The organism is Streptomyces sp. NPDC037242 (assembly GCF_055604165.1).
The window spans coordinates 329,788-385,631 of record NZ_JBVJUY010000002.1; the positions used below are offsets into that span (position 1 = coordinate 329,788).

A 55,844-nucleotide genomic window follows, 5' to 3' on the forward strand; every position below is an offset into this window, starting at 1 on the left:
ATCCGCGCCGGGCCGCTCCAGCGTGACTGTGCCGTGCCTGCGGTTGGGCTCCTCCAGGAACTGGCGCACCAGCTGTCGTACGTACAGGGCATGCGTCGAACGCTTGCCGCGCTCCCGCTGCTGCTCGACCCGGCCCACCACGCCCGCGTCGAAGCCGAAGCCCGCGCAGAAGGTGAACCAGCGGGCCGGGACCGATTCGTCCTCCGTGCCCGGGCTGCCGGCGGCGAGGCCCAGGCCCACCGTCCGCTCGCGCTGCTCGCGCAGCGCGTCCAGCAGGGCGCCGGTCGCCTCGACCGCGTCGTTGGGCAGGCCGAGCGCACGGGCGAAGACATTGGTGGAGCCGCCGGGGACCACCGCGAGGCCCGGCAGCCGCTCGGGATCGGGTCCGTTGTGCAGCAGTCCGTTGACCACTTCGTTGACGGTGCCGTCGCCGCCGAGCGCCACCACGAGGTCGATGCCGGTCTCGGCCGCCCTGCGCCCCAGATCCCTGGCGTGCCCGCGGTACTCGGTCGTCACCGCCTCCAGCTTCATCTCGCTGGCCAAGGCGTGGGTGAGGACATCGCGCGTACGCGCACTGGTGGTCGTCGCTGCTGGGTTGGCCACGAGAAGTGCACGCATGAACGCCAGCCTACCCACCCCTCCATACGGCGCCCATACTGCCCGTCCCCTCCGGGGGTGCGCGGGGCGCGGCTACCCTGCTGGGGTGAGTACGAAGCCCACCCCCAGCCCTGCCGCCGCCGATGCCCGGCCGACCGCCCCGCTGCCCCGCCGGCTGACCGCGGCGGCCGCGCTCACCGCGCTGGAGGGGCTGGCGCTGGCCGGCCTCGGCATCTACATGCTGTTCGTCGGCATCGCCGGCGACCCCGACTCCCCGCAGCAGGCCGAGACGGGCGGGGTCACCCTGCTCGTCCTCGCCGCACTGCCGCTGATCGCGGCGCGCGGGCTGCGGCTGGGCCGCCGCTGGAGCCGCGGCCCGGCGCTCATCACGCAGCTGATGTCGCTGCCGGTGGCGTGGACGCTGTGGACCGGGGGCGGCGCCGTGATGGTCGCCGCCGCCGTGGCCCTGGCGGTGGCCGCGGTGGCCGTCGTAGGACTGCTGGTGAACCCGACGGCGACCGAGGCCCTTGGGATCGGGCCCGCGGAGCAGGCCCGCTGACCCGTACGACCCATCACTCCTCGACGAGGAGCTTCTCGCGGAGCTGGGCCAGGGTGCGGGCCAGCAGCCGGGAGACGTGCATCTGGGAGATGCCGACCTCCTGGGCGATCTGCGACTGCGTCATGTTGCCGAAGAAGCGAAGGAGCAGGATCCGCTTCTCCCGCGGGGGCAGGCCCTCCAGCAGCGGCTTGAGGGACTCGCGGTACTCGACGCCCTCCAGGGCCTCGTCCTCCGCGCCCAGGGTGTCCGCGACCGCCGGCGACTCGTCGTCGGTGTCCGGGACGTCCAGCGAGAGCGTGCTGTAGGCATTGGCCGATTCCAGCCCCTCCAGCACCTCCTCCTCGGAGATCCCCAGCCGCTCCGCCAGCTCGTGCACCGTGGGGGAGCGGCCGTGCTGCTGGGACAGCTCGGCCGTCGCCGTGGTCAGGGAGAGCCGCAGCTCCTGGAGGCGCCGCGGGACGCGTACCGCCCAGCCCTTGTCGCGGAAGTGGCGCTTGATCTCGCCGACCACCGTGGGCGTGGCGTAGGTGGAGAACTCGACCCCGCGGTCCGGGTCGAAGCGGTCCACCGACTTGATCAGACCGATCGTGGCGACCTGGGTCAGGTCGTCCAGCGGCTCGCCGCGGTTGCGGAACCGCCGTGCCAGGTGCTCGACCAGCGGCAGGTGCATCCGTACGAGCCGGTTGCGCAGCTCGGCCTTCTCCACCGAACCGTCGGGCAGCGCCCGCAGCTCGATGAACAGGGCCCGCGCGCCGCTGCGGTCGCGCGGATCCGGCAGTGCCGGGGTCGCCTGGAAGGCGGGCACGGCCGGTCCGGCCGGTGTCTCCGGGAGGCCCGGGACGGCCAGTGCCTCCGGGGCCGTGGCAGCGGCCACCGGTGGCCGTGCCGGCTGTGGTGGCTGTGGTTCTTCGTGCTGGTTCTCGCTCACAGGGCCCGCCCGTCGCTCCGCCGAGTCCAAAAAGCCGTCTTCCGCATCCGCGTCAGCCGGGTGCGGTCGGGCGTGCTGCTGTTCCGGGATGCCGCCGTCGACCTCGTGCCGTACCCGGGGCCGATCCCCGCCCCGCACCGGGATCTCCCCGCCGCTCACGCCGGGCCTGGTCCCGCGCCGCGTTGTTTGTAGAGGCTGATGCTCACCGTCTTGTTCTCCTCGACCGTGGCCTCGACCTTGCCGGCCAGGGCCGACAGCACCGTCCAGGCGAACGTGTCGCGCTCCGGCGCACGCCCGTCAGTCGTCGGCGCCGAGACGGTCACCTCCAGCGAGTCGTCGACCAGCCGGAAGACGCAGCTGAGGACGGAGCCGGGCACGGCCTGCTGGAGCAGGATCGCGCAGGCCTCGTCCACCGCGATGCGGAGGTCCTCGATCTCGTCGAGGGTGAAGTCCAAACGTGCCGCGAGGCCGGCCGTGGCCGTCCGCAGCACCGACAGGTAGGCACCCTCAGCGGGCAGCCGGACTTCTACGAAGTCCTGGGTCCCGGGCTCGCCTGCGATCTGGGACACCCTCACCTCCAAGGTGGTACGAGCTCTGTTCGCCGGTGACGCTATCGCGATCCGGGCGATCGTGTCGCGGCACCCCTCGTGGCACCCGCTCCGGAGCACCCCGGGCCGACCGTGCCTCTGCCCGGTGACTGATGGTAAGCCCTCGGGTACGCACAGTGGCTAGGGGTCTGCGGGCCCAAATCAGGGGAACCGGCGGAGGGTTGACCTACCCCGCCTCAGACGATCGAACCGTCGACAAAACACCATCGCCAGGTCTCGCCCGGTTCGTAGCTCCGCATGACCGGATGGCCCGTCGACTGGTGGTGCGCCGTGGCGTGACGGTACGGGGAGGAATCGCAGCAGGCAACGTGGCCACACCAGAGGCACATCCGCAACTGCACGGGATGGCTGCCCAGCTCCAGACATTCAGGGCACGTCTGGGCAAGAGGGATGGGTTCGGGGCGCGGCAGTTCGGGAACGTGGGTGCACTCGCTCATGATGGCCAGCGTACTGAGGTGCGGGCGCGCGAAGCCGGATCGACCGAGCGAGGATGATCTTCGATGGAGGTATTGCCCCTGGTGGCACTGGTCGCGGGATGCGCGGTCGTCGCGGGGTTGGCCCGCCGGACGCCGGTGCCCGCACCGCTGCTCCTGGTAGCCGCCGGTCTCGGGGCGTCGTACGTCCCGGGCGTCCCCTCGTACGCCCTCGACCCGCACATCGTGCTGCCGCTGCTGCTCCCGCCGCTGCTGCACACGGCCGCGGTCGACAGCTCGTACCTGGACCTGCGGGCGAACGCGCGGCCCATCGCGCTGCTGTCGGTGGGCTACGTGCTGTTCGCGACGCTCGCCGTCGGGTACGTCGCCTACCTGGTGGTGCCGGGGCTGTCGCTGCCGGTGGCGCTGGTGCTGGGCGCGGTGATCGCGCCGCCGGACGCGGTGGCGGCGACGGCCATCGCCCGGCAGCTGGGGCTGCCGCACCGGATCACGACCATCCTGCAGGGCGAGTCGCTGGTCAACGACGCCACCGCGATCACGGCCTACAAGGTGGCGCTGGCCGCGGCGGTCGGGGCGAGCTCCGGCTGGGCGGGCGGGATCACGGAGTTCCTGCTGGCGTCGGTGGGCGGCATCGGCATGGGCCTGGTGCTGATGGTGCCGATCCACCACCTGCGCAAGCGCCTGCGGGAACCGCTGCTGCAGAACACCCTGTCGCTGCTGATCCCGTTCGTGGCGTACGCGGCCGCCGAGCGGGTGCACGCCTCGGGCGTGCTGGCGGTGGTGGTGGTCGCGCTGTACCTCGGGCACCGCAACTGGCAGGTCGACTTCGCGACCCGGCTCCAGGAGGAGGCGGTGTGGAAGATGGTCGCCTTCCTGCTGGAGTCGGTGGTCTTCGCGCTGATCGGGCTCCAGCTGCCGGTGGTGCTGAAGGGGCTGGGGGAGTACGAGGGGCTGCACGCGGCCTGGTACGCCCTGGCGGTGTTCCTGATGGTGGTGGCGGCCCGGTTCGTGTGGGTGTTCCCCGCGACCTTCCTGCCGCGGGTGCTGTCGGAGCGGATCCGGGCGCGGGAGCCGGAGACGAACTGGAAGGCGCCGGTGATCGTGGGATGGGCCGGGATGCGCGGCGTGGTGTCGCTGGCGATCGCCTTCTCGGTGCCGATGGGCGTGCCGCACCGCAACCTGATCCTGTTCCTGACCTTCACGACCGTGATCGGCACGCTGGTGGTGCAGGGGCTGACCCTGCCGCCGCTGATCCGCCTGCTGCGGCTGCCGCCGCGGGACCTGCACGCCGAGACCCTGGCGGAGGCGCAGGCCCAGAGCGAGGCCTCGCGGGCCGCGGAGGAGCGGCTGGACGAGCTGCTCACGGCGCCGGCGAACAGCCTGCCCGGGCCGCTGGCGGACCGGCTGAGGACGGTGCTGGAGCGGCGGCGCAACGCGGTGTGGGAGCGGCTGGGCGAGGTCAACGCCGAGACGGGGGAGTCGGCGGACGACGTCTACCGGCGGCTGTCGCGGGAGATGATCGAGGCGGAGCGGGAGGTGTTCGTCTCCCTGCGCGACCGGCGCCGGATCGACGACGAGATGATGCGCGCCCTGCTGCGGCGCCTGGACCTGGAGGAGGCGGCGGCCTACCGCGAGGAGTCCGCCTGACGCCTGCGGCGCTGCTCCGGGTGAACGGCCCGGCCCGCCGGGGGTCGAGGCGTGGGGTCCGGGGGGCCGCCCCGGCCCCCGCCCCGGACCCCGCAGCGCCGGCTACGGCCGGCCCGTGACGACCGCCGTGACGGTGGAGCCGCGGGCGAATGTGCCGGACTCCGCGAGAGCGGTCACCGCCCAGAGGAGCTTCGCCACGTAGATCCGCTCGACCGGCAGGCCGTGGCGGGCCTCGAAGTCGGCGGCGAAGTCGTCCAGCTCGGCCGGGACGCGCGCGTATCCGCCGTGGGCGAAGCCCTCGGCCAGGGTCCAGTCGCCCGCCGGGCCGCCGAAGGCCGCCGCCTGGAGGGAACGTATCTCCGCCCCCAGGAAGCCGCCCGCGAGCACCGGTACGCCCAGGGCCCGCTGGCCGGGGGCGAGTCCGGCCGCCAGACCCGCCAGCGTGCCGCCCGTACCGCAGGCGACGGCCACCACGTCGCCCATGCCCCGCAGCTCGCGCCCCAGTTCCCGGCAGCCGTGGAGCGCGAGGGCGTTGCTGCCGCCCTCGGGGATCACGTACGCGTCGACCGCGCCGGCCTCGGCCAGCAGCCGGGCCAGGACCTCCGGGTCGGCCTTGCGGCGGTAGTCCCGCCGGGAGGTGAAGTGCAGCCGCATGCCGTCCGCCGCGCACCGGGCGAGGGACTCGTTCAGCGGGCGCCCCGCCAGCTCCTCGCCCCGTACCACCCCGACCGTCGGCAGGCCGAGCAGCCGGCCCGCCGCGGCCGTGGCGCGCAGGTGGTTCGAGTACGCCCCGCCGAAGGTCACCAGCGCCGGGCGCCCGGCGGCGACGGCGGCCCGCAGGTTCGGCGCGAGCTTGCGCCACTTGTTGCCCGGCAGCTCCGGATGCACGAGGTCGTCCCGCTTGAGCAGCAGCCGTACGCCGTGTGCGGCGAAGCGGGGGTCCGCCACCTCGATCAGCGGGGACGCCGGGCGGGGGAGCAGTACGTCGTTCATCCGGCCATTGTCCGCCGCGGGGCTACTTCAGGCGGTCGTGGACCCGGGCGCGGAAGGACTCCATCGTGAAGCCCTTGGGGTCGATCTTGCCCGGCTTCCACTCCAGGTGGCCGATCACCGAGCGCGAGGTCCAGCCGTGGACCCGGCAGACCGCGGCCGCCGCCCGGACCATCGCGTCGAGCTGGACCGCCGGCCACGGGTCCTCGCCGTCGCCGAGGTTCTCGCACTCGAAGCCGTAGAAGTGGCGGTTGCCGTCGGTGTTCGCGTGCAGGTCCGGCGGCAGCCGCTTCTCGGCGACCACGGCCGCGAGGACGTCGGAGTCGCCGGACCCCGCGTGGTTGGCGCGGCCGTAGCCGACCAGGTGGACGCGGCCGTCCTTGGTGATCACGCCGTGGCAGAGCGGACCGGGGAGGTCCTCGTCGCCCTCGCGGCAGAGCCCGACGGTGAAGGCGGTGCCGTTGCTGACGGTGTGGTGGATCATCACACCGTTGACCGGGCCCCACGGGCCCTTGTGGTTGCGGTTGTGGGTGCGCCAGGCGCCCACCTGGACAACGGTCAGGCCCTCGTCCCGCAGTGCGTCGATGAACCGGTCCGCGGACATGGGTGCGGCCATGGCCGCCTCCTTCGTTGCGGTGCGCGACGAACACCCTTCGTGTTCGTCTGGTCACGCACCGGTTTAGTGGAGGCGGCCCTTCCGAGGCTAGGGCGTTCGTACGGCGAGCGAGCCGATCCGGACAGGGGGCCGTTACGCCGAGGCCAGCCACAGGTCGGGGCCGAACACCTCGTAGTTGATGTCCGAGGCCGGCAGGCCCTTGGCGATCAGCTGCTCGCGCACGGACCGCATGAAGGGGAGCGGTCCGCAGAGGTACGCCTTGGTGCCCGGGGCGACGGTGACACCGGCCAGGTCGATCCGGCCCTCGCCGTCGCCGGGCCCGGCCGACCGCTCGTACCAGAACCGCGCCGAGGCGTCGGCGAGCTTGGAGGCCAGCGCCCGGTGGTCGTTGCCCAGGGCGTGGTCGGCGGGGGACCGGTCGGCGTGCAGGACGGTCACCGGCGCCGTGTGCCCGGTGTCGGCCAGGTGCTCCAGCATCGAGAGCATCGGGGTGCAGCCGATGCCCGCCGAGGCGAGCAGCACCGGCGCGCCGGAGTCCTGGAGCACGAGGTCGCCGTACGGGGCGGAGACGCGCAGGGTGTCGCCGGTGCGGATCTCGGCGTGCAGGTGGTTGGAGACCTCGCCGTCGGGGCCCGCTGCGGCCGGGCCGTGGACCCGCTTGACGGTGATCGCGCGGACCGGTGAGCCGGGCGCCGACGAGAGGCTGTACTGGCGGATCTGGCGGGCGCCGTCCGAGAGCTCGACCTGTACGGAGACGTACTGGCCCGGCTTGAAGCCGGGCGCGGGCGCGCCGTCGGCCGGGACGAGGTGGAAGGTGGTGCAGTCCGCGGTCTCCTCGACGCGGGCGGCGACCGTCCACGTCCGCCAGACGTCGCCGGCGAGCACCTGCTGCTCGGCGTACAGGCGCTCCTCGATGGTGGCGAGGGCGTTCGCCATCAGCCAGTAGACCTCGTCCCAGGCCTCGGCGACCTCGGGGGTGACGGCCTCGCCGAGGATCTCGGCGATCGCCTCGAAGAGGTGCTTGTGGACGACCGGGTACTGCGCGCGGGTGACGCCGAGGGAGGCGTGCTTGTGGGCGATGCGGTTCAGCATCACGTCCGGGCGGGTGTCCGGGTGGGCCACGAGGTGGGTCGCGAAGGCGGCTATGGAGCCGGCGAGGGCCTGCTTCTGGAGGCCGGCGTTCTGGTTGCCGCGGTTGAAGAGGTCGCGGATCAGCTCCGGGTGGGCCGTGAACAGCTTCGTGTAGAAGAGCTCCGTGATGTCGCCGATCGCCGCGCCGACGGCGGGCAGGGTTGCGCGTACGGTCTCGGTCGACTTCTCGGAAAGCATCGGGGCTCCTCGCGTAATTGGCATCTGAGATGCATGTTTTGTTGGTGAAAAAACGGCCCGACAGGGCTCCGCCGCGGTGCGGACTTCTGTTCGAACGGCCGGTTCGGGTTCAGCCTAGACGGGGCGCCGGCCGGTGCCTATCGGCCATCCGGCCCCCCGGTTCAGGGCCTTTCGGCCCCGCTCCGCGCGCCCGGCCCGCCGCCCGAAATGCCCAGCAGGAGCGGGCCGGTCGGCGCCGCGACCAGGTCGTTGACCGTCAGCGGGTCCAGCGCGGCGAAAAAGGCCTCCTGTGCCCGGCGCAGCGCGCCGCGCAGGACGCAGGCGCCGCGCAGCGGGCACGGGGTGGTGCCGTCGCAGTCCACGACGTCGCCCGCCCCCTCCAGGTCCCGCACCACCCCGCCCACCGAGGCGGCGCGCCCGGCGGAGGTCAGGGCGAGGCCGCCGCCGCGCCCGCGGCGCGCCTCGACCAGGCCGAGGTGTTGCAGCCTGGCGACCACTTTGGCGGTGTGGGTGTACGGGACCTGCATGGTCGCCGCCACGTCGCGCGTGGTCGGGAGGTCCGTCTCCGTGACGGCCAGGCGCATCAGGACGCGCAGTGCCAGGTCGGTGAATCGGGTCAGGCGCATGGGTCCACCGTAGAAAACTGGCATCCGCGATGCAAATTTAAGAGCCCCGGCTTCCGTCAGGTGGCTGGAACTCGCGGGGGTCGAGTGGCCGCCGGGGCGGGGGCGAGCTTCAAAGAGTGCCCACGCACGGTCGAAGTAGTCCCACCCTTTTGTGTAATGGTCCCACCACGTTGCGTACTGGAAGGCTTCCGTCCCGCAGACCCATGGAGTGATCGAGAGGGAAATACATGTCGGTCCAGGCAGGTTCCGAATCCGAGACCCAGGCACCGCAGCGCAGTCTCGGGACTTCGGCCGCGCGGAACTTGGCAACCACGACCAAGTCCGCGCCGCAGATGCAGGAGATCACCTCCCGGTGGCTCCTCAAGATGCTCCCGTGGGTCTCGGTCCAGGGCGGCACGTACCGCGTCAACCGCCGGCTGAGCTACTCGGTGGGCAACGGCATCGTCGAGTTCATCAAGACCGGAACCCAGATCCAGGTCATCCCCGCCGAACTCGGCGAGCTCCCGCTCCTGCGCGACTACGAGGACGAGGACGCCCTCGTCGAACTCGCCCAGCGCTGCCGGCAGGTCGACTTCGAGGCCGGCCAGGAGCTCACCTCCTTCGGCAGCGCCGCCGACCGGGTGTTCCTGCTCGCCCACGGCCGCATCGACCAGATCGGCCCCGGCCCCTACGGGGACGACGCCGTCCTCCAGACCGTCGCCGACGGTGCGTACTTCGGCGAGGACTCCCTCGTGGACGAGGAGGCGATCTGGGAGTACACCGCCCGCGCCGCCACCTCCGGCACCGCCCTCGTGCTCTCCCGGCAGGACTTCCAACTCCTCGCCGACCGGGTCGAGTCGCTGCGGGCCCACCTGGACCAGGTCCGCGCCATGCCCGCCCAGCGCACCAACAACTACGGCGAGGCCGCGATCGACCTCTCCGCCGGCCACGCGGGCGAGGCCGTCCTGCCCGGCACCTTCGTGGACTACGAGGCCCGGCCGCGCGAGTACGAACTCTCCATTGCACAAACGGTCCTGCGGGTCCACACGCGCGTCGCGGACCTTTACAACCAGCCGATGAACCAGACCGAGCAGCAGTTGCGGCTCACGGTCGAGGCGCTGCGCGAGCGCCAGGAGCACGAGATGCTCAACAACCACGACTTCGGGCTGCTCCACAACGCCGACTACGACCAGCGCATCCAGCCCCACGACGGCGCGCCCAGCCCCGACGACATGGACCAGCTGCTCAGCATGCGGCGCGGCTCCAAGCTCTTCCTGGCCCACCCCAAGGCCATCGCCGCCTTCGGGCGCGAGTGCAACAAGCGCGGCCTCTACCCGGAGACCGTCGACATCGGCGGCACCCGGGTCCCGGCCTGGCGCGGCGTGCCGATCTTCCCGAGCAACAAGATCCCGATCAGCGACGCCCGCACCACCTCGATCCTGTGCATGCGCACCGGCGAGGACGAGCAGGGCGTGATCGGCCTGCACCAGCCCGGCATCCCCGACGAGATCGAGCCGAGCCTGTCGGTCCGCTTCATGGGCATCAGCGAGCAGGCGATCATCTCGTACCTGGTCACCGCCTACTTCTCCACCGCCGTGCTGGTGCCGGACGCCCTGGGCGTACTGGAGAACGTCGAGATCGGCCGGTGGCGCTGAGCCGGCCGGCCGCGGAGCCCCGGGGAGCGGCCGCGCCATGACGACCACAGAGACGACCACCACCGGCGAGGGCCAGGAAGCCGCTGCCCTGCTGGAGAGAACCAGAGAAACGGTCAACCCGGAACTGCGCCGGGCCGTCGAGGGCCTGCCCGGCTCGATGCGGCGCGTGGCGATGTACCACTTCGGCTGGGAGCACGCGGACGGCACGCCGGCCGCGGGCCATACGGGCAAGGCCATCCGGCCTGCCCTGGTGCTCGCCTCGGCCCAGGCCTTCCAGGGGCCCGGGTGCGGGGTCCAGGACGTCGTACGGGCGGCCGTGGCGGTGGAGCTGGCGCACAACTTCACGCTGCTGCACGACGACGTCATCGACCGGGACGTCCGGCGGCGCGGGCGGGAGACCGCCTGGACCGTCTTCGGGATACCGGACGCGATCATCACCGGCGACGCCATGATGTCGCTCGCGCTGAACCTGCTCGCCGAGGACCCGCACCCGGCCTCGGCGGAGGCCTCGGCCCGGCTCACGGCCTGCGTCATCGAGCTGTGCGGGGGCCAGCAGGCGGACTGCGCCTTCGAGCAGCGCGAGGACGTCTCCCTCGACGAGTGCCTGACCATGGCCACGGCCAAGACCGGAGCCCTGCTCGGCTGCGCGTGCGCGCTCGGCGCGCTGTACGCCGGGGCCGGGCCGGACGAGGTCGACGCCATGGACGCCTTCGGGCGGGAGGCCGGGCTGGCCTTCCAGCTCATCGACGACCTGATCGGCATCTGGGGGGATCCGGGGCACACCGGCAAGCCCGCCGGGGCCGATCTGCTCGTCCGCAAGAAGTCCCTCCCGGTCGTGGCCGCCCTCACCTCGGGCACCGCGGCGGGGAAGGAGCTGGCCGCCCTGTACGCGGGCCCCATGACCGGGGACGACGTGCGCCGGGCCGCCGAGGCGGTGGACCGGGCCGGCGGGCGCGACTGGGCGCAGGCCCACGCCGCGGACCGGATGGGCCGGGCGGTGCAGCAGCTCTCGCGGGCCGTGCCGGACCTCGGGGCGGCGGGCGGGCTGCTGGCCCTGGCGGAGTTCGTCACGCGCCGTACGAAGTGAGGGCGTAGCCGCGCTCACATGGACAGGGAGGCCTGTTCCGGCACCGCGGGGTGCCGGAACGGGTCTTTCTGCGTTCCCGGGTCAACTCTAGGATCACTCACGGTTGTTGACGTGTGAGTGAAGTGAAGGGTGTGACCCATGGCGCTGGAGATACGTCAGGCGGATCAGTCGGACCGGGACGCGGTGGCAGGCCTGCTCGACCAGGCCTTCCGCACCGACCCGGTGAGCAGCTGGGTCTTCCCGGACCCGGAGCACCGGGCTGCGGTGCACGGGAAGTTCCTCGGCGTGTTCGTGGACGTCGCGCTCGCCGAGGGCCGGATCGACTACGCCGTGGACGGCTCGGCGGCCGCGCTGTGGCTGCGCATCCCCGCGGGCGATCCGGAGGGGGAGGACGTCGAGGACGACGTCCCGGCGAAGATGCGCGCGGTGGCCGACCCCGGCAACGAGCGGTGCGAGCTGGTCGGCAGGCTGACCGGCGCCGTGCACCCGACGGCCGAGGAGCACGAGTACCTGCTGATGATCGCGGTCGAGCCGGGCCGGCAGGGCGAGGGCCTGGGCGGGGAGCTGATCCGGCCGGTGCTGGAGCGCTGCGACCGCGAGGGCGTGCCGGCGTACCTGGAGGCGAGCAGCGAGCGCAGCGGCCGGCTGTACGAGCGGCTGGGGTTCGAGCACACGGGGACGCCGGTGCAGCTGCCGGACGGGCCGCTGATGTGGCCGATGTGGCGCAAGCCGCGGGGCTGACCGGGGTGCTTACTGGTGAACCCTTGCGGAACCACTTCGCCTGAAGTACTTTGACTGGCGTGCTCCGGTGCGGGGCGCTGCCTAACGGAAGAGATCAGCTTGCGCAAGCTCACGTACTTCGTCGCCACGACCATCGACGGCTTCATCGGGGCCCCGGACGGCGACGGCGACTTCTTCTACACGTTCCTCGACCCCGAGTTCATCGACCACCTCAAGGCCGAGTACCCGGAGACCGTCTCCTCCCAGGGCCGCCAGCAGCTCGGGATCGAGGACGCGCCGCCCAAGCGCTTCGACGCGGTCCTCATGGGGCGCGCCACCTATGAGCCGGGCGTCAAGGCGGGCTCCACCAGCCCCTACGGCCACATGCGCCAGCAGTACGTCGTCTCGCGCTCCCTCACCGTCGCGCCCGACCCGGAGGTGGAGCTGATCAGCGGGGACCTCGTGGCCAAGGTCCGCGAGCTCAAGGCCCAGGACGGGCTCGGCATCTGGCTGTGCGGCGGGGCCGACCTCGCGGGCCAGCTGGTCGACGAGATCGACGAGTTCATCGTCAAGACCTACCCGGTCTTCGCCGGCACCGGCATGCCGATGTCGCGGGCCGGCTTCGGGGTCCGCCGGCTGGAGCTGACCGGGACCAAGACCCTCGGCGGCGGCCAGGTCGTCACCTCGTACGACGTCCTGCGCTGACCCGCACACCCCGCCGGATGCGCGGAACCGGCCTACCGTGGAGGCATGACCGGTAAAGAGCAGCACGCGACGGAACACGCGACGGTCGCCCCGCGGGCCGGGCACGAGCAGCAGACGTGCCCGGCCTGCGGGCGCCCCGTCGACACGCTGGTCAGGCGCCGCAAGTCGCTGGGGATCTTCGTGCCGGAGTGGAGCCCGGGTCCCTGCCGGAACCCGGACTGCACGGCGTACGTACCTCCGGAGGGCTAGCCCTCCAGGAGTCCCTACCTAGCCCTTCGAGCCCAGGCCCGAGGCGACGAGGCCGTTCGCCCAGAGCTGGTTCACGCGTGAGCGCTCGGCCGAGTTCGGGGTGGCGTTCGTGCACGAGGTGCCCGGCCCGCCGCCCGACATGAGCTCGCTGCACGGCCCGGAGTAGTGGTCCGGCAGCCCCAGCACGTGGCCGGTCTCGTGCGAGGTCACGCGGGTCGAGTTGTACTGCTGGTTCTGCCGGTAGTCGAGGAAGATGTAGCCCCGGCCGTGACCGTCCGTGCTCGCGTACGAACCGCGCGAGTCGTTGCCCTCCCGGTACGAGAAGTTCCCGCCCGAGGACACCTCCTGCAGCTTGACGTTGGACACCGAGCTGTTCCAGATCTGCGTGGAACGGGCTATCACGGTGCGGAAGCTGGGCGCGTTGCGGGTGTTGTAGGTGACGGTCACGGCGAGGGCGCCCGGGTTCGCGGCGCGCTGCTCGGCTACCGAGCGCTGGACGGCCTCGAAGAAGGCCCGGTTGGCGGCCTGGTTCTCCTGCGAGCCCTCGTACGCGGCGTAGCTCGCGGCGTCGCCGACGGGGGCGGGCGCGGCCGCGGCGGGGACGGTGCCCGCGAGGGCGGCGGCGAGGCCGAGACCGACAGTGGTGGCCAGTAAGGCCTTTCGGGAGTGGCGCATGTGGGGGAGCTCCTACTCGTCCGGTGCGGTGGGGGGTGGTGGTTCGGTACCGGAGTCTGCGGGACCACGAGCGTCCGGCGGATGATGTCAGCCCTCGATAACGCGGAGCTATCGGGGAGTTTTCGGCAGGGCAACTACCGTGAGAATGGCGGGATTCGGGGGGATACCAGTGGCTGGTGCGGTCCGCCGGGCCCGGCCTACCCTCGGGACATGGAGCTTGAGGTCAGGCACCTGCGCGCCCTGTGCGCCATCGCCGACGCCGGGAGTCTGCACAAGGCTGCCCGGCAGCTCGGCGTGAGCCAGCCCTCGCTGACCACCCAGCTGCGCCGCATCGAACGGGCCCTGGACGGCGAACTGTTCCTGCGCGAGCGCACCGGCTGCCGGCCCACCCCCTTCGGCCGCACCGTCCTCGGCCGGGCCCGGCCGCTGTTGGCCGAGATGGCCGCCCTCGTCGCGGAGGCCCGGGCGCTGGCCCGCGGGCCCCGGCTGCGGATCGGCTCGACGGCCAGCCGGGCCCTGCCGGGCTGGCTGCGGCGGCTGCACCGCCGGCTGCCCGACACGGAGACCTCGCTGGTCGTGGACGTCTCGGCCAACGCCCTGCTGCGGATGGTGGCTTCGGGGCAGCTCGACGTCGCCTTCGTGCACGAGGTGGAAGGCAGCCCGCTGCGGGTCCCGGCCGGGCTGCAACTGCACGTACTCATGGAGCGCGAACCGCAGTTCGTGTCGATGTCCCGGGACCATCCGGCCGCGGCCCGGCCCGTGGTGGAGCTGCGGGACCTCGCCGCCGACCGCTGGGCCGTCGACCCGTCGGTGGACGGGGAGTGGGCCGGCCTGCGCCGGGTGTTCGCCGGAGCCGGGCTCGACCCGCCCGTACTGCACGCCGACTACCACACAGCGACCTCGCTGATCGTCTCCGGCGAGGCGGTCGCCCCCTGCCAGCCCACCTCCGGCCCGCGCGACGACATGGCGATCCGGCCGCTCTCCGGCGACCCGCTCGCGGTACGGCTGCTGCTGGCGACCCGGCCCGGCGCGCACGCGGAGGTGTACGAGGACCTCCGCGCGGCCTACCGCGAAGCCGCCCTCGGGACCCCGCCGTACCGGGCCTGGCTGCACCGGCACGCGCGGGAACCCGCGGCGGCGCGCCTAGGGCTCGTCGTCGGTGGCCCCCGGGGCGAGGGCGGGGGCCGGGAAGGCGTACCGGGCCTCGGCGCCCTGCCACCACACGCCGATGGCGAAGACGGCGGCGGCCTCCAGGAGCGCCGCCCGGTCGAGGCCGCCGCAGGGCAGCGGGGTGCAGCCCATGCCGGTGACGAGCGCGGTGGTGACCCGTACGGCCTCGGCGGAGTCGGCGCAGAAGGGCACGGCGAGCGGGGCGCCGTCGAAGACGGGCTCCTCCATGGTCCAGATGCTCTCGTGGACGAGGCCGAACACCTTGACCAGGTGGGCGCCGGGAGCGGCCGCGGCCAGCCGCAGCGCGCTGCTGCCGGCCAGTACCGGGCCGCCGGGCCCCATCGCCATGGGGACGGTGCAGTCGAGCAGGACCCGCCCGGCCAGGTCGAGCGGCCGGACCACGTCGGCCGCCGCGTCGGCGGGCACGGCGACCAGTACGGCCTCGCCGTGCGCGGCGGCCCCGGCCGGCGTCCCGTGGCCGCGGGCCCCGATCCGCCCGGCGGTCCGGGCGGCCGCGGCGGTGTCCCGGCCGCCGACGTACACGTCGTGTCCGGCGCGCACCCAGGCGCCGCCGAGTGAGGTGGCCATCTGGCCGGTGCCGAGAATTCCGATGCGCATGCTGCGCCTCCAGTCCTTGGGGTGTCGGTCCCGCCGAAGCTAGGCGCGCCGATAGGCACCGCACGGTGTGCATCGGCCGGGGCAGGATGACCCCATGGAGCCAAGCGATCTGGGAGGCGGCGACTTCGCGGCGGACTGCCGGGCGCGGGTCGCCTTCGAGGTGCTCGCGAACCGATGGGACAGCGTGATCGTCTTCGCCCTCGGCGAGGGCGGCCCGACCCGGCCGCGGGACCTGCTGACGCGGATCGGGGGGATCAGCCCCAAGGTGCTGAACCAGGCGCTCAGGCGGCTGGAGTCCAACGGCCTGGTCGAGCGCCGCGCCTACGCGCAGGCCCCGCCGCGGGTGGATTACGCCCTGACCCCGGCCGGCACCGCGCTGCTCGCCCCGATCCGCGCGATGGGCGCCTGGGCCGCCCGCTGGGCGGACGAGGTCCTGGCCGCCCAGGACCGCTCCGCGACGGACCGGTAGCCCCGCCCGTTCGCGCCGATGCGGTGGCGCACGGTCGCACGCATGACGCGGCACCGGGAAACGCGGGCCTGGGCGTACGACAACGGCCCGGCCGCTCGGGGCGGTCGGGCCGTTGTCGTGTGCGCTCTGAACAGCAGCGCGGGGAGTTTCCTCGGGCGCCCGGATCAGGCGGCCTTGGTCTCCCAGAAGATGCGGTCGATCTCGGCGATGAGCTCCAGGGCCTTCGCGCCGGTCGCCGGGTCGTTGGACGCCTTGGCGGCCGAGAGGGCCTTCAGGGTGTCGTTGACCAGGGTGTGCAGCTGCGGGTACTTCTCAAAGTGCGGCGGCTTGAAGTAGTCGCTCCAGAGCACCGAGACGTGGTGCTTCGCGAGCTCGGCGCGCTGCTCCTTGATGGTGATGGCGCGCGCGCGGAAGTCGGCGTCGTCGTTGGCCTGGTACTTCTCCTGCACGGCCTTGACGGACTCGGCCTCGATGCGGGCCTGGGCAGGGTCGTACACGCCGCACGGAAGATCGCAGTGGGCGGAGACCTTCGCCTTGGGGGCGAAGAGGCGGGAAAGCATGGAGTTTGTCCTCCTCGTGATCGTCTTCTCAAGGGGGAGATTACTCCGTGAGAAAGACGATTTCGCGGCCGCCCCATGGGCTTAGGGCAAAAGTCCAGGGTCGTGTCGGGAGCGGTGAGCGAATGTACGGGCGCGTGCGGCAGCATGCGGGGGGAGAGGAGGAGGTCGGATGGTGGAGAACAGGCGCTCGCGCCCACGGTTCGAGGTGCTGGAGGTGACGGGTCCCTCCATGGTGCCCACGCTGCTCCACGGGGACCGGCTGCTGGTCCGCTACGGCGCCCCCGTGCGGGCGGGTGACGTGGTCGTGCTGCGCCATCCGTTCCAGCAGGACCTGCTCGTGGTCAAACGGGCGGCGGAGCGCCGGCCGGGCGGCTGGTGGGTGCTGGGCGACAACCCGTACAACGAGACCGGCGACAGCACCGTCTACGGGGCGGTCCCCGAGGAACTGGTGTTGGCGACGGCGGTGCTGCGCTTCCGGCCGCGCGCGGCGGATCAGCGCTCGCTCAGGGCCCGGGTCTCCTGGGCGGCGTCGGCGCTGCGGCCGCTGTGGGCGGACGCCTCGGCCTCCAGCCGCTTGCGGGCGCGGTAGGCGGCGACGTTGGCGCGGGTGGCGCAGCGGTCGGAGCAGTAGCGCCGGGAGCGGTTGGTGGAGGTGTCGAGGTAGGCGTTGCGGCAGGGCGGCGCCTGGCAGAGGCCGAGCCGGTCGGGGCCGTGCTCGGTGAGGTGGAAGGCCAGCCCCATGGAGGCGATCGCGGCGTAGCCGGCGGAGGCGTTGGAGGGGTGGTCGGCGAGGTGGATGTGCCAGTTGGGGCCGCCGCGCTCGCCGAGGGTCTCGTGGCCGGAGACCTGTGGGCTGACCGGGAACTCCATGAGCAGGGAGTTCAGCAGGTCGACGGCCAGGACGTGGTCGCCGCCGTCGGCGGCCTCGAAGATGGAGCGCAGCCGGCCCCGGACGTTGCGGAAGCGGGTGACGTCCGTGTCGGTGACGCGGCGGGCCATCTGCACGCTGGCGCCGAACAGGGAGCGGACGGCGTCCACCGAGGTGAGCGAGTCCTTGTTGCGGGCCGGCTCCTCGGTGTTGACCAGGCGTACGGCGTAGTCCGAGTAATGGGCCAGTTCCACCTTTAGTCCTTACGGCTGCGGATTGCTGTCGCGGTAACGGCTGAGATGTATTCGAGGGTATTACGCATCGAGGGGCGCGGCGCCTGCGCCTGCGCGCCGGCACCGGCAGGCGGTACGGGAAGTATTGCGGACCGGCTCCTGCGACGGTTCCCGCAATCCACCGGTACGAGAGCCGATCTCGTCCCCGCGCCGTTGACCGGGGGCCGCCGGGGCAGACGTGAGGGGCGGTACGGGAGTCCCGTACCGCCCCTCAGCCGTGTCACCCGGTTACAGCACCTTGGACAGGAACGCCTTCGTGCGGTCGTGCTGCGGGTTGCCCAGCACGTCGCGCGGGTTGCCGGACTCGACGACGACGCCGCCGTCCATGAAGACGAGGTTGTCGCCGACCTCGCGGGCGAAGCCCATCTCGTGCGTGACCACGATCATGGTCATGCCCGACTCGGCGAGGTCCCGCATGACGTCCAGGACGTCACCCACCAGCTCCGGGTCGAGCGCCGAGGTGGGCTCGTCGAAGAGCATCAGCTTCGGCTCCATGGCGAGCGCGCGGGCGATCGCCACGCGCTGCTGCTGGCCGCCGGAGAGCTGGGTGGGGTAGTTCCCGCCCTTGTCGCCGAGGCCGACGCGGTCCAGGAGGCGTACGGCGCGCTCGCGCGCCACCGCCTTGGACTCGCCCTTGACCATGACGGGGGCTTCCATGACGTTCTCTATGGCCGTCATGTGCGGGAAGAGGTTGAAGCGCTGGAAGACCATGCCGATGTCCCGGCGCTGGGCCGCGACCTCGCTGTCCTTCAGCTCGTAGAGCTTGTCGCCCTTCTGCTTGTAGCCCACCAGCTGGCCGTCGACCGAGAGCCGGCCGGCGTTGATGCGCTCCAGGTGGTTGATGCACCGCAGGAAGGTCGACTTGCCGGAGCCGGACGGGCCGACCAGGCAGAAGACCTCTCGGGGGGCGACCTCCAGGTCGATGCCCCGGAGGATGTGGGCGGCGCCGTACGACTTGTGGACGCCTTCTGCCTTGACCATCGGCTGGGCGGTCACTTCGCCACCTCCGTACGGCGGAACATGTTCAGGTTTGCCTTCAGCCGCTGGAACGGCGTGGGCGGCAGGCTGCGCAGCGAACCGCGGGCGTAGCGGCGCTCCAGGTAGTACTGGCCGACGCTGAAGACGCTGGTCAGTGCCAGGTACCAGATGGAGGCCACGAAGTACATCTCGATGATCGCGCCGGCCGTGGAGCCGATGTTGGAGCTGGCCCGCAGGAGTTCGGTGTACTGCACCGCCGAGACCAGGGAGGAGGTCTTCAGCATGTTGATGAACTCGTTGCCGGTCGGCGGGATGATCACGCGCATCGCCTGCGGCAGCACCACGCGGCGCATGGTCTGCGTCCGGGTCATGCCCAGTGCGTGCGAGGCCTCGCTCTGGCCCTCGTCGACGGACTGGATGCCGGCCCGGACGATCTCCGCCATGTAGGCGCCCTCGTTCAGGCCGAGGCCCAGCAGGGCGACCATGAACGGCGTCATGACGTCGACGGTCTCGTTCTTGTAGATCGGACCCAGGTTGATGTACTGGAAGATCAGCGGGAGGCTGAACCAGACCAGCAGCTGGACGTACACCGGGGTGCCGCGGAAGAACCAGATGTAGAGCCAGGACACGAAGCTCGTGACCGGGTTGTTCGAGAGCCGCATCACCGCGAAGAGGATGCCGAGCACGAGGCCCAGCGCCATCGCGGTGACGCTGATGACCACGGTGTTGCCGAGACCGGCGATCACCGAGGAGTCGAACAGCTTGTCGCCCACCGTCGCCCAGATGACCTTGCCCTGCGAGAAGGCGTAGACCAGCCAGCCGAGCAGTGCGGCGACGACCACGGCGCTGATCCAGCGGCCGTAGTGGCGTACGGGGATTGCCTTGATGGCCTCGTAGGGGGTACCCGAGGCGCCGGGTCCGGCCGGCGGAGTCGCGGCCGGACCCTTGTCGATCTTGTCAGTCACAATGACTGCCCTTCAGTGGAGCGCTCGGACTTCTATCCTGCGTTGACCGTGGCGGACGGCACGGCGCTGTCCTTCACGTTCCACTTCTCCAGGACCTTGGCGTAGGAGCCGTCCTTGATGATGGCGTCGAGCGCTTCCTTGATGGCGTCGCGCAGCTGGGTGTTCTCCTTGGAGAGCGCGATGCCGAAGAGGCCCTTGTCGGCCTGCTCGCCGGCGACCTCGAAGTCGTTGCCGCCGCCCGAGGTCTTCGCGGCGTACGCGGTGACCGGGTAGTCGTTCAGGTCGGCGACGGCGCCGCCCGCCTTGACGCGGGTCTGGGCCTCGGCGTCGGTGTCGAAGGCCTCGATGGTGAGCTTCTTGTCACCGCACTTCTCGGCCTGGGCCTTGAAGGTGTCCTCGTACGTGGTGCCGCGCTGGACGGCGACCGTCTTGCCGCACAGGTCGTCGAGGGACTTGACGTTCTGCGGGTTGCCCTTCTTGACCAGGAGGGAGACGCCGGAGTTGAAGTAGTCGACGAAGTCGACGCCCTTGCCGACCTTCTTGCCTTCCTTGTCCAGACCCTCCTGGCGCGCCTTGTTGTCGGTGATCGACGACATGGCGACGTCCTGGCGGCCGGTCTCCAGGGAGGTGAGCAGGCCGTCGAAGGTGCCGGAGGTGAACTTGAACTCCACGCCGAGCTGCTTCTCGAGCGCCTTGGCGATGTCGGGGTCGACGCCGATGATCTTGCCGCCCTCGATGTACTCCATCGGGGGGTAGGCGGTGTCGGAGCCGACCTTGATGACGCCCGCGTCCTGGATCTTCTTGGGCAGCTTGGCGAACAGCGGAGCGTCGCTGGTCTTGCCCTTCGTCTCCGAGCCGCCGTCGGTCTGGTCGCCGCAGCCGGTGAGGATCAGGGCGCCGGCGACCGCGATCGCGCCGACCGCGGCGATCCGGGACCGGGCGGCGGTCGTACGACGGGTGGTGCTTGCGGTCATGAGCTGGTTCCTCCGGCTGGTGGAAAAGCATCCGAGAAGGGTCGGGCACGCACCATCGAGTGTCGCGACCTTGTGTGATTACGGCATCTTGCCATTCGGACTGACGCATTCAGGCTGCCCATCAGGTCAAAATCAGATAACGGACACCCCCGGCCACCCAACAGGACTGCGGACAAGGCCCCTCCAGACCGCACAAACCCCCGTGACCAGCCCTTTTGGGCTCACTATTTGCGGCGCGTCTCGCCCATTGGACACAGAGGTTTGGACTTTTAGCCAAAACCGGGACAAGCGGCCTATGGTCGAGCAGGAATCGACTCGTCTGGGTGAGCGTTCTTCAGGTAGAACAGATCCTTACACCCCTCATCCGGGGCTCAGGGCGCGCGTGCGGCGCGCCCGCGCGTACGAACCTCCCCTTCGCGGAGACGGGCCAACCGTCGATGCGGAGTACGGACGCGGTGCCCGCCCACCCCTTAACCAGGAGTGGCCACCCTCAATGATTCAAAGGACTTAAGGGGTCACACAAAGTGGCAGCGGAGATCGTCAACCCTCGCAGCGACAGCGTTACGGACAACAACCCGGACGCGGTGTTCGCGCTGCACCGGGGCGGCAAGATGGCAATCCAGGCCACTGTGCCGGTCAACAACTCGGACGACCTGTCCCTGGCGTACACGCCCGGCGTGGCGAAGGTGTGCACCGCCATTGCGGAGCAGCCGGAGCTCGTCAACGAGTACACCTGGAAGTCCAACGTGGTCGCCGTCGTCACCGACGGCACGGCCGTGCTCGGACTCGGTGACATCGGACCCGAAGCCTCCCTCCCCGTGATGGAGGGCAAGGCCATTCTGTTCAAGCAGTTCGGCGGCGTGGACGCGGTGCCCATCGCGCTCGCCACCAAGGACACGGACGAGATCGTCGAGACGGTCATCCGTCTCGCGCCGTCCTTCGGCGGGGTCAACCTGGAGGACATCTCCGCCCCCCGCTGCTTCGAGATCGAGCGTCGGCTCCAGGAAGCCCTGGACATCCCGATCTTCCACGACGACCAGCACGGCACGGCGATCGTGACGCTGGCCGCCCTGCGCAACGCCGCGAAGCTCACCGGGCGCACGCTCGGCGACCTGCGCGCCGTCATCTCGGGCGCCGGCGCCGCGGGCATCGCCATCGCCAAGATCCTCGTGGACGCGGGCATCGGCGACGTCTGCGTCACCGACCGCAAGGGCGTCGTGTCGGCCGACCGCTCGGACCTGACGGACGTCAAGGCCGAGATCGCGGGCCTGACGAACAAGACCGGCCAGACCGGTTCGCTGGAGCGGGCCCTCGCGGGCGCGGACGTCTTCATCGGCGTCTCCGGCGGAACGGTCCCGGAGGAGGCGGTGGCCTCGATGGCGAAGGACGCGTTCGTCTTCGCCATGGCCAACCCGAACCCGGAGGTCCACCCGGACGTCGCGCACAAGTACGCGGCGGTCGTGGCCACGGGCCGCTCGGACTTCCCGAACCAGATCAACAACGTGCTGGCCTTCCCGGGCATCTTCGCGGGTGCGCTGAAGGTCCGCGCCACGCGGATCACCGAGGGCATGAAGATCGCCGCCGCCGACGCCATCGCCGGTGTCGTGGGTGACGAGCTCGCCGCCGACTACGTGATCCCGTCGCCCTTCGACGCGCGCGTGGCCGAGGCGGTCGCGGCGGCCGTCGCCGCGGCGGCGAAGGCGGACGGTGTGGCCCGCCTGGCCTGAGCGCCTGGCTGAGCAGCTGTACGGGTGGAGGTCCGGCCGGAGCGATCCGGCCGGGCCTCCTTCGCATTCGGACGGTTGGCGCACCCTCCCCGCCCCCGAGCGGGGAGGGGTCGCGCCGTCCGGAACCATGGGCCGGGCTGAAGCCGGCGGCCATCGCGGAGGAATGCGGAAAAGCGGGAAAAGGCAAATGCGGCAAAAGGTGGAATGCCGAAAAGATGACAGGCTCATGACGAGCGCGTCGCATGGCTTGAATATTACCCTCGATCGTGGACGGTTCTCGACGTTCCGTTTGTGACTCAGGAGTAGGCAAACCGACTGGTACGACAGGTGGTTGAGGGTCGAACAAGAAGTTCCGCTCGGTCGTCCCGTCGGGCCGGCGCCTCTGGCCGATCAGGGCTACTGGGCGGTAGCCTCTGGCCGCATGTTCGCTGCCTATGCCGCCCGAATCGACCGTGACCAGCCGCTGCGCGGCCTTGAGCTGGGCGAGCGCCCGGCCCCCGAGGCCCGACCCGGCTGGGTGACCGTGAACGTCAAGGCCGCCTCGCTCAACCACCACGACCTGTGGTCGCTGCGCGGAGTCGGCCTCGGCGAGGAGAAACTCCCGATGATCCTCGGCTGCGACGCCGCCGGGATCGACCAGGACGGCAACGAGGTCGTCCTGCACTCGGTGATCGGCCAGAGCGGTCACGGGGTCGGCCCCGACGAGCCCCGCTCGATCCTCACCGAGCGCTACCAGGGCACCTTCGCCGAACAGGTGACCGTGCCCGCCTGGAACGTCCTGCGCAAGCCCGCCGAGCTGTCGTTCGAGCAGGCGGCCTGCCTGCCGACCGCCTGGCTGACGGCGTATCGGATGCTCTTCACCAACGCGGGCGTCCGCCCCGGCGACTCCGTGCTCGTCCAGGGCGCGGGCGGCGGCGTCGCGACCGCCGCGATCGTCCTGGGCAAGGCGGCCGGCCTGCGGGTCTTCGCCACCAGCCGGGACGGGGCCAAGCGCAAGCGGGCGGTGGAGCTGGGCGCCGTGGAGGCGTACGAGCCGGGCGCGCGGCTGCCGCAGCGGGTCGACGCGGTGATCGAGACGGTCGGCGCCGCCACCTGGTCGCACTCGGTCAAGTCCCTGCGGCCGGGCGGCACCCTGGTCATCTCGGGCGCCACCAGCGGCGACCGCCCGGCGCACGCCGAGCTGACCCGGATCTTCTTCCTGGAGCTCAAGGTGGTCGGATCGACGATGGGTTCGAAGGATGAGCTGGAGGACCTGCTGTCCTTCTGTGCCGCGACGGGTGTGCGGCCGGTGATCGACGAGGTGCTGCCCCTGGACCGGGCCCGGGAGGGCTTCGAGAAGCTGGAGTCGGGCGACCTGTTCGGCAAGGTGGTCCTGACCGTCTGACGATTCCCGTTCCGCGGATCCGTATGTCAACTGGGGTTGACGCCCTCCCGTGCGTCAACCTACATTGACATGCATGACGGAAGCCACCGATCTCGCAGAACGGGCCGGTGATCGCGACCCGCGCGTGGGCCTGCGTGCCGTGGCCGCCCTCCGCAGACTGCTGGAGCAGTTGGAGGGCGTTCAGGTACGCAGTGCCCGCGCGCAGGGGTGGTCCTGGCAGGACATCGCGGCCGAGCTGGGCGTAAGCCGGCAGGCCGTACACAAGAAGCACGGGAGGCTTTGATGTTCGAGCGCTTCACCGCCGCTGCCCGCGACGCCGTGACGGGCGCGGTCACCGAGGCCCGCCGGGCCGGGGCCGCCACGGTCACCGAGGAACACCTGCTCCTCGCCCTGCTCGACTCGGGCGCGCTGGACCCGCTCGGCGTCGACCGGGCCGCGGTGAGCGCGGACCTGGCCGCAGCCCGCCGCCGGGGCGGCATGTCCAAGGCGGACGAGGCGGCGCTGGCCGGCCTCGGCATCGACGTCACGGAGATCGTCTCCAGGGTCGAGGAGACCCATGGCGAGGGCGCCCTGGCCTCGGCGGCCACGCGCCGGCGCACCCTCGGCTCCTCGCTCCGCTCGGCCCTCGGCCGTCCGGAGCCGGACAGCCGCCACCTCCCCTTCACGCAGGGCGCCAAGAAGGTGCTGGAGCAGTCCCTGCGCATCGCGCTGGGCCGGGGCGACCGGCACATCGCGTCCCTGCACCTGCTGCTGGCGCTGCTGGCCCGGCCGGGCACCCCCTCCGAGGTCCTGTCGGACCACGGAGTCACCTACGCGGCGGCGGAGTCGGGCCTGGCGGCCTGACGGCCGGGTCCGCGGCTACCGCGTGCGGAGCGCGGCGGTGAGGGCGGCCGCCGCCGCGGCCAGGTGGGCGCGGGCCTCGGCCAGCCGGTCCGGGGTCACGCCGTGGTCGCGGGCCGCGTCGCGCACCTCGTCGCGGAAGCGGTCCAGCAGCCGGTCCAGGTCCCGCGCCGGATCCCCGGTCGGGACCAGGTCCTCGGCCCAGTCGGCGGCCCAGTCGGCGGCGGGAGCCGCGGCGGACGCGGCCGGGGGCGCGGATTGGGCCCCGGACCCCGATCTGGATTCGGCTCCGGAGGTGCCCGCGCCGCCGAGCCAGGCTCCGGCCAGGCTGCCCAGGACCCCGCCCGACTTGGCGAACTGCTCCTGCAACTGGCCGGCTATGCGCTGGACCTCCTCACGGGCCCGCTCCTGCGCCTCCTTGGCCTGGCGGCGGGCCTGTTGGGCCTCCTCGCGGGCCCGGCGGCTCTCGTCCTTCGCCCGCCGCGCCTGCTCCTTCCACTCGGCCCTGGCCTTGCGGAGCTCCTCCTTGGCCGCCTTCCAGGACTCGTCCTCCACCCGCGTCGCCGACGCGGAGGCCGCGGCCCGCATCTCGCGCCGCAGGTCGCCCGCCGCGCCGCGCACGTCGGCGCGGATCTCGGCGGCCAGTTCGGACACCGAGTCGCGGATCTCCAGCTCCAGGTCCGCCAGTTCGCCGCTGCGGTCGGCCAGTTCGGCGCGGCCCGCCTCGGTGATGGAGTACACCTTGCGCCCGCCCTCGGTGGCGTACGTGACCAGCCCCTCGGCCTCCAGCTTGGCCAGGCGCGGGTACACGGTGCCCGCGGAGGGTGCGTACAGGCCCTGGAAGCGCTCCTCCAGCAGGCGGATCACCTCGTACCCGTGGCGCGGGGCCTCGTCCAGCAGCTTGAGGAGGTAGAGGCGGAGGCGGCCGTGGGCGAAGACGGGCGGCATGTCAGAGCACCTTCTTGTCGAGCGCGAGCGGGACTTCGGCGGTCGGGGCGTCGGACTGCGGCCGGCGCAGCAGGGCGATCGCGCCGGAGATGGTGGTGGCGCGCAGCGTGCCGGTGCCGGCCCCCAGCGTGCCGGTGATGCGCTTGGCGCCCAGCTGGCCGGAGACCCGCAGGTCCTCGAAGGCGTTGGAGACCCCGCCGGTGGCGGTGTTGGCCTCGACGCGGGCGTCGGCGGGGTGCGGCAGGCGGATGGCGACCTGGCCGGAGACGGAGTTCAGGAAGATGTCCACCGGCCGCGGCTCGGCGGTGCCCGGGGCCAGGTCGATGAGCATGTCGCCGCTGACCGAGTCGGCCCGTACGCTGCCGCCCGCGCCGTCGACCACGGTCAGGCCGCCGGAGACGGAGTGGAAGCCGAGCCCACCGGTCACGGACTGCGCCTCGACGCCGCCGGAGACGGTGTGCGTCCTGACCCGGCCGGACAGGCCGACCAGCGTGGCGTCGCCGGAGACCCCGTTGACGTCGGTGTCGCCGCTGATGCCGGAGGCGAAGACGGTCGCGCTGACGGTGGCCAGCTGCACGCGGGTGGCGGCGGGGACGGTGAGGGTGACGGTGGCGCTGCGCTCCCAGGCCTTGCGGCCGGAGTCGGAGGGGGACCAGGCCTTCCAGGGCTTGCCCTCGAACCACTTCTTGAAGCCCTGGGCGCCGTTCCAGGGAAGGTCCTCGTAGGAGACGGTGAGGACTCCGCCCTCCTGCACGACGTGCAGGGGAGGTCCGTCGACCTCGGCCACCTCCAGGCGGGCCGCTCCCCGGTCGGCGCCGGCCGCCGCGACGACATTGACCGTGCCGGCGACCACGCGGACGCGGACCTCGGTCACCGGCTCCTCGAAGGTGAGCTCCTGCGGTTCGGCGACCGACCACGTCTTCTGCTCAGCCATGGTGCTGATCCTCCTCGGCGTAAGGTCTCGACGCACGCAACATATCGCGTCTTCTCATCAACACGATATATCGCGGTTGAGGGAAGTCAAGTGCGCTGATGAGATCTGGTTTGGGTGGCTTGGGATGATTTGCCTTAGCGTGTGGGCATGTCGATCTCCCAGACCACGGCGGGCGGGCTGCTCCTCTGCCGCACCGAGCCGCTCGTCGCCCGCCCCGCCGCGCACATGCTGCGCGAACGCCTGCTCCTCGCCCCCGCCGGCGAGTGGAGCGTGCTGGTCCCGGAGGGCAAGCCGTGGCTCGGCGGCGAGGAGTCCGTGGACGAGGTGCTGTCGGGCTGGGGCTCGGCGGTCGCGATCGGCGTCAACTGGCCGGTACTGAGCCTGTGGTGGGAGTCGGGCCACACCGGTTTCGCGCTGTCCTCCGGGTTCCGGCGGCCCGCGGCCTACGCGTGGGACCCCGCGGGCCGCCCGGTCGGCGACGCGGACGCCATGCGGGTGCTGGCGGCGCGGCTCGGGCTGGACCCCGTACTGGACCTGGAGGAACTGGAGCGGCTCACGCGCCCCGACGAAGCGGCCGACGGCGCCGCCCGGCTGCTCGGGCTGATCGCCCTGCTGGCCCGGGCCGGACTGGCGCTGCCCGCAGGGCTGGCCCCCGGCGAGCCCGCCGACCGGCTGCGGGAGGCGGCCCGGGTCGCGCCGGGCGCGGAGACCGTGGAGTGGTCGGGCTGGCGCGACGCGGTACGGGCCGAGCTCGACGTGGTGGAGGGCGGGCCGCTCGGCCCGTGGGTCCGCGGCCCGAAGGCCCGCCGCCTGGGCGCCGCCCAGCTCGCGGCGGGCGCCCCCCTGATGCTCTGGGCGGCCCGCCGGCGCAGCCCGGGCTGGCTGGCGGCGGCCGGATTGCTGGTCACGCACGGCGCGCTGTCCCTGGCGTACGACCGGGCCCGTACGGGGCACTAGGGGGTGTCTGGCGGGTGTCCGTGGGGAAGGAGCGGCGTCCGGTGCGGCGAGAGCGCGTGCCGGGCGTCGCGACGCCGCGGACATCCGTCAGACACCCCCTGGCGCCGCCTCAGGCGTACGACGCAGGGGCCCGGCCGCGTGCTGCGGTCGGGCCCCTGCGTCGTGCCGGGCGGGGGCGGGCCCCCTCAGCGTCGTCGGCTACTCGTCGTCCTCTTCCTCGTCGTCGAGGCGGGCCAGCCAGGTGGCCAGGCGTTCCACCGGAACCTCGAAGTCCGGGTTCAGGTCGACGAAAGTGCGCAGCTGCTCGGCGAGCCACTCGAAAGTGACCTCCTCCTCGCCGCGCCGCTTCTCCAGCTCCTCGATGCCGCGATCGGTGAAGTACAAGTCGGGCTCCGTGCCGTACAGGCGGTCGTGATGGGGTGTTTCCCGCCAGGATAATCCGCCTGCCGAAGACACCTCCCGCGCTCCGGCACCCGGCGCTAGCCTTGATGGCCTCAAAGGGCGAGCGGGGGGCGGGCCAGCGGATGCCGGACGGGCGCTCGGAGGGCCCCGCGCGCGCCTACGAGCTTCTGGAGCCCCTCGTCCGTGCGGCGACCGTACGCGTCCACGCCCCCTCCGGCGGGTATGAAGGCTCTGGCAGCGGCTGGTCCGGCCCCACGTGGGGGAGCGGCTTCTTCATCGCCCCCGGCTGGGTCCTGACGTGCGCACACGTGGTCGGCGAAGGGGGTGCTGCGGTGCGTCTGGTCGGGCGCGAGGTCGGCATCACCTTCCAGTCCGGGAGCCCCGCCGGGAACGGTGCGCCCACCGGGACCGTCGCCGGGCGCGTGGACTGCGTACTGCCCGAGCGGCTGGAGGGCCACCGCCCCGGCCGGCGGGCCCTGTGGGACCTGCCCGACCTGGCGCTGGTCCGGGTGCTGGCGCCCGTCTCGCACGCCTGCGCATGGCTGACCGACCGGCCCCGGCCCCGGCTGGCCGAGGTCGCCTACTTCGGCGTCACCGAGGACCTCGGCACCCCCGAGATCACCGGCCGGATCACCCGGCTGCGCGGCTCCGCCGGCAACGGCGCGGCGATCCGGCTCGGCGGCGAGGACGAGATCGAGCCGGGCATGTCCGGCGGCCCGGTGGTGGACCTGGCCACCGGCGAGGTCGTCGGAGTGGTCAAGGCCCGCCGCCACACCGGCGGCGGCGGACTCGCCGTGTCGGTCGTGCAGTTGCGGACGCTGCCGCTGGTTCCGGCGACCGGGCAGGTGGGGACGTACCGCCGGGTCATGCAGGCGCACGACCTGTACCACTACGACCAGCACCGCAGCGACCTCAACAGCCGCCGCACCTGGACCGACGTGCAGGGCGAGTTGCCGTCGCCCGACGCCGACCCGTACGGCGCGCGCGGGCGGCTCACCGCGGGGGAGCGGACCACGCTGTGCGGGCTGCTCGCCGAACTGCCCGCGCCGGGCTCCTCGGAGGCCGTACGGGCCCTGGTCGAGGCGGCGCGCGGGGACGAGCCGGACCCGTCGGCGGCGGCCCCGCTGAGCTGGCGCGACGGGCTGGGCCTGCTGCGCGACCCGCCCGGCGGCGCCGGTGAGGCCGCGGCGATGCTCCGGTACGCGACCGAGGTGAGCGTGGCGGCCCACCGCGAGCCGCCCTCCCCGGGCGCCGACGAGGAGCTGTGGGACTGGGTACGGGCGACGGCGGAGCGGCTGTGGCGCCCGTTGCGCCGGGAGCTGGCCGAGCGCCGCGACCGCGGCCTGGCGGAGCGGGAGCACCGCCGGCGCGCCCCGGCCGCGCTCGCCGTCCACGGCCACCGCGGCGGCAACGGGGCCGCGCCCCGGCCGGACGGCCCCTCGGCGCTGCTGGAGGCGTGGGCGCACGGCTGGGAGGACGTGTACGACTGGCGGGTCTCGGTGCTGTCGGGGCCCGGCCGGGTGACACCGGTGGACTCGGGCGTACGGGCCACCCTGGCGGCCCTGCCGGAGGCGCTGCGGGCGCCGCTGGCCGAGGCGTTCCGGCGCTGCGACACGCACGAGGCGGCGGCCCGGCTCGAAGTGGCCGTGGCGACCGAGCTGTTCGGGCTGGCGGTGGACGAGTGGACGGTGGCCGGAGGGCTGCCGCTGGGCGTACAGCGGCCGGTGGTGTTCCGCTACCCGGCGGACGGCCCGGACCCGCCGGCGGCGGCCCGGCGCTGGGAGCGGGTCCAGGCGGGCCCGCTGCCGGACGAGCGGGCCGACTGCGCGGGCGGGCGGCCGCGCGGCCCCTCGCCGCGGTGGCTGGCGGGGCTCGCGGACAACACCGTGCCGGTGCACTGCCGGGCGCCCGGGCTGGAGCCCACGCTGGGGGCGCTGGCGGCGGTACGGGCCGCCGGGTACGCGGTGGCGGTGTGCCGCCGGCCGCCGCCGGATCCGGGGGTGTCGTGCGAGCCGTACCACCGGGGGCTGCGCGAGGAGTTCGCGGACGCCGGCCGGGGCCCGGTGCTGCCGCAGCGGTTCCAGGCCCTGCGGGGCCGGGTGCACGGGGCGGACCCGGACGCCTACTGGGCGGCGGGCGTGGCGCTGATCTGGAACGACCCGGGGCGGCCGCTGCCGGAGGACGAACCGCTCCAGGGGGACCTGTGACCGCCCGCACCCCGGGCGCCGTGGGCGGTATGGGCGGGAGAGGGACGCGAGGGAAGGGGTACGCGTGAACGAGGAATGGCTCATCTACCGCGGGGTCGGCGAGCCCCACGACGGGATCGCCGCGCTGCCAGACCCGCCGCCCTGGCGGGACTTCGACGGCGGACCCGTGGCGCAGGCCGGTACGGTAGCCGCGCAGCCCGACGGGAACGTGGCGCGCCGCCTCGGGGCGCACCGGCAGGCCGCCGAGCTGCACCGGCCCGAGCCGGAGGAGCTGGAGGCCATCAACGCCGCGCTCTACCTGCGCAGGCCGCTGCTGGTGACCGGTTACCCGGGAACGGGGAAGTCCACCCTCGCGCACGCCGTCGCCCACGAGTTGAAGCTCGGACGGGTGCTGCGCTGGCCCGTGGTCTCGCGGACCGTGCTCCAGGAGGGCCTGTACCGGTACGACGCCATCGGCCGGCTCCAGGACGTGCAGCTCGCGGCCAGCGGCGGCGGCGCCGCGGGGCGGGCCGACCCGCCGGGGATCGGGAAGTACATCCGGCTCGGGCCGCTGGGCACGGCCCTGCTGCCGGCCGAGCGGCCGCGCGTCCTGCTCATCGACGAGCTGGACAAGAGCGACATCGACCTGCCCAACGACCTCCTGAACGTGCTGGAGGAAGGGGAGTTCGCCCTCCCCGAGCTGGAGCGGGTCGCCGACAGCGAGCCCGAGGTGCAGGTGCTCACCGACGACGGGGCGAAAGTGACCGTCCGCGACGGGCGGGTGCGGTGCCGGGCCTTCCCCTTCATCATCCTGACCAGCAACGGCGAGCGGGACTTCCCGGCCGCCCTGCTGCGCCGCTGCATCCAGCTCAAGCTCGGACAGCCCGGGGAGAAGCGGCTCGCCACCATGGTGCGGGCGCACCTCGGCGAGGAGGCGGCCCGGCTGGGGGCCGATCTGATCCGCGAGTTCCTCAGCCGCTCGCAGTCCGAGCTGGTCGCCGCCGACCAACTGCTCAACGCCATCTACCTCACCCACCACGCCGCGCCGCCCACCCGCGAGGACCTCGCGGACCTGCTCATCCAGCGCCTCGACCGCCCGAGGTGACGGGCCGTGCCACCACCCGCCGGGTCCGGCATCCGCGAGCTGGCCGCCCTGCTCAGGGCCGCCGGGCTCGACCCGTCCACCGAGGAGATGGCCGACGCGCTCTGGCTCGCCGGCCACATCGGCCCGCCCGGCGGTCCGCCGCCGGGAACGGACGCGCCCGGACGGGAGCCGGCCCACGAGGGGGAGGACGCGGCGCCCGGGCGGGAGCCCGTACGCCCGCCACGGCCGCAGACCGAGGACCCGGTCGGCCTGTACGCACCCGAGGCCGGCCCGGGCCCCGGGACCGGTTCCGATCCCGGGAGCGGGCCGCAGGGCCCCGGCGCGCCGGACGCCCTGGACGGCGTGCCCGTACGGGTCCCCGCGGCCGCCGGGCTGCCCCGGATCCTCGACGTCCAGCGGGCCCTGCGCGCCCTCCAGCGGCACCGGCCGCCCTCCCTGCCCGGCCGCAGGGTGCTCGACGAGCCCGCCACCGCCGAGGCCAGCGCCCGGGCGCTCGGGCTCGTCATCCCCGTCTTCCGGCGCGAGAGCCGGCGCGAGGCGACCGTACGGCTGGTGATGGACGCGTCGCCGTCGATGGCGGTGTGGCAGGACATGTTCGAGGAACTGCGCGCCGTGTGCGAGCGGTTGGGCGCCTTCCGGGACGTGCAGGTGTACTACCTGCACCGGCTCGCGGACGGGAGCGCGGCCGTGGGGCGCCGGCCGCTGCCCGGACCCGGGACGGCCTCCGGGGACCAGCTGCGCGACCCCACCGGGCGGGCGCTGACCATGGTGGTGTCCGACTGCGCCGGGCCGGTGTGGCGCGAGGGCGAGGCGCAGCGGCTGCTGCACCGGTGGGCCGAGTGCACCCCCTGCGTGGTCGTCCAGCCCCTGCCGCAGCGACTCTGGAGCCGCAGCTGGCTGCCGACCGAGCGGGGCACGCTCGCGCGGGTCGAGGGCGGCGGCGGGAAGCTGCGGTTCTGCCCGGACCGGCCGCCGCGGCCCGGGCGGCCCACCGGAGGGCTGACCGTACCCGTGCTGCCCCCGAGCGCCACCGCGCTCGGCGCCTGGGCCCGGCTCGTCGCCGGGCTCGGCACCGGACCCGTCCCCGCCGAGGTGGGCCGGGTCCTGGCCCGCCACCCGGCCGCGCCCCCGCCGCCGCCGCGGGCCGCCCGGCCGCCGCGCGAACTCGTGCGGCGCTTTCGCGCCTCGGCCGCGCCCCGGGCCGTGCAACTCGCGGTGTACCTGTCCGCGGCGCCGCTGACCCTGCCCGTGATGCGGCTGGTGCAGCGCACGATGCTGCCCGACTCGGAACCCTCCGACCTGGCGGAGGTCCTGCTGAGCGGGCTGCTCCGGCGCACCTCCGAGGCCGGCTGGTACGCCTTCGTGCCCGGGGTGCAGGACGTACTGCTGGGGCCGCTGGGGCGGGACGAGGCCGCGCTGGTCCTCAAGCACTGCTCGGAGTACGTGCTGGCGCACTTCGGGCGGGGCGTACGCAACTTCCCCGCGCTCGCCGTCACGCAGCTGACCGGGGCGCCCGCGCCGGCCGGGGGCGCCGCCGACGAGCGGGTCCCGGCGGGCCGGCTGCCGCAGGCCTTCGCACAGGTCTCCGCCAAGGTCGTACGGCGCTACCTGCCCGGCCCGCCCCCCGACGGCCCGGCCGCGGAGCCCAGCGGCCCGCCACCGCCCGGCCGGGACGGGGCACTGCGGACCGCGCGACAACGGCTCGCGGAGCACGACCGCAGCGGGGACGCGCGCGGCCAGCGCACGCTGCACGAGGCGGTGACGGTACTGCGGCGGGCGGTGGCGATCCCCGCCGGACCCGGGGACCTGCCGGGCGAGGCCGAGACCGAGCTGGCGGGGGCGCTGCTGCGGCTGTGGGCGCTCCAGCGAGACCCCGGCCTCCTGGCGGAGGCCGAGCACGCCCTGGCCGGGCTGCGCACCCCCGGGGCGCGGGCGGTGCTGGGCCGGGTGCTGTACGAGCGGGCCCTGGCGGCCGAACCGGACGCCGCTCTGCTGGCCGCGGCGGAACGGGAGTTCGCCGCCGCCGGGGCCGCGGCGGACCTGGACCCGGCGCTGCGGGTGGACTGCGCGGTACGGCGGGCGCGGGCCCTGACCGAGCTGAGCGCGCTACGGGCGGACCCGGCGGCCCTGCTGGAGGCGCGGGCCGCGCTGGAGGCCCTGACCGGATCGGACCGCGATCCCGATCCTGGCTCCGGCTCCGGCCCCGACGCGGACGGGCCGGCGGGCCGCGACCCTGCCGCCGACGCCGCCGACGCCCCCGACCCGGCGCTGCGGCTCGCCCTCGGGCGGGTACTGCTGGCGCTGCTGCCGTACACCCCCGACCCGGGGGCGCGCACCGCCCTGGCCGCCCGGGCCGCCGACCGCCTGGCCGTGGACCCGGCGGCCGGGCAGGAGGCGCGGGCCCGGGTCCGCGTCGAACTGGCCACCGCGCTGCGGTACCTGCCCGGGCGGCTGGAGGAGGCCGCCGGGCAGCTGGAGGCCGCGCTCGCCGAGGCCGCCGAAGACCCCGAACTGCGCGTGTCGGCACTGCTCTGCCTGGCGCGGGTGCACCGGGCCCGCCACGAACGGGACGCCGACCCCACCGCCCTGGAGGACGCGGCCGGCGCCTACGGCCGGGCCCGGCGGCTGATCCCCCGGGACGGGGACTCGTTCGGCGAACTGCTGCCCGAGTGGGGCGAGGTGCTCCTGGCCCGCGCCGGGACCACCGAGGCCGACGGGCGCGCCTTCGCCTCCACCGCGGTACGGGTACTGCGCGAGAGCCGGGCCGCGGTGCCGCAGTCCGACCCCCGGGCCGCGCACCGGCTGATCCGGCTGGCGGCGGGGCTGCGCCTGCGGCACACGTACGAGGGCGACCTGGTGGACCTGCGCGAGGCGGAGTACCTGCTGGAGCTGGCCGTCCGGCAGAGCCGCAGCCCCCTGGAGCAGGCCGGCGCCTGGCGCGACCACGGGGACGTGCAGCAGCAGATCCACGCCCAGACCCGGGCGCTGGACCGGCTCGACCGGGCGGCGGACTCCTACCGGCGGGCGTGGCGCACGGCCCTGGAAGCCGAGCGGGGGGAGCGGCGGGACACCGCCCTCGGGCTGGCCGCGCGGGTGCAGGAGCTGCGCGGGGAGGTACTGGAGCGCCTCGCGCGGCCCCGCGCGGCGCTCGACGCGTACCGCTCGGCGCTGGAGTCGTGGACGCGGCTCGGCGCCGATGACCGCGCCGCGGCCGTGCGGGCCCGTATCCACGCCCTGGAGCCGCCCCTGTGACCGCCCGGGTGCGGCGCCGCTGCCCGGGGGCCGGCCCCCGGAACTCCGCGCCTCAAACGCCGGCGGGGCCGGATGCGGGCTCATCTGCCGCGCAGGGGCAGATCCGGCCCCGGAGCCCCGGCAGGGGGCGAGGCCGTTTCCGTCGACCCCCCGGAGGGAAAGGGCAGTGGACCATCGAACGCTACGCAACAGGGGGACGTGCGGCCCATGGTGACCCAACATCAGCAAGCGGCGGTGGCGGCGGCCCCCGAGTGCCCCGGGCGGTTGCCGGACCTCTCCGGTCTGGACCTGGCCGCATTGCGGGGGATCGAGCATCCGGTGCTCGCCCAGGTGATCGAGGGCATGGTCGAGCGGGTGACGCACCCGGCCGAGATCCTGAACGCCTTCGACTCCGGATTGGCCTGATCGGACACCGTATGTGACGGACTGTGACGTACCGGCCGTCCGCTGACCGGGAGTTGACCACTTTCCGCCGTTAGCCCGGGCCCTGTGAAGGGCAGGGATGGACCGTCCGCAGGGGCACCTCCCCGGGGGTGCGCACGGGCGGAGTCCGGGTGCGGCAGCCGGGGGGCGGGAGGTACGGGCGATGAGGCACACCAACACGAGCGACGCCCTGCTGCCCGCGCACCGCGAGCAGTCCCTCCGGGCGAGTCACGCACGGCACGCGCGCCACGCCCCCTGGCCGTACACCCGGCTCGACGTGCCCGCCGCCCGCGCCGGCGGCCACCGGCCCCACCCCATACGCCAGTTCGTCCTCAAGACCCGCAGCCGCTGCAACCTCGCCTGCACCTACTGCTACGTCTACGCCATGGAGGACCAGGGCTGGCGCGCCCAGCCCACCGCCATGACCCCGGCCACCGCGGCCCGCGCCGCCCACCGCATCGCCGAGCACGCCGCAGCCCACGACCTGCCCCGCGTCGACCTCGTCCTGCACGGCGGAGAGCCCCTGCTCACCGCACCCGCCGAACTCGCCGCACCCGTGGACGCCGTACGCGACGCCCTGCGCGCGGCCTCCCCGCGCACCCGGGTCACCGCCACCGTCCAGACCAATGGCGTCCTGCTCACCCGGGGCCGGCTCGCCGCGCTGGCCGCCGCCGGGATCCGCGTCGGCGTCAGCCTCGACGGCGGGCTGCCCGCGCACAACGCCCGCCGCGTGGACCACGCCGGGCGGCCCGGGTTCACCGCCGCCGCCCGAGGCCTGCGGCTCCTGGCCCGCCACCCCGAGAGCTACGCCGGAGTGCTCTGCGTCGTGGACCTCGCCCAGGACCCGGTGGAGACGTACGAGTCCCTGCTCGCCTTCAAGCCGCCCGGCATCGGCCTGCTGCTGCCCCTGGCCAACTGGAGCGCCCCGCCGCCCGGCCGGCGCCCCCACGAGACCCCGTACGCCGACTGGCTCCTCGCCGTCTTCGAACGCTGGTGGCACGACGGCCAGCGGCGCACCCGGATCCGGATCTTCGAGGAGGTCATCGCCCTGCTGCTCGGCCTGCCCGGCGCCACCGAGACCCTCGGCCTCGCCCCCGCCGCCACCGCGGTCGTCGAGACCGACGGCACCATCGAGCAGGCCGACTCGCTGAAGTCCGCCTACGAGGGCGCCGCCGGCACCGGAATGGACCTCGCCACGCACAGCTTCGACGAACTGCTGGAACACCCCGGGCTCGTCGCCCGCCAGCTGGGCCGCGACGCGCTCGCCGCCGACTGCCGCTCCTGCGAACTCGTGGAGGTGTGCGGCGGCGGCCACTACCCCCACCGCTACCTCGCCGGCGAGGGGTTCCGTCAGCCGTCCGTGTACTGCGCCGACCTCCAGGCCCTGATCCGGCACATCGCCCACGCCCTGCGCGACGCCACCCGGCAGGCCGCGTCGTGAAGCCCTTCACCGTCACCTCCGCCACCCTGCGCGCCCTCGCCTCCACCGAACCCTCGGCCGACGGCACCCGCCTCGTGCGCGACGTACGCCGCTCCAAGCGCCTGGTCCTGCTGCGCGCCGTGCTCGACGCCGCCCCCGGCGGGCGCGCCGGGGAGGCCGCCGAGCACTGGGCCCTGCTGGAGGAGGCCGAACGGCACGACCCCGACGCCGTCCGCGACGTCCTGCACTATCCGGCCACCGGGGTGTGGGCCGAGGAGACCCTGCGCCGGCTGCACGCCCCGTACGGGCCCCCGGCCGACCTCGCCCACCTCGGGGCGCTCGCCGTCGCCGCCGCCCTGCGCTCCGGGATCGCCTTCAAGGCCACCCTGCGGCCCGTGCACGGCCGCCTCGTCCTGCCCACCCTCGGACTGCTGCGCCCGGCCCGCCCCGGCCCGCTCGCCCTCACCGAATGCTCCTGGGACCCCGAGGACCCGGCCACGCTGGCCCTGCACACCCTGCCCGGCGGCCGTACCGCCCTCGACGACCTCGACCCCTACCGGGCCCCCGGCGCGGACCGGCCGGCGCCCGTGCGGCCGGCCCGCCGGCTCACCCCCAAGGGCCACAAGCGGTGGGACATCCAGTGGTGCGGCGCCCTCACCCTGCTCCAGCGCTACGACACCGCCCGCGCGGAGGAGACCGGCCTGCTGCTGCGCTCCGTCGTCCCCCTCGGCGGCGGCTCCCGCTCCAACGGCGCGACCCTGCCCGCCGCCGCGGGCTCCCTGCTGGCCCGGGCGCAGGCCCCGCCGGCGCTCGCCGCGACCCTCGTGCACGAGGTGCAGCACGGCAAACTGACCGCCCTGGCCGACGTGGTCACCCTGCACACCGCCGACCGCACGCCCCGGTACTGGGCCCCCTGGCGCGCGGACCCCCGCCCGCTGGACGGGCTGCTGCACGGCGCGTACGCCCACCTGGCGCTGGCCGGTTACTGGCAGCGGGCCGCCCTCTACGGGGCCCGCGGCGCGTGGGCCCAGCACGCCAGGATCCGCGCGCAGGTGGCCGCCGTACTGCCCGCCATCCGCGCCCATGGCCAACTGACCGGTGCCGGGCGGGAGTTCACCGACGCGATGGCCGCCGCCGAGCGGGCCATGGACGAGTTGGCGCCGCCCGGGGACCAGCACGCGGCCGCCCGCCGCGCCGTGGACCGCGAACGCCTCGACTGGTGCCGGGCGCACCCCGAACTCGCCCCTTTCGCACACGGCTGAGGGGGCCCTGCGCGAGCACCGCTGCGGTACCTTTTCAACCCCGTCCACCGCCCGCATCCAGGGAGACGGCAGCATGACCACCGGCACTCGGCAGGACCGTGACGGAATGCTCCAGCCGCAGCGATTCGTCATCAGCTTCGCGGGCTTCAACCGCCCCTGGGCCGTGTGGATCGCCCACCGCCTGGAGGAGTACGGCCACCGCGTCACCCTTCAGCGCTGGGACCCGCAGAACAGCCCCGGCGTCGGCGAGGCCCTCGACGACCTCGCCCGCGGCGGCGGCCGGGTCCTGCTGATCCTCAGCGAACGCTACTTCTCCGCCGGTACCCGCACGGACGAGGAGTGGAACACCGCCCTGCGCGAGGTCACCGACCGCCACCCCGACCGGTTCGCGGCCGTCTGCCTCACCGACGCCCCGCTGCCCAGCGCCGTCGCCGTACTGGAGAAGACCGACCTGTGGGGCCTGGACTCGTACGAGGCCGAGTACCGCGTGCTGCGCCGCCTGGACCTGCCCACCGACCGGGTCGGCGCCGAGACCGGCCGCCGCGGCCCGCGCTTCCCCAACGACCCGCCCGAGATCTGGGGCCGCGTCCCGCGCCGCAACCCCCGCTTCACCGGCCGCAACGACGTCATCGGCAACCTCCGCGAAGCCCTGTCGCAGGCCCCGCCCGGCGCCTCCACCGTGACCCTGCTCGGGCTCTCCGGCGTCGGCAAGACCCAGGTCGCCACCGAGTACGCCTACCGCTTCGCCTCCGAGTACGACGTCGTGTGGTGGGTACCGGCCGAGGACCGGCCCACCCTGCGCGAACGCCTCGCCGACCTGGCCCCCGCGTTGGGCCTGCCGCGCGGCGCCGGCAGCTACGGCGAGCAGATCCGGGCCGTCCTCGAAGCCCTGCGCCGGGGCGCCCCGTACAGCCGCTGGCTGATGGTCTTCGACGGCTGCGACAACCCCGACGACCTCACCGACCTGCTGCCGTCGGGCGCGGGCGACGTCATCATCACCTCCCGCAACCGGGAATGGGCCTCCCGGCACACCAGCCTGGTCGAAGTGCCCCTCTACGCACGGCCCGAGTCCGTCACCTTCATCCGCCGCCGGGCCCTGCGCCTCACCGGCGAGGAGGCCGACCAGCTCGCCGAGGCCCTGGACGACTACCCGCTCGCCCTCGACCAGACCGCCGGCTGGCTCGCCGACTCCCCGCTCCCCGTCGGCGACTACCTGGCCCTGCTCAAGCGCCGCCTGGACTCCCACGAAGCCGTCACCATCTCCGACGACTACCCGCTGCCCTTCCCCACCGCCCTCGCCATACTGCTCAACAACATCCGCGAGAACTTCCCCGACGCCCTCGCCCTGCTCCGGCTGTTCGTGTTCTTCGCACCCGGCCGGGTCCCGCTGCGGCTGCTGCGCGAGTTCCCCGCAGACGACGTGCCCGAGGACCTCGCGGGCCTCATCAACGACCAGATCCGCTGGAACGCCGCCCTCAACAAGCTCGTCCAGTTCTCCGTGGTCCGCCTGGAGTACTCCGACCTCCCCGTCGAGGAGGGCGGCGGCCTGGAGACCGTCCAACTCCACCGCATGGTCCACAACATCGTCCGCGAGGACCTCGGCGAGGACGAGGCCGAGCCCCTCTCCCGCGCCGTCCGCCAGGTCCTCGCCGCCGCCGACCCCGGACGGCCCGCCGACTCCAGGCTCTGGCCCCGCTACGCCGAACTCATCCCGCACCTGGACTCCTCCGGCGTCCTGACCAGCACCAACCCCCGCATCCAGAACTTCCTGCTGCACTGCCTGCGCTACCTGATGCTCGCCGGGGAGTACCGCACCTGCCTGCGGCTCGCCGAACAGACCGACGCCATCTGGCGCGCCATGCTCGGTGACGACCACGACCAGGTGCGCGAGCTCAGCTACCACCACAGCGGCGCCCTGCGCATGCTCGGCCACTTCCGCCGGGCCGAGACCCTCGCCCGCTCCCGCGCCGACCGCCTCCTCGCCGAACGGGGCGACCGCGACCTGGAGACCCTGCGCGCCACCAGCACCTACGCCGGGGTCCTGCTCAGCACCGCCAAGTTCGAGGAGGCCCGGGAACTGCTGGAGCACTCCTTCGCCACCTACCGCGAACTGCTCGGCGAGGACGACTCCACCACCCTCAACGCCCAGAACAACGTCGCCGTCGTCCTGCGCCTCCTCGGCCGCTACCAGGAGGCGTACGACACCGACCTTGACACCCTGCGCCGCCGCGAACGCGTCCTGCGCGTACGGCACATCGCCACCCTCTCCTCCGGCATCGGCTGCGCCATGGGACTGCGCCTGATGGGCCGCTACCGGGAGGCGCTCGCCCGCCAGGAACAGGGCCTCAAGATCCACATCCAGGTCCTGGGCACCAACCACCCCCAGACCCTGCGCGCCGAGCACAACCTCGGGATGTGCCTGCGCCGCTCCGGGGACATCGCCGGAGCCGGCGCCCGGCTGCGCAGCGTCCTGGAGCGCTCCACGCGCGTCTTCGGCGCCGAGTTCCCCTGGACGCTGATGGTCGCCTCGGACTACGCGACGTACCTGCGCGAGTACGGGGACGTCGGCGAGGCCCGCCGCATCTCCGAGGACGTCGTACGGGGCTACCAGTCCCAGCTGGGGCTCGCCCACCCCTACAGCATCGGCACCGTCGGCAACCTCGGCCTCGTACTGCGCGCCCAGGGCGAGCGCACCGAGGCCCTCTCGCTCGCGGAACAGGCGCTGGTGGGGATGCGGGGCGCGCTCGGCGACCAGCACCCCTGGACGCTGGGCTGCGCCCTGAACGCCACCGGGCACCGCAACATCACCGGACGGCTCGACTCCGCGGTGGACCTGAGCCGGGAGACCCTGCGCACCGCCGAGCAGGTGCTGGGCCCGGACCATCCGATGGCGCTCAGCGCCCAGATCGCGCTGGCCGCCGACCTCCGCTCGGTCCGCGAGGACACGGAGGCCGGAAAGCACGAGGACGCGGGCATCAAGGGCCTGATCCGCACCCTCGGCCCCCAGCACGTCCACACGGTCTCCGCCCGCCAGCAGGCACGCCCGTACTGGGACTTCGAGCCCCAGCCGTAGGGCCCGCCCGCAGCGGCCCGGTACGCCGGAAGGCCCGGCGCCCCCGAGGGGGTGCCGGGCCTTCCGGTGGTCACGGGGCTCAGGCCTCGAAGACCTCGTTCAGCAGGAGCTGCTGCTCCGCCTGGTGGCGCTTCGCGGAGCCCACCGCCGGGGACGAGCCGTGCGGGCGCGAGATGCGCCGCAGGCGCTCGCCCGCCGGGATGTCCGCGCCGACCGCCAGGTCGAGGTGGTCGATCAGGTTCAGCGCGATGAACGGCCACGCACCCTGGTTCGCCGGCTCCTCCTGCGCCCAGATGTACTTCGCCGCGTTCGGGAACTTGGCGATCTCGGCCTGGAGCTCGGCACCCGGCAGCGGGTACAGCCGCTCGATGCGGATGATCGCCGTGTCCGTGATGCCGCGCTTCTCCCGCTCGGCCTCCAGGTCGTAGTAGACCTTGCCGGCGCAGAAGACGACCTTGCGGACCGCGTTCGGGTCCACGGTGGAGTCGCCGATGACCGGGCGGAACGAACCGTTCGTGAACTCCTCGGCCTTCGACGCCGCAGCCTTCAGACGCAACATCGACTTCGGGGTGAAGACGATGAGCGGCTTGTGGTGCGGGTTGTGGACCTGCCAGCGCAGCAGGTGGAAGTAGTTCGACGGCAGGGTGGGCATGGCCACCGTCATGTTGTTCTGCGCGCAGAGCTGCAGGAAGCGCTCGGGACGCGCGGACGAGTGGTCCGGGCCCTGGCCCTCGTAGCCGTGCGGCAGCAGCAGCGTGACGCCGGAGGTCTGGCCCCACTTCTGCTCGGCCGAGGAGATGAACTCGTCGACGACGGTCTGCGCGCCGTTGACGAAGTCACCGAACTGGGCCTCCCAGAGGACCAGCGACTCCGGGCGGGCCAGCGAGTAGCCGTACTCGAAGCCCATGGCCGCGTACTCGGAGAGCAGCGAGTCGTAGACGTTGTACCGGGCCTGGTCGTCCGAGAGGTACAGCAGCGGGGTGTAGTCCTCGCCGGTCTCCCGGTCGATGAGGACCGCGTGGCGCTGGCCGAAGGTGCCGCGGCGGGAGTCCTGGCCGGACAGCCGGACCGGGGTGCCCTCCATCAGCAGCGAGCCGAAGGCCAGGGTCTCGCCCATGCCCCAGTCGATGGTGCCCTCGTCGATCATCGCCGCGCGGCGCTGCAGCTGCGGCAGCAGACGCGGGTGGACGGTGACCCCGTCGGGGATGTTGACCTGGGACTCGGCGATCCGCTTGACGACCTCCGGGGAGACCGCGGTGTTCACCGCGACCGGGAAGTCGGCCTGGGCGACCGGGGCCGGCGCGGCGACCGCGGGCTGCGTGGCGGCCTCGCGGACCTCCGCGAAGACCTTCTCCAGCTGGCCCTGGAAGTCCTGGAGCGCCTGCTCGGCCTCTTCCAGCGTGATGTCGCCGCGACCGATGAGGGACTCGGTGTAGAGCTTGCGCACCGAGCGCTTCTTGTCGATCAGGTCGTACATCAGCGGCTGCGTGAAGGCCGGGTTGTCGGACTCGTTGTGCCCGCGGCGGCGGTAGCAGATGAGGTCGATGACCACGTCCTTGTTGAACGCCTGACGGAACTCGAAGGCGAGCCGCGCGATGCGGACCACGGCCTCCGGGTCGTCGCCGTTCACGTGGAAGATCGGCGCCTCGATCATGCGGGCCACGTCGGTCGCGTACATCGAGGAACGCGAGGACTCCGGGGCGGCGGTGAAGCCGACCTGGTTGTTGATCACGACGTGGACGGTGCCGCCGGTGCGGTAGCCGCGCAGCTGCGACATGTTCAGCGTCTCGGCGACGACGCCCTGGCCCGCGAAGGCCGCGTCACCGTGCAGGGCGACGGGCAGGACGGTGAAGTCCGTGCCGCCCTTGTTGATGATGTCCTGCTTGGCGCGGACGACGCCCTCCAGGACCGGGTCCACCGCCTCCAGGTGCGAGGGGTTCGCGACGAGCGAGACCTTGATCTGCTCGCCGTCCAGGCCCGTGAAGGTGCCCTCGGCGCCCAGGTGGTACTTGACGTCGCCGGAGCCGTGCATGGACTTCGGGTCGAGGTTGCCCTCGAACTCGCGGAAGATCTGCGCGTACGACTTGCCGACGATGTTCGCCAGGACGTTCAGGCGGCCGCGGTGGGCCATGCCGATGGCGACCTCTTCGAGGCGGGCCTCGGCGGCCGAGTCGATGACGGCGTCGAGCAGCGGGATGACGGACTCGCCGCCCTCCAGGGAGAAGCGCTTCTGGCCGACGTACTTCGTCTGCAGGAAGGTCTCGAAGGCCTCCGCCGCGTTCAGGCGGCGCAGGATGCGCAGCTGCTCCTCGCGCTCCGGCTTGGAGTGCGGGCGCTCGATGCGGTCCTGGATCCAGCGGCGCTGCTTCGGGTCCTGGATGTGCATGAACTCGACGCCGGTGGTGCGGCAGTACGAGTCGCGCAGCACGCCGAGGATGTCGCGGAGCTTCATCATCGACTTGCCGGAGAAGCCGCCGACCGCGAACTCGCGCTCCAGGTCCCACAGGGTGAGGCCGTGCTCGGTGATGTCGAGGTCGGGGTGCTTGCGCTGCTTGTACTCCAGCGGGTCGGTGTCGGCCATGACGTGGCCGCGGACCCGGTAGGAGTGGATCAGCTCGAAGACGCGGGCGGCCTTCGTGACGTCGTCGTCGTGCGAGGCGTCGATGTCCCGGAGCCAGCGGACCGGCTCGTACGGGATGCGCAGCGCCTCGAAGACGTCGTCGTAGAAGCCGCTCTCGCCGAGCAGCATGTTCGCGACGATGCGCAGGAACTCGCCGGAGGCCGCGCCCTGGATGACCCGGTGGTCGTAGGTCGAGGTCAGGGTCATGACCTTGGAGATGCCCAGCTTGTTCAGCGTGTCCTGGGAGGTGCCCTGGAACTCGGCCGGGTAGTCCATCGAGCCGACGCCCATGATGACCGACTGTCCGGGCATCAGGCGGGGCACGGAGTGGACGGTGCCCAGGCCGCCGGGGTTGGTCAGCGAGACGGTGACGCCGGTGAAGTCGTCCATCGTCAGCTTGCCGACGCGGGCCCGGCGGACGATGTCCTCGTAGGCCTGCCAGAACTCGAAGAAGTTGAGGGTCTCGGCCTTCTTGATGCCGGCGACGACGAGCTGGCGGTCGCCGTTGGGCTTCACCAGGTCGATCGCGAGGCCGAAGTTGATGTGCTCCGGCTTGACCAGGGTCGGCTTGCCGTCCTTCTCCGCGAAGGAGTAGTTCATCGACGGCATGGCCTTGATGGCCTGCACCATCGCGTAGCCGATGAGGTGGGTGAAGGAGATCTTCCCGCCCCGGGCGCGCTTCAGGTGGTTGTTGATGACGATGCGGTTGTCGAACAGCAGCTTCACCGGGACGGCGCGGACGGACGTGGCCGTCGGCACCTCCAGCGAGGCGTTCATGTTCTTGACCACGGCAGCCGCCGGGCCGCGGAGCGTCACCAGCTCGGGGCCCGCGGGGGCCTCGGTGGCGGGCGCGGCCGACTGGGAGGGCGCTGCGGCAGCAGCTCCAGTGGAGCCGCTGCTTGCAGCGGAGGGAGACGGAGCGGGAGCGGCGGCGGCCGGTGCGGCGGCCGGGGCCTGGGAGGTGACAGTCACAGCAGGGGCACCAGAGGGGGTGGCAGGAGCAGGGGCAGGAGCTGACACAGGCGTGGGCGCGGTCGCGGAGGGCGCGGCGGCAGTGGCGCTCGCCGCCCCCGTGGCGGCGGCGTCGGAGGCCTGGGGGGCCGCGGCGGCGGCGGAGACGGCGGCCTGTGCGGAGGCGCCCTCCGTCGTCGGCGCGGAGGGTACGGACTTCTCGGCCTTCACCGGAGCGGCAGTGCCCCCCGGCTTGTAGTCGGCGAAGAAGTCCCACCAGGCCCGGTCGACCGAATTCGGGTCCTGGAGGTACTGCTGGTAGATCTCGTCGACGAGCCACTCATTGGCGCCGAAGCCTGAGGCGGGGTTCTTCCCGCCCTCTGCTGCTTCGGTCGTGGTGCTCGAGTTACTGGGGGACTGTGGCGACACGGCGGCAACCGCCCTCTTCCGCTTCACAAGGTATGGACAGCGGGAATAAAGGCTACGCCTCCCCGGGCGTCAGATGCAGACCGGGCGGGACTTCCGTCGTGCAGGTCACATCGAACGGCGGGTTTCATTGCCTGGAATGGCGGGAAACAAGCGTGGTTCGGGCAGGAGCCACCGTGGTTGCGGCCCCCTTGGCTTCGCACCCCTGACGGACCTCGGGACGTGTGGCCGAGATCATGTCCTTCCCACAGGAACCCTACGTCAACCCGGCACCTGTGAGCTGCCCGGAAGCGTGACAAGGATGCGGCATCCCCGTGACGATTCGGCCACTCCGATGTGCCCGCCGTGCAGTCCGACGGCCCAGCGGGCGATGGCCAGCCCCAGTCCGGTGCCTCCGTCCCCGCCGTGGGCGCTGCCCCGGTTGAACCGCTCGAAGACCCGGTGGCGCTCGGCCTCCGGGATCCCGGGACCCTCGTCCAGCACCTCCAGTGCCAGGCTCCCGGGCGCGTCGCCCGCTCGCGCGCGGACCGTGACCCGGCCGTGGGGGGGACTGTGCTTGAGCGCGTTGTCGATCAGGTTGGCCACGACCTGGTGCAGCCGCTCGGCGTCCGCGTACGCCGACAGCTCGGAGGGGAAGACGTCCAGGTGCAGGTGCACGTCGTTGCGGGTGTGCCCGCCCGAGCCGGTGGTGAGCCCCGGGCGGCCGGCGGCCGCCAGACCGGACTCCTTCAGCACCCCCGACAGGTAGGGCCACACCTCGAAGCGGCGGGCCCGCAGCGGTACCACCCCGTTGTCCACGCGGGACAGGTCCAGCAGGGTCTCCACCAGCCGGCCGAGGCGCTCGGTCTGCTTCAGCGCCGTCCGCATGGTCTCCGGATCGGGGTCCGAGACCCCGTCCACCACGTTCTCCAGCACCGCCCGCAGCGCCGCGATCGGCGTGCGCAGCTCGTGCGAGACGTTGGCGACGAGCTCCTTGCGGTGCCGGTCCACCGCCTCCAGGTCGTCCGCCATCAGGTTGATCGTGGAGGCCAGGTCGCCCAGCTCGTCACGGCGCCCCGCCCCGCGCACCCGGCGCGTGTAGTCCCCGTGGGATATCGCACGGGCCACCGTGGTCATGTCGTCCAGCGGCGCGGTCAGGCCGTGCGCCACGAACTGCGTGATCAGCATCGAGGCGATCACCGAGAACACCGTGATGAAGCGGAACTCGGTGTCCGTGCGCACGGCCACCATCAGCAGGCCCGTGGTGATGAAGACCGACACCACGACGAGCGTGCCCAGCTTGGTCTTGATCGAGAACGGCGAGAAGGGTCGCAGGCCCCCGCCGTGCGGCCGCCCGGAGCTCATGCCTGCGCCGGGGTCTCCAGGGCGTACCCGACGCCGTGGACCGTACGGATCCGCTCCGCGCCGATCTTCCGGCGCAGGGCCTTGATGTGGCTGTCGACGGTACGGGTCCCCGACGCGTCGGCCCAGTCCCACACCTCCGCCAGCAGCTGCTCCCGCGAGAGCACCGCCCGCGGCGTCCCCGCCAGGCACACCAGCAGGTCGAACTCGGTCGGCGTCAGGTGCACGTCCTCGGTCTGCACCCGGACCCGCCGCTGCGCGTGGTCGATCTCCAGGTCGCCGAGGCGCAGGGTGGCCCCGCGCGGTGCGTGCGCGGCGAGCGTGGCCCGCTCCACCCGCCGCAGCAGTACGTGGACCCGCGCGGCCAGCTCGCGCATCGAGAACGGCTTCGTCATGTAGTCGTCGGCCCCGACCCCGAGGCCGACGAGCAGGTCGGTCTCGTCGTCCCGCGCGGTGAGCATCAGCACCGGGACCGGCCGCTGGGCCTGGACGCGGCGGCAGACCTCCAGCCCGTCGAAGCCCGGCAGCATGACGTCGAGGACCAGCAGCTCGGGCTGCCAGCTCTCGGCCGCGGCCACCGCGGCCGGGCCGTCGTACGCCGTCTGCACCTGGAAGCCCTCGGCCCGCAGCCGGGCCGCGATGGCGTCGGCGATGGTGCGGTCGTCCTCGACCACGAGCACGCGCCGCTGGGCGCCGGGGGTGGCCGCGGCGCCGTTGTGGGTGGTGTGTGTCTGTTCCATGTCCCGCCCCTGAAGATCCCGCGTGATAGGGGTGCAGCGTAGAGGAGGCACCGGCCTGCGGCTATGCGTGGTTCCGACAGGGACGACTGCGGAGCGTGAGGGTGCCGGGCGCCGATCCCCCCACGGGAAAGGCGCCCGGCATATGCGGGGCCGTCAGGGGCCCCGCAGTATTCGGAATCAGATCTTCAGGCCGTGGCCGTGCGGGAAGACCGGGTTCTCGGTGTCGTTCGGGACGTCCGGGCGCGAGGCCTCGACCGCCGCCATCGAGCGCGGGAGCTCGAAGGGGAGCCGGCCCTCGGGGACGGCCCGGCCGAAGGCCACGTCCAGCAGCGCCGCGTCGCTCGCGCCGTAGTCGGCGATCAGCGCCGCCGCGCGCTCGGCGATCTCCGGGATGACGGCGGGGCGCTCCAGATTGATGCAGACCACCGTCGGGACGGCGTCGAGGAGGGCCAGGATCCGCGTCAGCTCCGGCTCGGCGAAGGCCAGCGAACCCGAGTGGAAGAAGGACTCGAAGATGTTCTCGCGCGGCTCGTGCGGGGTGCGCAGGCGCAGCACCGCCAGGTCCGCCGCGGCCGGCTCGGACACCGGTTCCCCGTATGCGGCGGCGACGGCCGCGTCCACGCCCTCGACGTACAGCTTCGGCCGGCCGGAGAGCGGGAGGGTGGCGCCGGTGTTGGTCAGGACGGTGAGGGAGCGCCGCTGGGCCGCGGCGCCGAGCGCGGCGAAGTCGGCCCGGCCGACCGTCTCCGCCGCCGCGTCCGGATCCACGTACGGGTTCTCGAACAGGCCGAGGGTGAACTTCTCGCGCAGCAGCCGGCGTACGGAGTCGTCGATGCGGGACTCGGCGACGCGGCCCGAGCGCACCAGCTCCACGACCACCTCCGGGCACTGCTCGCCGCCGAACTGGTCCGAGCCCGCGTCCAGGGCGCGGGCCGCGCGCTCGGCGGTGCCCAGGTGTTCCAGGCCCCAGGCCCGCGCCGGGTGCACCTCGCCGAAGATCGCGGCGTCGCTGAGCAGGCCCCAGTCGGTGCAGACGATGCCCTGGAAGCCGAGCTCCTCGCGCAGCAGACCGGTGACGACCCCCTTGTTGAAGCCGAAGCCGACCTCCTCCCAGTCGGTGCCGATGGGCTGGCCGTAGTACGGCATCATCTGCGCGCAGCCGGCCGCGACGGCCGCACGGAAGGGCTCCAGGTGGTGCTCGCGCATGCCGCCCGGATAGACCTGCTCCTTGCCGTGCGCGAAGTGCGGGTCCTCGCCGTCCTTCTGCGGGCCGCCGCCGGGGAAGTGCTTGACCATCGCGGAGACGGATCCGGTGCCGAGCACCTCGCCCTGCAGGCCCCGTACGTACGCCTGGACCAGCTCGCCCGTCAGTTCGGCGTCCGAGCCGAAGGTGCCCGACTGGCGGGCCCAGCGCGGCTCGGTCGCCAGGTCGATCTGCGGGTGCAGGGCGACGCGGAAGCCGACGGCGAGGTACTCGCGGCGGACCGTGTCGGCGAAGCGGTGCACGAGCTCGGGGTCGCCGATCGCGGCCAGGCCCAGGGCCTCGGGCCAGGCGGAGAAGGCGCCGGCGTTGAAGGAGGCGCCGATGTTGTCGGTGAAGGCGTGCCGGGGGTCGGTGGAGAGGGTGACGGGGATGCCGAGGCGGGTGCCCGCGGCCATCTCCTGGACGGCGTTCTGCCACAGGGCCATCTCGCGGGCGCCGTAGGTCCCGAGGAGGTTGAAGTGGGTGAGGGAGCGGCCCTCGATCAGCTCGGGGGTGGTGAAGGGGAGCATCGAGCCGTCGGTCTCGGTGACCGGGGTGCCGTCCGGGTTCATCATCAGCATCGAGTGGAAGAGCTGGCCGGCCTTCTCCTCCAGCGTCATGCGGGAGAGCAGGTCCTCCACGCGCTGCTCGACGGGGAGGGAGGCGTCCTTGTAGGCGGGGATGGCGTTCATGGCCGTACTCCTGAGGGCTGCGGGGAGCTCACCGTAAACGCGAAAACCATGCACCCACTAGGTTTTTGAAAGTGACCTGAATCACTCCCGTTCGGGGCGGAAAACCGCCGACGTCTAGGGGGTGTCTGGCGGGCGTCGCGACGCCGCGGACATCCGTCAGACACCCCCTAGGGTGGTCGGCATGGCACAGGACAAGAGGCGAACGGCTGCGAAGGCGGCGGGCCGGGGGACCTACGCGGTGGGCGACGCCCGCCGCCAGAAGATCCTCGACACCGCCGTCGAGCACTTCGCGCAGTGGGGCTACCACGCCTCCTCGCTCGCCCGGATCGCGAACGACTGCGGGATCACCCAGGGCGGACTGCTGCACCACTTCCGCAGTAAGGAGGACCTGCTGCTGTCCGTACTGGCCCAGAGCGAGCAGCACGACACGGAGCGGCTCTTCAGCGAGCCCGCCGAGTCGGTCGCCGCGCACTTCGCCACCGTCGTCGCCCTCGCCGCGGACAACACCCGCCGGCCCGGCATCGTACGGATGTACAACACGCTCGTCGGGGAGTCCGGGAATCCCGGGCATCCCGCGCACGAGTACTTCAAGCAGCGCTACGCGCGCGTCCTCGGCTACACCGTCGAACTGCTGGAGGCCGGGGTCGCGCGCGGCGAACTGCGGCCGGGGGCCGACTGCGAGGCGGTCGCCCGCGAGACCGTCGCCGTGATGGACGGGCTCCAGATCCAGTGGGTGCTGGACCCGCAGGGCGTGGACATGCCGGCCCGGCTGCGGGCCTTCCTGGACGGGCGGCTGCGGGAGATCTCGACGGCGGGCACGGGGCTCCCGACGGCGGGCTAGTGCTGCTGGTCGTGCTCGTCCTGCTCGTCCTGCTCCGCGGGGCCGCGCGGTCCGGCTATCCCTCGAACGCGGGCAGCGCCGCGATCACCTTCGCCAGGCCCGCCGGCACCGACCCCTCGGCGGCGGCCACCTCGTAGCCGCCGTGGACCACCGCGTAGGTGTACCCGTCGTAGACCGTCCCGCCCATGGAGACGCGGGGCAGGTGGGCGAAGTCCGCCTCCCGCAGCGCGGTGCGCAGCTTCGCCAGTTCGGCCGCCGACAGCTTGCCGGTGCCGGTCTGCTTCGCCTTCCCGTCGAGCCGCAGGAACGAGCCGTCGCCCTTGATCACCAGGCTGTGGGTCGTCCCGGCGAAGCCGCCGGTGCGCGTGACCCGCACCAGCATCTCGTCGGGGTCGGGCGCCTGGGGCGTGGGGCTCGCGCCCGGCGTCGCGGACCGGCTGGGAGCCGGGCTCCCGCCGTTGCTCCCGCTCGGCGTGGGCGTCGGTGTGGCCGTCGGCGTCGGAGATGCGCTGCCGGTGACACCGCCGTCGCCGGCAGGGCTCTGGTCCGACCCCTCCGAGGTGCACCCGCCCAGCACCAGTACGACTGGCAGGACGGCCGTGACCACGGCCGTTCGAAGCGCTCGCACACCCCACCCCCACAGGAAACCGGTCCGAACCCCGAGTATGGAGTCCGCACCACCCGCGCGGAAGCACCCGGAGGCCGACATCAGCCGTATTGCCCCCTGGCGTTGGCTGCCGCCGCTCGCCGCCGTCGCCCTCGGCCTCTGGGGCCTGGAGCGCGGCGGCAGCATGTGGCGCGACGAATCCGTCACCTGGCAGGCGGCGCACCGGCCGCTCGGCGGGCTCTGGGAGCTCCTCGGGCAGGTCGACGCCGTCCACGGCCTCTACTACCTGCTCATGCACGGGGTCTTCGCGGTGTGGGACACCGGCGTGGCGGACGGCGGCCTGTGGGCCCTGCGGCTCCCCTCCGTCGCCGCCACCGCCCTCGCCGCGGCCGGCGTGGCCGCCGTCGGGCACCGGCTGGCGGGGGAGCGGGCCGCGCTGCTCGCCGGCCTCGCCTACGCGGCGGCGCCGCCGGTGCAGATGTACGCCCAGGAGGGCCGCTCGTACGCCCTCGTCGCGGCGGCCGTGGCCTGGGCGACGTACCTGATGCTGCGCGAGCGCTGGGCCGCGTACGCCGCGGTGCTGCTGCTCGGCTGCTGGCTGCACGAGTTCGCCGTACTGGCCCTGCCCGCGCACGCCTTCGCGGCGTGGCGCTCGCGCGGCTGGCGGTGGAGCGCCGCGGCGGTCGTGGCCGGGGCGGCGCCGCTGGCCCTGGTCAGCGCCGGGCAGGCGCAGCAGCAGCTGGGCTGGCTCGGGCGGCCGAGCTGGCAGGACTGGACGGCGTACGGGGTGGCCGCGGGGGCCGCGCTGCTGCTCGCGCGGGGGGCCGCGCCGGCCCTGCGGCGGGTGGCCCTGCCGCTGGCGATGCTGCCGCCGGGGCTGCTGCTCGTGGTCTCGCTGGTCCACCCCTGGTACGTCGACCGGTACGTGCTCTACGCCCTGGCCGGGCTCGCCCTGCTGGCCGGTGCGCGGCTCGCGGACGCGCGCGGGCCGCTGCCGTGGCTGCTGGTGGCGGCGCTGCTGGTGTGGTTCGGCTGGTGGTCGGTGGGGCTGCGCACCCCGGAGAGCCGCAAGGACGACGTGCTCGCGGTGGCGGCGGCCGTCCGGGAGCAGGCCCGGCCGGGGGACGCGGTGCTGTTCCTGCCGTCGCGGCGGCGCGAGTGGCTGCTGTCCTCGCCCCAGCTGTACGGGTCCCTGCGCGACGTGGCGCTGGAACGCTCCCCGGCGGCCTCGCGCAGCCTCCAGGGCACGGAACTGCCCCCGGAGGAGATCCGGGCGGCGCTGCTGGGGGCCGACCGGGTGGTGGCGCTGCTGGACCCGGCGGGCCAGCCGCTGGACGGCTACCCGGCGGAGGCGGTCAAACGCCAGACCCTGGTCTCCTCCTTCGACCTGTGCTCGGTGACCCGGACCCGGGGCGCCCAAGTGGCCGTCTTCGCCCGCCCGGGAAGCTGCCGGTAGCCCTGCGGGGGCCGGGGCGCGCGGGGGCCCGCGCGGGCCGCACTGGAGGATGAGGGGGCGCCCCCGTCGGGTGGGCGACTGGTTCTGATGGAGGTGTCCATGCCGCTCCCGTACGAGAACGCCGTGTTCCGCGAGGCCGCGCTGCCCGGGCCGCTGCCCGGGCCGCTGGTCGGGGGCGACTGGCTGGCGGGGCGGCTCGGGGCCCCCGGCCTGGTCGTCCTCGACGCCTCCGTCGGCGCCCACCGCGGCGCGGACCACCGCATCCCGGGCGCGCGGCCCTTCGACCTGGACGGCGCCCTGTCCGCCCACGACGCCCCCGCGCCGCACGCCATGCCCGGCGCCGCCGAGTTCGCCGAGGCGATGCGGGACCTCGGCGTCGACGACACCGACACGGTGGTCGTCTACGACGGCGCCGGCGTCTACTCCAGCGCCCGCGCCTGGTGGATGCTGCGCGCCATGGGCTTCGACCGGGTCGCGGTCCTCGACGGCGGACTGCCCGCGTGGCGCGCCGCCGGGCGGGAGGTGGAGGCCCGCGGACCGGCGTACGAGGGACCGCGCGGCTCCTTCACCCCCCGCCCGCGCGACGGTCTGCTGGTGGACGCCGTCGCCGTCGCGGCAGCCCTCGTTGACCCGGCCGCGGCCGTACTGGACGCCCGTACCCGGGAGCGCTTCGCCGGCACCGCGCCCGAGCCGCGGCCGGGCCTGCGCGGCGGCCACATGCCCGGCGCGGCCAACCTCCCCTTCGGGGAGCTCCAGCGCGACGGCGGCCTGATGCTGTCGCCCGCGGAACTGCGCGCGGCGTTCGAACCGCTGGTCGGCGGGGTCGGCGACCGCGACCGGCTGCTGTTCAGCTGCGGTTCGGGCGTGACGGCGTGCGTCCTCGCCCTCGGCGCGACCCTCGCCGGGTACGGCGGGCTGGCGGTGTACGACGGCTCCTGGAGCGAGTGGGGCATGCCGTCCGACCGGCCGGTGGTGACGGGGGGTTGACCCGCCGGCGGTAACGGGGGGTAACCCCACTGCGTACCCGGGTACCGCCCCCATGGGCCGGGGGCGGCGCCGCGGCCAGGATCGGGGCATGCCCACTCGCCCCGCTCACGCCGCGTCATCCCGCCCCGCCCGTACGGCGATCGCCGCCCTCGGGGCCGGACTCCTGCTGGCCGGCTGCTGGTTCACGGACGACGGCCCGAAGAGGACCGCCACGGCCGACGCCACCGTCGGCGAGGCCGTCACGGCGGTCGAGGTCACCGGTGCCCGCGCCGGCTCCATCGAGGTCCGGCCCGGCACCGGCCCGGGTGTCACCATCCGCCGTACCGTCCACTACCGCGGCGACACCGTGCCCACGCCGGGGCAGCGGGTGGCCGACGGCGTGCTGACCTTCACCAACGGCTGTACGGGCACCGCCGGCTGCTACATCGACTACCGCCTGGAGGTCCCGGCCTCAGCCGCGGTCCGGCTCGACAGCAGCAGCGGCCACATCACGGTGACGGGTGTGGCGGCGGCCGATCTGTCCTCGGACTCCGGCGACGTGAAGGCCGACGGCATCGCCGGCCCGCTGAAGGTCCGTACCTCCTCGGGCCGGATCGCCGCCGCCGGCCTGTCCGGCCCGAGCGCGGACGTGCGCTCCGACTCGGGAGACGCCCGCCTGGACTTCGCGGCGGCCCCGAAGTCGGTGACCGCGGAGGCCTCTTCGGGCGACGTCACGCTGAAGGTCCCGGCGGCCCCGTACGAGATCGCGGTCTCCACCACCTCCGGCGACCGCGAGGTCACGCTCCCGACGACGCCCTCGGCCGCCTCCCGCCTCTCGGCGAAGACCACCTCGGGCGACGTCCACATCTCGGCGGCGGACTAGGGGGTGTCTGGCGGATGTCCGTGGCGACGCACCGGACGCCGCTCCCTCCCCACGGACACCCGCCAGACACCCCCTAGTCGGCGGTTCCCGCGCGCTCGGCGGCGCTCCGCTCGACGCAGAACTCGTTGCCCTCGGGGTCGGCCATGGTGACCCAGCCGGAACCGTCCGCCTTGCGGTGGTCGCCGACGACGGTGGCGCCCAGGGCGAGGATGCGCTCGACCTCCTCGTCGCGGGTCCGGTCCACGGGCTGAAGGTCCATGTGCACCCGGTTCTTCACGGTCTTGCCGTCGGGCACCGTGACGAACAGCAGAGCCGAGCCGGGCGCCGTGACCAGCGCCTCGGGGTCCCCGGGGAAGTCCTCGTCATCGAGCGAGCCGTCCAGGGCGCCGGCCCAGAACTGCCCCAGGCTGTAGGCGTCGGAGCAGTCAAAAGTGAGGTGTCGTACAAGAGAAGCCATGCGGCGCACTATCGGCGAGCCCCGCGGCCCATGTCCAGCGACTTAGGCAGCCACCGGCCCTGGACCGCCCGGAGGTGGTGTTCGCCCCGGGCGAACGGGGGTTGGGGAACATCCCGGGGCGCACATGCATTGAGTCGGCATAGCTCAACTTCACTGCCGGAGGGAAGATCATGGCTTCGACGTCCGTAACGCTCACTCTGCCCGTGCTGCCGCTTGACGACGAGGTCGTGCTGCCTGGGATGGTCGTTCCGCTGGACCTGTCCGACGCCGAAGTGCGCGGGGCCGTCGAGGCGGCCCAGGCCGCCGTCGGGAGCGGGAAGCCCCGGGTGCTGCTCGTGCCGCGGGTCGACGGGAAGTACGCGGGCACCGGGGTGCTGGGGACCGTCGAGCAGGTGGGGCGGCTCTCCGACGGGGATCCCGGCGCGCTGATCCGAGGCCGCGGGCGGGTCCGTATCGGCGCCGGGACCACCGGGCCGGGGGCCGCGCTCTGGGTCGAGGGCGAGACCGTCGAGGAGACCGTGCCGGACCCGCTACCGGGGGCCGTCACCGAGCTCGTCAAGGAGTACAAGGCGCTCGCCACCAGCTGGCTCAAGAAGCGCGGCGCCTGGCAGGTCGTGGACCGGGTCCAGCAGATCGAGGGGGTGTCGGCCCTGGCCGACAACTCCGGGTACTCGCCGTTCCTGAGCGTGGCCCAGAAGGTCGAGCTGCTGGAGACCGCCGACCCGGTCGCCCGGCTCAAGCTGGCGGTCAAGGCGCTCAGCGACCACCTCGCGGAGCAGGACGTCGCCGAGTCCATCGCCAAGGACGTACAGGACGGCGTCGACAAGCAGCAGCGCGAGTTCCTGCTCAAGCGGCAGCTGGAGGCCGTCCGCAAGGAACTGCGCGAGCTGAACGGCGAGAAGGACGGCGAGGAGTCCGACGACTACCGGGCCCGCGTCGAAGCGGCCGACCTGCCAGAGAAGGTACGGGAGGCCGCGCTCAAGGAGGTCGAGAAGCTGGAGCGCGCCAGCGACCAGTCGCCCGAGGGGTCCTGGATCCGCACCTGGCTGGACACCGTGCTCGAACTGCCCTGGAACGAGCGGACCGAGGACGAGTACGACATCCGCGGCGCCCGCGCCGTGCTCGACGCCGAGCACGCCGGGCTGAGCGACGTGAAGGACCGGATCACCGAGTACCTCGCCGTCCGCAAGCGACGCAGCGAGCGCGGGATGGGCGTGGTCGGCGGCCGCCGCGGCGGGGCCGTGCTGGCCCTCGTCGGCCCGCCCGGGGTGGGCAAGACCTCCCTCGGGGAGTCCGTGGCGCACGCGATGGGCCGCAAGTTCGTCCGCGTCGCCCTGGGCGGCGTACGGGACGAGGCCGAGGTCCGCGGCCACCGCCGCACCTACGTCGGCGCCCTGCCGGGCCGGATCGTACGGGCCATCAAGGAAGCCGGCTCGATGAACCCCGTGGTGCTGCTCGACGAGATCGACAAGGTGGGGTCCGACTTCCGGGGAGACCCGGCCGCGGCCCTGCTGGAGGTCCTGGACCCGGCGCAGAACCACACCTTCCGCGACCACTACCTGGAGGTCGAGCTCGACCTGAGCGACGTGGTCTTCCTGGCCACCGCCAACGTGCTGGAAGCCATCCCGGAGGCGCTCGCCGACCGCATGGAGCTGGTCCGGCTCGACGGCTACACCGAGGACGAGAAGGTCGTCATCGCCCGCGACCACCTGCTGCCGCGCCAACTGGAGCGCGCCGGGCTGGGCGTGGAGGAAGTCGTCCTGGAGGAGGAGGCGCTCAGGAAGCTGGCGGGCGAGTACACCCGCGAGGCGGGCGTGCGCACCCTGGAGCGGTCCATCGCGCGGCTGCTGCGCAAAGTCGCCTCGCAGCACGAGCTGGGCGAGCGGGAGCTGCCGCTGAGCATCGGCGCGGGCGACCTGCGGGCGCTGATCGGCCGGCCGCACCACGTGCCGGAGTCCGCGCAGGACCCGGCCGAGCGGCGCACCGCCGTGCCCGGCGTGGCCACCGGCCTCGCGGTGACCGGCGCGGGCGGCGACGTGCTCTTCGTCGAGGCCTCGCTGTCCGACCCCGAGACGGGCGCGGCCGGGCTCACGCTGACCGGACAGCTCGGCGACGTCATGAAGGAGTCGGCGCAGATCGCGCTGAGCTTCCTGCGCTCGCACGGCGCGGAGCTGGAGCTCCCGGTGGCCGACCTGAAGGACCGGGGCGTGCACATCCACTTCCCGGCGGGCGCGGTGCCCAAGGACGGCCCGAGCGCGGGCATCACCATGACGACGGCGCTGGCCTCGCTGCTGTCCGGGCGTCAGGTCCGCACGGACGTGGCCATGACCGGTGAGGTGTCGCTGACCGGGCGCGTCCTGCCGATCGGCGGCGTCAAGCAGAAGCTGCTCGCCGCGCACCGGGCCGGGC

General features: G+C 73.3%; 50 protein-coding genes and 1 pseudogene (2 of these 51 only partly in view). 27 read left to right on the top strand and 24 right to left on the bottom strand.

Annotated features, from left to right (window positions below):
• On the bottom strand, positions 1-618 hold the 5' portion of the coding sequence (locus ACZ7GJ_RS04350) for a diacylglycerol/lipid kinase family protein (protein WP_470749265.1). 348 nt of this gene lie to the left of the window's left edge; only the first 618 of its 966 coding nucleotides appear in the window; its start codon is at positions 616-618; the stop codon falls past the left edge of the window.
• 85 nt (positions 619-703) lie between these two features.
• On the opposite strand from ACZ7GJ_RS04350, the gene ACZ7GJ_RS04355 reads away from it, so the two are divergent.
• Positions 704-1,156, top strand: coding sequence for a hypothetical protein (locus ACZ7GJ_RS04355; RefSeq protein WP_470749267.1), 453 nt, complete (start codon positions 704-706; stop codon positions 1,154-1,156).
• Between the two features lie 13 nt (positions 1,157-1,169).
• Here ACZ7GJ_RS04355 and ACZ7GJ_RS04360 read toward each other — a convergent pair whose 3' ends face one another.
• The 3 genes from ACZ7GJ_RS04360 to ACZ7GJ_RS04370 form a co-directional block, all read right to left on the bottom strand.
• Positions 1,170-2,243: an RNA polymerase sigma factor SigF gene (locus tag ACZ7GJ_RS04360; RefSeq protein WP_470749269.1), complete on the bottom strand. Its 1,074-nt coding sequence runs from the start codon at positions 2,241-2,243 to the stop codon at positions 1,170-1,172.
• The gene (locus ACZ7GJ_RS04365) at positions 2,240-2,653 is read right to left on the bottom strand and encodes an ATP-binding protein (RefSeq protein WP_470749272.1); all 414 of its coding nucleotides are present in this window, start codon (positions 2,651-2,653) and stop codon (positions 2,240-2,242) included. Before ACZ7GJ_RS04365 ends, ACZ7GJ_RS04360 begins: the two co-directional genes overlap by 4 nt.
• 215 nt (positions 2,654-2,868) lie before the next feature.
• Positions 2,869-3,129, bottom strand: coding sequence for a UBP-type zinc finger domain-containing protein (locus ACZ7GJ_RS04370; protein ID WP_365918548.1), 261 nt, complete (start codon positions 3,127-3,129; stop codon positions 2,869-2,871).
• Between the two features lie 63 nt (positions 3,130-3,192).
• Here ACZ7GJ_RS04370 and ACZ7GJ_RS04375 point away from each other — a divergent pair, with 63 nt between their 5' ends.
• On the top strand, positions 3,193-4,773 hold the full coding sequence (locus ACZ7GJ_RS04375; RefSeq protein ID WP_470749275.1) for a Na+/H+ antiporter: 1,581 nt from the start codon (positions 3,193-3,195) through the stop codon (positions 4,771-4,773).
• A 102-nt stretch (positions 4,774-4,875) separates the two neighbouring features.
• On the opposite strand, the gene ACZ7GJ_RS04380 is transcribed toward ACZ7GJ_RS04375, so the two are convergent.
• The 4 genes from ACZ7GJ_RS04380 to ACZ7GJ_RS04395 form a co-directional block, all read right to left on the bottom strand.
• Positions 4,876-5,766 (bottom strand): 1-aminocyclopropane-1-carboxylate deaminase/D-cysteine desulfhydrase, encoded by an 891-nt coding sequence (locus ACZ7GJ_RS04380; RefSeq protein WP_470749277.1) that lies wholly within the window; start codon positions 5,764-5,766, stop codon positions 4,876-4,878.
• A 22-nt stretch (positions 5,767-5,788) separates the two neighbouring features.
• Positions 5,789-6,379, bottom strand: coding sequence for a peptidoglycan recognition protein family protein (locus tag ACZ7GJ_RS04385; protein WP_470749279.1), 591 nt, complete (start codon positions 6,377-6,379; stop codon positions 5,789-5,791).
• Between the two features lie 132 nt (positions 6,380-6,511).
• Positions 6,512-7,708 carry a globin domain-containing protein gene (locus tag ACZ7GJ_RS04390; protein ID WP_470749281.1) on the bottom strand — a complete coding sequence of 399 codons (1,197 nt, stop codon included), beginning with the start codon at positions 7,706-7,708 and terminating at the stop codon, positions 6,512-6,514.
• 161 nt (positions 7,709-7,869) lie between these two features.
• Positions 7,870-8,334, bottom strand: a complete 465-nt coding sequence (locus ACZ7GJ_RS04395; protein WP_470749283.1) for an RrF2 family transcriptional regulator — start codon at positions 8,332-8,334, stop codon at positions 7,870-7,872.
• 227 nt (positions 8,335-8,561) lie between these two features.
• On the opposite strand from ACZ7GJ_RS04395, the gene ACZ7GJ_RS04400 reads away from it, so the two are divergent.
• The 5 genes from ACZ7GJ_RS04400 to ACZ7GJ_RS04420 all read left to right on the top strand — a co-directional run bounded on the left by ACZ7GJ_RS04400 (position 8,562) and on the right by ACZ7GJ_RS04420 (position 12,729).
• A complete protein-coding gene (locus ACZ7GJ_RS04400; RefSeq protein WP_470749285.1) occupies positions 8,562-9,968 on the top strand; it encodes a family 2B encapsulin nanocompartment shell protein in 1,407 nt (468 codons plus the stop codon).
• 37 nt (positions 9,969-10,005) lie between these two features.
• Entirely contained in the window at positions 10,006-11,055 is a 1,050-nt protein-coding gene (locus tag ACZ7GJ_RS04405; RefSeq protein ID WP_470749287.1) for a family 2 encapsulin nanocompartment cargo protein polyprenyl transferase, read from the top strand.
• Between the two features lie 138 nt (positions 11,056-11,193).
• The gene (locus ACZ7GJ_RS04410; RefSeq protein WP_470749289.1) at positions 11,194-11,796 is read left to right on the top strand and encodes a GNAT family N-acetyltransferase; all 603 of its coding nucleotides are present in this window, start codon (positions 11,194-11,196) and stop codon (positions 11,794-11,796) included.
• A 99-nt stretch (positions 11,797-11,895) separates the two neighbouring features.
• Positions 11,896-12,480 (top strand): dihydrofolate reductase family protein, encoded by a 585-nt coding sequence (locus tag ACZ7GJ_RS04415; protein ID WP_470749291.1) that lies wholly within the window; start codon positions 11,896-11,898, stop codon positions 12,478-12,480.
• Positions 12,481-12,525: 45 nt separating this feature from the next.
• Complete coding sequence (locus tag ACZ7GJ_RS04420; protein WP_470749293.1) at positions 12,526-12,729, top strand: hypothetical protein; 204 nt, start codon at positions 12,526-12,528, stop codon at positions 12,727-12,729.
• Between the two features lie 18 nt (positions 12,730-12,747).
• Here the strand turns inward: ACZ7GJ_RS04420 and snpA are convergent, their stop codons facing one another.
• A complete protein-coding gene (snpA, locus tag ACZ7GJ_RS04425; protein WP_470749295.1) occupies positions 12,748-13,404 on the bottom strand; it encodes a snapalysin in 657 nt (218 codons plus the stop codon).
• Between the two features lie 210 nt (positions 13,405-13,614).
• On the opposite strand from snpA, the pseudogene ACZ7GJ_RS04430 reads away from it, so the two are divergent.
• A pseudogene (locus tag ACZ7GJ_RS04430) lies at positions 13,615-14,523 on the top strand (LysR family transcriptional regulator); the annotation flags it as partial.
• Between the two features lie 24 nt (positions 14,524-14,547).
• On the opposite strand, the gene ACZ7GJ_RS04435 reads toward ACZ7GJ_RS04430, so the two are convergent.
• A complete protein-coding gene (locus ACZ7GJ_RS04435; protein WP_470749644.1) occupies positions 14,548-15,192 on the bottom strand; it encodes an NAD(P)-binding domain-containing protein in 645 nt (214 codons plus the stop codon).
• A 94-nt stretch (positions 15,193-15,286) separates the two neighbouring features.
• Between ACZ7GJ_RS04435 and ACZ7GJ_RS04440 the strand changes: the two genes are divergently transcribed.
• Positions 15,287-15,661, top strand: a complete 375-nt coding sequence (locus tag ACZ7GJ_RS04440) for a winged helix-turn-helix transcriptional regulator (RefSeq protein WP_470749297.1) — start codon at positions 15,287-15,289, stop codon at positions 15,659-15,661.
• 164 nt (positions 15,662-15,825) lie between these two features.
• On the opposite strand, the gene sodN is transcribed toward ACZ7GJ_RS04440, so the two are convergent.
• Positions 15,826-16,221 (bottom strand): superoxide dismutase, Ni, encoded by a 396-nt coding sequence (gene sodN / locus ACZ7GJ_RS04445; protein ID WP_030709803.1) that lies wholly within the window; start codon positions 16,219-16,221, stop codon positions 15,826-15,828.
• Positions 16,222-16,390: 169 nt separating this feature from the next.
• Here sodN and sodX point away from each other — a divergent pair, with 169 nt between their 5' ends.
• A complete protein-coding gene (gene sodX / locus ACZ7GJ_RS04450) occupies positions 16,391-16,810 on the top strand; it encodes a nickel-type superoxide dismutase maturation protease (protein ID WP_470749299.1) in 420 nt (139 codons plus the stop codon).
• On the opposite strand, the gene ACZ7GJ_RS04455 is transcribed toward sodX, so the two are convergent.
• From ACZ7GJ_RS04455 to ACZ7GJ_RS04470, 4 genes are all read right to left on the bottom strand, one after another.
• Entirely contained in the window at positions 16,714-17,343 is a 630-nt protein-coding gene (locus ACZ7GJ_RS04455) for a CGNR zinc finger domain-containing protein (RefSeq protein ID WP_470749301.1), read from the bottom strand. The genes sodX and ACZ7GJ_RS04455 overlap by 97 nt on opposite strands.
• A 267-nt stretch (positions 17,344-17,610) precedes the next feature.
• Complete coding sequence (locus ACZ7GJ_RS04460) at positions 17,611-18,363, bottom strand: amino acid ABC transporter ATP-binding protein (protein WP_326593562.1); 753 nt, start codon at positions 18,361-18,363, stop codon at positions 17,611-17,613.
• Positions 18,364-18,374: 11 nt separating this feature from the next.
• Entirely contained in the window at positions 18,375-19,325 is a 951-nt protein-coding gene (locus ACZ7GJ_RS04465; protein WP_470749303.1) for an amino acid ABC transporter permease, read from the bottom strand.
• A gap of 32 nt (positions 19,326-19,357) precedes the next feature.
• Positions 19,358-20,299 carry an ABC transporter substrate-binding protein gene (locus tag ACZ7GJ_RS04470; RefSeq protein WP_470749305.1) on the bottom strand — a complete coding sequence of 314 codons (942 nt, stop codon included), beginning with the start codon at positions 20,297-20,299 and terminating at the stop codon, positions 19,358-19,360.
• A gap of 524 nt (positions 20,300-20,823) precedes the next feature.
• Here ACZ7GJ_RS04470 and ACZ7GJ_RS04475 point away from each other — a divergent pair.
• The 4 genes from ACZ7GJ_RS04475 (at position 20,824) to ACZ7GJ_RS04490 (ending at position 24,253) form a co-directional block, all read left to right on the top strand.
• A complete protein-coding gene (locus ACZ7GJ_RS04475) occupies positions 20,824-22,026 on the top strand; it encodes an NAD(P)-dependent malic enzyme (protein ID WP_470749307.1) in 1,203 nt (400 codons plus the stop codon).
• Between the two features lie 421 nt (positions 22,027-22,447).
• Positions 22,448-23,410: a zinc-binding dehydrogenase gene (locus ACZ7GJ_RS04480; protein WP_470749309.1), complete on the top strand. Its 963-nt coding sequence runs from the start codon at positions 22,448-22,450 to the stop codon at positions 23,408-23,410.
• A gap of 73 nt (positions 23,411-23,483) precedes the next feature.
• Positions 23,484-23,693 (top strand): helix-turn-helix domain-containing protein, encoded by a 210-nt coding sequence (locus ACZ7GJ_RS04485; RefSeq protein ID WP_365918514.1) that lies wholly within the window; start codon positions 23,484-23,486, stop codon positions 23,691-23,693.
• On the top strand, positions 23,693-24,253 hold the full coding sequence (locus tag ACZ7GJ_RS04490; RefSeq protein WP_470749311.1) for a Clp protease N-terminal domain-containing protein: 561 nt from the start codon (positions 23,693-23,695) through the stop codon (positions 24,251-24,253). Before ACZ7GJ_RS04485 ends, ACZ7GJ_RS04490 begins: the two co-directional genes overlap by 1 nt.
• Positions 24,254-24,268: 15 nt before the next feature.
• Here the strand turns inward: ACZ7GJ_RS04490 and ACZ7GJ_RS04495 are convergent, their stop codons facing one another.
• Together ACZ7GJ_RS04495 and ACZ7GJ_RS04500 are read right to left on the bottom strand one after the other, a co-directional pair.
• Positions 24,269-25,198 (bottom strand): PadR family transcriptional regulator, encoded by a 930-nt coding sequence (locus tag ACZ7GJ_RS04495; protein WP_470749313.1) that lies wholly within the window; start codon positions 25,196-25,198, stop codon positions 24,269-24,271.
• A gap of 1 nt (position 25,199) precedes the next feature.
• Positions 25,200-26,132, bottom strand: a complete 933-nt coding sequence (locus tag ACZ7GJ_RS04500; protein WP_470749315.1) for a DUF4097 family beta strand repeat-containing protein — start codon at positions 26,130-26,132, stop codon at positions 25,200-25,202.
• Positions 26,133-26,285: 153 nt separating this feature from the next.
• Here ACZ7GJ_RS04500 and ACZ7GJ_RS04505 point away from each other — a divergent pair, with 153 nt between their 5' ends.
• Positions 26,286-27,089: a hypothetical protein gene (locus ACZ7GJ_RS04505; protein ID WP_470749646.1), complete on the top strand. Its 804-nt coding sequence runs from the start codon at positions 26,286-26,288 to the stop codon at positions 27,087-27,089.
• 198 nt (positions 27,090-27,287) lie between these two features.
• Here the strand turns inward: ACZ7GJ_RS04505 and ACZ7GJ_RS04510 are convergent, their stop codons facing one another.
• Positions 27,288-27,473 (bottom strand): DUF6104 family protein, encoded by a 186-nt coding sequence (locus ACZ7GJ_RS04510; RefSeq protein ID WP_470749317.1) that lies wholly within the window; start codon positions 27,471-27,473, stop codon positions 27,288-27,290.
• A gap of 104 nt (positions 27,474-27,577) precedes the next feature.
• Between ACZ7GJ_RS04510 and ACZ7GJ_RS04515 the strand changes: the two genes are divergently transcribed.
• From ACZ7GJ_RS04515 to fxsT, 7 genes are all read left to right on the top strand, one after another.
• Complete coding sequence (locus ACZ7GJ_RS04515; RefSeq protein WP_470749319.1) at positions 27,578-29,698, top strand: VMAP-C domain-containing protein; 2,121 nt, start codon at positions 27,578-27,580, stop codon at positions 29,696-29,698.
• Positions 29,699-29,762: 64 nt separating this feature from the next.
• Positions 29,763-30,782: an AAA family ATPase gene (locus tag ACZ7GJ_RS04520; RefSeq protein ID WP_470749321.1), complete on the top strand. Its 1,020-nt coding sequence runs from the start codon at positions 29,763-29,765 to the stop codon at positions 30,780-30,782.
• 6 nt (positions 30,783-30,788) lie between these two features.
• Positions 30,789-34,034, top strand: coding sequence for an SAV_2336 N-terminal domain-related protein (locus tag ACZ7GJ_RS04525; protein ID WP_470749323.1), 3,246 nt, complete (start codon positions 30,789-30,791; stop codon positions 34,032-34,034).
• A gap of 207 nt (positions 34,035-34,241) precedes the next feature.
• Entirely contained in the window at positions 34,242-34,439 is a 198-nt protein-coding gene (fxsA, locus tag ACZ7GJ_RS04530) for an FxSxx-COOH cyclophane-containing RiPP peptide (RefSeq protein ID WP_470749325.1), read from the top strand.
• Between the two features lie 181 nt (positions 34,440-34,620).
• Positions 34,621-35,898, top strand: coding sequence for an FxsB family cyclophane-forming radical SAM/SPASM peptide maturase (locus ACZ7GJ_RS04535; protein WP_470749326.1), 1,278 nt, complete (start codon positions 34,621-34,623; stop codon positions 35,896-35,898).
• A complete protein-coding gene (locus ACZ7GJ_RS04540) occupies positions 35,895-37,139 on the top strand; it encodes an HEXXH motif domain-containing protein (RefSeq protein ID WP_470749328.1) in 1,245 nt (414 codons plus the stop codon). Before ACZ7GJ_RS04535 ends, ACZ7GJ_RS04540 begins: the two co-directional genes overlap by 4 nt.
• A 73-nt stretch (positions 37,140-37,212) precedes the next feature.
• Positions 37,213-40,212 (top strand): FxSxx-COOH system tetratricopeptide repeat protein, encoded by a 3,000-nt coding sequence (fxsT, locus tag ACZ7GJ_RS04545; protein ID WP_470749330.1) that lies wholly within the window; start codon positions 37,213-37,215, stop codon positions 40,210-40,212.
• Positions 40,213-40,291: 79 nt separating this feature from the next.
• On the opposite strand, the gene ACZ7GJ_RS04550 is transcribed toward fxsT, so the two are convergent.
• The 4 genes from ACZ7GJ_RS04550 to ACZ7GJ_RS04565 form a co-directional block, all read right to left on the bottom strand.
• Positions 40,292-44,212 (bottom strand): multifunctional oxoglutarate decarboxylase/oxoglutarate dehydrogenase thiamine pyrophosphate-binding subunit/dihydrolipoyllysine-residue succinyltransferase subunit, encoded by a 3,921-nt coding sequence (locus ACZ7GJ_RS04550; protein WP_470749332.1) that lies wholly within the window; start codon positions 44,210-44,212, stop codon positions 40,292-40,294.
• A 258-nt stretch (positions 44,213-44,470) separates the two neighbouring features.
• A complete protein-coding gene (locus ACZ7GJ_RS04555) occupies positions 44,471-45,553 on the bottom strand; it encodes a HAMP domain-containing sensor histidine kinase (RefSeq protein ID WP_470749334.1) in 1,083 nt (360 codons plus the stop codon).
• On the bottom strand, positions 45,550-46,290 hold the full coding sequence (locus ACZ7GJ_RS04560) for a response regulator transcription factor (RefSeq protein WP_365926494.1): 741 nt from the start codon (positions 46,288-46,290) through the stop codon (positions 45,550-45,552). The genes ACZ7GJ_RS04555 and ACZ7GJ_RS04560 overlap by 4 nt, the downstream gene beginning before the upstream one ends.
• 177 nt (positions 46,291-46,467) lie before the next feature.
• Entirely contained in the window at positions 46,468-48,225 is a 1,758-nt protein-coding gene (locus ACZ7GJ_RS04565) for a glycoside hydrolase family 3 protein (protein WP_470749336.1), read from the bottom strand.
• Positions 48,226-48,406: 181 nt separating this feature from the next.
• On the opposite strand from ACZ7GJ_RS04565, the gene ACZ7GJ_RS04570 reads away from it, so the two are divergent.
• Entirely contained in the window at positions 48,407-49,066 is a 660-nt protein-coding gene (locus ACZ7GJ_RS04570) for a TetR family transcriptional regulator (RefSeq protein WP_470749338.1), read from the top strand.
• Between the two features lie 55 nt (positions 49,067-49,121).
• Here ACZ7GJ_RS04570 and ACZ7GJ_RS04575 read toward each other — a convergent pair whose 3' ends face one another.
• Positions 49,122-49,694: a hypothetical protein gene (locus tag ACZ7GJ_RS04575; protein WP_470749340.1), complete on the bottom strand. Its 573-nt coding sequence runs from the start codon at positions 49,692-49,694 to the stop codon at positions 49,122-49,124.
• Between the two features lie 37 nt (positions 49,695-49,731).
• On the opposite strand from ACZ7GJ_RS04575, the gene ACZ7GJ_RS04580 reads away from it, so the two are divergent.
• The 3 genes from ACZ7GJ_RS04580 (at position 49,732) to ACZ7GJ_RS04590 (ending at position 52,978) form a co-directional block, all read left to right on the top strand.
• Positions 49,732-51,129 (top strand): glycosyltransferase family 39 protein, encoded by a 1,398-nt coding sequence (locus ACZ7GJ_RS04580; protein ID WP_470749342.1) that lies wholly within the window; start codon positions 49,732-49,734, stop codon positions 51,127-51,129.
• Between the two features lie 99 nt (positions 51,130-51,228).
• Positions 51,229-52,116, top strand: coding sequence for a sulfurtransferase (locus ACZ7GJ_RS04585; protein ID WP_470749344.1), 888 nt, complete (start codon positions 51,229-51,231; stop codon positions 52,114-52,116).
• Between the two features lie 88 nt (positions 52,117-52,204).
• Entirely contained in the window at positions 52,205-52,978 is a 774-nt protein-coding gene (locus tag ACZ7GJ_RS04590; RefSeq protein WP_470749346.1) for a DUF4097 family beta strand repeat-containing protein, read from the top strand.
• Between the two features lie 73 nt (positions 52,979-53,051).
• On the opposite strand, the gene ACZ7GJ_RS04595 is transcribed toward ACZ7GJ_RS04590, so the two are convergent.
• Complete coding sequence (locus ACZ7GJ_RS04595; RefSeq protein ID WP_470749348.1) at positions 53,052-53,435, bottom strand: VOC family protein; 384 nt, start codon at positions 53,433-53,435, stop codon at positions 53,052-53,054.
• A gap of 170 nt (positions 53,436-53,605) precedes the next feature.
• On the opposite strand from ACZ7GJ_RS04595, the gene lon reads away from it, so the two are divergent.
• A protein-coding gene (gene lon / locus ACZ7GJ_RS04600; RefSeq protein ID WP_470749350.1) for an endopeptidase La crosses the window boundary here: on the top strand, positions 53,606-55,844 show its 5' portion. 158 nt of this gene lie beyond the right edge of the window; the window shows 2,239 of its 2,397 coding nt (coding positions 1-2,239); it begins with the start codon at positions 53,606-53,608; its stop codon lies off the right edge, out of view.

Bases quoted from the DNA above. Each gene is read 5' to 3' on its own strand.
- ACZ7GJ_RS04490 (WP_470749311.1), top strand. From the start codon at position 23,693: ATGTTCGAGCGCTTCACCGCCGCTGCCCGCGACGCCGTGACGGGCGCG.
- ACZ7GJ_RS04515 (WP_470749319.1), top strand. From the start codon at position 27,578: ATGGCCTCAAAGGGCGAGCGGGGGGCGGGCCAGCGGATGCCGGACGGG.
- ACZ7GJ_RS04500 (WP_470749315.1), bottom strand. From the start codon at position 26,132: ATGGCTGAGCAGAAGACGTGGTCGGTCGCCGAACCGCAGGAGCTCACC.
- ACZ7GJ_RS04565 (WP_470749336.1), bottom strand. From the start codon at position 48,225: ATGAACGCCATCCCCGCCTACAAGGACGCCTCCCTCCCCGTCGAGCAG.
- ACZ7GJ_RS04560 (WP_365926494.1), bottom strand. From the start codon at position 46,290: ATGGAACAGACACACACCACCCACAACGGCGCCGCGGCCACCCCCGGC.
- ACZ7GJ_RS04480 (WP_470749309.1), top strand. From the start codon at position 22,448: ATGTTCGCTGCCTATGCCGCCCGAATCGACCGTGACCAGCCGCTGCGC.
- ACZ7GJ_RS04380 (WP_470749277.1), bottom strand. From the start codon at position 5,766: ATGAACGACGTACTGCTCCCCCGCCCGGCGTCCCCGCTGATCGAGGTG.
- fxsA (WP_470749325.1), top strand. From the start codon at position 34,242: ATGGTGACCCAACATCAGCAAGCGGCGGTGGCGGCGGCCCCCGAGTGC.
- ACZ7GJ_RS04585 (WP_470749344.1), top strand. From the start codon at position 51,229: ATGCCGCTCCCGTACGAGAACGCCGTGTTCCGCGAGGCCGCGCTGCCC.
- ACZ7GJ_RS04420 (WP_470749293.1), top strand. From the start codon at position 12,526: ATGACCGGTAAAGAGCAGCACGCGACGGAACACGCGACGGTCGCCCCG.
- sodN (WP_030709803.1), bottom strand. From the start codon at position 16,221: ATGCTTTCCCGCCTCTTCGCCCCCAAGGCGAAGGTCTCCGCCCACTGC.
- ACZ7GJ_RS04555 (WP_470749334.1), bottom strand. From the start codon at position 45,553: ATGAGCTCCGGGCGGCCGCACGGCGGGGGCCTGCGACCCTTCTCGCCG.
- ACZ7GJ_RS04410 (WP_470749289.1), top strand. From the start codon at position 11,194: ATGGCGCTGGAGATACGTCAGGCGGATCAGTCGGACCGGGACGCGGTG.
- ACZ7GJ_RS04535 (WP_470749326.1), top strand. From the start codon at position 34,621: ATGAGGCACACCAACACGAGCGACGCCCTGCTGCCCGCGCACCGCGAG.
- ACZ7GJ_RS04390 (WP_470749281.1), bottom strand. From the start codon at position 7,708: ATGCTTTCCGAGAAGTCGACCGAGACCGTACGCGCAACCCTGCCCGCC.
- ACZ7GJ_RS04405 (WP_470749287.1), top strand. From the start codon at position 10,006: ATGACGACCACAGAGACGACCACCACCGGCGAGGGCCAGGAAGCCGCT.
- ACZ7GJ_RS04440 (WP_470749297.1), top strand. From the start codon at position 15,287: ATGGAGCCAAGCGATCTGGGAGGCGGCGACTTCGCGGCGGACTGCCGG.
- sodX (WP_470749299.1), top strand. From the start codon at position 16,391: ATGGTGGAGAACAGGCGCTCGCGCCCACGGTTCGAGGTGCTGGAGGTG.
- ACZ7GJ_RS04590 (WP_470749346.1), top strand. From the start codon at position 52,205: ATGCCCACTCGCCCCGCTCACGCCGCGTCATCCCGCCCCGCCCGTACG.
- ACZ7GJ_RS04460 (WP_326593562.1), bottom strand. From the start codon at position 18,363: ATGGTCAAGGCAGAAGGCGTCCACAAGTCGTACGGCGCCGCCCACATC.
- fxsT (WP_470749330.1), top strand. From the start codon at position 37,213: ATGACCACCGGCACTCGGCAGGACCGTGACGGAATGCTCCAGCCGCAG.
- ACZ7GJ_RS04495 (WP_470749313.1), bottom strand. From the start codon at position 25,198: ATGCCGCCCGTCTTCGCCCACGGCCGCCTCCGCCTCTACCTCCTCAAG.
- ACZ7GJ_RS04485 (WP_365918514.1), top strand. From the start codon at position 23,484: ATGACGGAAGCCACCGATCTCGCAGAACGGGCCGGTGATCGCGACCCG.
- ACZ7GJ_RS04370 (WP_365918548.1), bottom strand. From the start codon at position 3,129: ATGAGCGAGTGCACCCACGTTCCCGAACTGCCGCGCCCCGAACCCATC.
- ACZ7GJ_RS04385 (WP_470749279.1), bottom strand. From the start codon at position 6,379: ATGGCCGCACCCATGTCCGCGGACCGGTTCATCGACGCACTGCGGGAC.
- ACZ7GJ_RS04570 (WP_470749338.1), top strand. From the start codon at position 48,407: ATGGCACAGGACAAGAGGCGAACGGCTGCGAAGGCGGCGGGCCGGGGG.
- ACZ7GJ_RS04595 (WP_470749348.1), bottom strand. From the start codon at position 53,435: ATGGCTTCTCTTGTACGACACCTCACTTTTGACTGCTCCGACGCCTAC.
- ACZ7GJ_RS04375 (WP_470749275.1), top strand. From the start codon at position 3,193: ATGGAGGTATTGCCCCTGGTGGCACTGGTCGCGGGATGCGCGGTCGTC.
- ACZ7GJ_RS04395 (WP_470749283.1), bottom strand. From the start codon at position 8,334: ATGCGCCTGACCCGATTCACCGACCTGGCACTGCGCGTCCTGATGCGC.
- snpA (WP_470749295.1), bottom strand. From the start codon at position 13,404: ATGCGCCACTCCCGAAAGGCCTTACTGGCCACCACTGTCGGTCTCGGC.
- ACZ7GJ_RS04435 (WP_470749644.1), bottom strand. From the start codon at position 15,192: ATGCGCATCGGAATTCTCGGCACCGGCCAGATGGCCACCTCACTCGGC.
- ACZ7GJ_RS04470 (WP_470749305.1), bottom strand. From the start codon at position 20,299: ATGACCGCAAGCACCACCCGTCGTACGACCGCCGCCCGGTCCCGGATC.
- ACZ7GJ_RS04400 (WP_470749285.1), top strand. From the start codon at position 8,562: ATGTCGGTCCAGGCAGGTTCCGAATCCGAGACCCAGGCACCGCAGCGC.
- ACZ7GJ_RS04580 (WP_470749342.1), top strand. From the start codon at position 49,732: ATGGAGTCCGCACCACCCGCGCGGAAGCACCCGGAGGCCGACATCAGC.